The organism is Dactylosporangium sp. NPDC050588, from assembly GCF_040654975.1.
Classification (GTDB): domain Bacteria; phylum Actinomycetota; class Actinomycetes; order Mycobacteriales; family Micromonosporaceae; genus Dactylosporangium; species Dactylosporangium maewongense.
On record NZ_JBFAJA010000099.1, the window covers coordinates 1 to 47,627 of the forward strand.

The 47,627-nt window shown below is 71.6% G+C and carries 45 protein-coding genes and 1 tRNA gene; 17 read left to right on the forward strand and 29 right to left on the reverse strand.

Translation table 11 applies throughout. The features are described 5' to 3' along the window. Positions 1 to 232 precede the first annotated feature (232 nt). Entirely contained in the window at positions 233 to 1,189 is a 957-nt protein-coding gene (locus AB0I21_RS47740; protein WP_360571166.1) for a beta family protein, read from the reverse strand. 91 nt (positions 1,190 to 1,280) lie between these two features. Here AB0I21_RS47740 and AB0I21_RS47745 point away from each other — a divergent pair, with 91 nt between their 5' ends. From AB0I21_RS47745 to AB0I21_RS47755, 3 genes are all read left to right on the forward strand, one after another. Further along, positions 1,281 to 1,754 (forward strand): hypothetical protein, encoded by a 474-nt coding sequence (locus AB0I21_RS47745; RefSeq protein ID WP_360571168.1) that lies wholly within the window; start codon positions 1,281 to 1,283, stop codon positions 1,752 to 1,754. 77 nt (positions 1,755 to 1,831) lie between these two features. Then, on the forward strand, positions 1,832 to 2,584 hold the full coding sequence (locus tag AB0I21_RS47750) for an ABC transporter ATP-binding protein (protein WP_360571170.1): 753 nt from the start codon (positions 1,832 to 1,834) through the stop codon (positions 2,582 to 2,584). After that, on the forward strand, positions 2,569 to 4,290 hold the full coding sequence (locus AB0I21_RS47755; RefSeq protein ID WP_360571172.1) for a hypothetical protein: 1,722 nt from the start codon (positions 2,569 to 2,571) through the stop codon (positions 4,288 to 4,290). The genes AB0I21_RS47750 and AB0I21_RS47755 overlap by 16 nt, the downstream gene beginning before the upstream one ends. Before the next feature lie 4 nt (positions 4,291 to 4,294). Here AB0I21_RS47755 and AB0I21_RS47760 read toward each other — a convergent pair whose 3' ends face one another. From AB0I21_RS47760 to AB0I21_RS47770, 3 genes are all read right to left on the reverse strand, one after another. After that, a complete protein-coding gene (locus tag AB0I21_RS47760) occupies positions 4,295 to 4,462 on the reverse strand; it encodes a hypothetical protein (RefSeq protein ID WP_360571174.1) in 168 nt (55 codons plus the stop codon). 150 nt (positions 4,463 to 4,612) lie between these two features. Next, complete coding sequence (locus tag AB0I21_RS47765) at positions 4,613 to 5,308, reverse strand: Crp/Fnr family transcriptional regulator (RefSeq protein WP_360571176.1); 696 nt, start codon at positions 5,306 to 5,308, stop codon at positions 4,613 to 4,615. A gap of 70 nt (positions 5,309 to 5,378) precedes the next feature. Further along, positions 5,379 to 5,987, reverse strand: coding sequence for a hypothetical protein (locus AB0I21_RS47770; protein WP_360571178.1), 609 nt, complete (start codon positions 5,985 to 5,987; stop codon positions 5,379 to 5,381). Positions 5,988 to 6,053: 66 nt separating this feature from the next. Here AB0I21_RS47770 and AB0I21_RS47775 point away from each other — a divergent pair, with 66 nt between their 5' ends. From AB0I21_RS47775 to AB0I21_RS47790, 4 genes are all read left to right on the forward strand, one after another. Continuing rightward, positions 6,054 to 6,827 carry a hypothetical protein gene (locus tag AB0I21_RS47775; protein WP_360571180.1) on the forward strand — a complete coding sequence of 258 codons (774 nt, stop codon included), beginning with the start codon at positions 6,054 to 6,056 and terminating at the stop codon, positions 6,825 to 6,827. Next, entirely contained in the window at positions 6,824 to 8,917 is a 2,094-nt protein-coding gene (locus AB0I21_RS47780; RefSeq protein ID WP_360571182.1) for a hypothetical protein, read from the forward strand. Before AB0I21_RS47775 ends, AB0I21_RS47780 begins: the two co-directional genes overlap by 4 nt. Then, complete coding sequence (locus AB0I21_RS47785; RefSeq protein WP_360571184.1) at positions 8,914 to 9,702, forward strand: hypothetical protein; 789 nt, start codon at positions 8,914 to 8,916, stop codon at positions 9,700 to 9,702. The genes AB0I21_RS47780 and AB0I21_RS47785 overlap by 4 nt, the downstream gene beginning before the upstream one ends. 130 nt (positions 9,703 to 9,832) lie before the next feature. Next, positions 9,833 to 10,447, forward strand: coding sequence for a hypothetical protein (locus AB0I21_RS47790; protein ID WP_344514900.1), 615 nt, complete (start codon positions 9,833 to 9,835; stop codon positions 10,445 to 10,447). A 54-nt stretch (positions 10,448 to 10,501) separates the two neighbouring features. Here the strand turns inward: AB0I21_RS47790 and AB0I21_RS47795 are convergent, their stop codons facing one another. Both AB0I21_RS47795 and argG read right to left on the reverse strand, forming a co-directional pair. After that, the gene (locus tag AB0I21_RS47795) at positions 10,502 to 11,266 is read right to left on the reverse strand and encodes a hypothetical protein (protein ID WP_360571186.1); all 765 of its coding nucleotides are present in this window, start codon (positions 11,264 to 11,266) and stop codon (positions 10,502 to 10,504) included. A gap of 210 nt (positions 11,267 to 11,476) precedes the next feature. After that, positions 11,477 to 12,925 carry an argininosuccinate synthase gene (argG, locus tag AB0I21_RS47800; RefSeq protein WP_360571188.1) on the reverse strand — a complete coding sequence of 483 codons (1,449 nt, stop codon included), beginning with the start codon at positions 12,923 to 12,925 and terminating at the stop codon, positions 11,477 to 11,479. Positions 12,926 to 13,035: 110 nt separating this feature from the next. Here argG and AB0I21_RS47805 point away from each other — a divergent pair, with 110 nt between their 5' ends. Then, the gene (locus AB0I21_RS47805; protein WP_360571190.1) at positions 13,036 to 13,365 is read left to right on the forward strand and encodes a DoxX family protein; all 330 of its coding nucleotides are present in this window, start codon (positions 13,036 to 13,038) and stop codon (positions 13,363 to 13,365) included. A gap of 5 nt (positions 13,366 to 13,370) precedes the next feature. Further along, positions 13,371 to 14,222 (forward strand): RNA polymerase sigma-70 factor, encoded by an 852-nt coding sequence (locus AB0I21_RS47810; protein WP_360571191.1) that lies wholly within the window; start codon positions 13,371 to 13,373, stop codon positions 14,220 to 14,222. 42 nt (positions 14,223 to 14,264) lie between these two features. Here AB0I21_RS47810 and AB0I21_RS47815 read toward each other — a convergent pair whose 3' ends face one another. The 4 genes from AB0I21_RS47815 to AB0I21_RS47830 form a co-directional block, all read right to left on the reverse strand. Then, positions 14,265 to 15,554, reverse strand: coding sequence for a cellulose-binding protein (locus AB0I21_RS47815; RefSeq protein WP_360571193.1), 1,290 nt, complete (start codon positions 15,552 to 15,554; stop codon positions 14,265 to 14,267). A 131-nt stretch (positions 15,555 to 15,685) separates the two neighbouring features. Then, a complete protein-coding gene (locus tag AB0I21_RS47820) occupies positions 15,686 to 17,308 on the reverse strand; it encodes a DUF885 domain-containing protein (protein WP_360571195.1) in 1,623 nt (540 codons plus the stop codon). A 638-nt stretch (positions 17,309 to 17,946) separates the two neighbouring features. After that, on the reverse strand, positions 17,947 to 18,615 hold the full coding sequence (locus AB0I21_RS47825; RefSeq protein ID WP_360571197.1) for an NAD(P)-binding domain-containing protein: 669 nt from the start codon (positions 18,613 to 18,615) through the stop codon (positions 17,947 to 17,949). A gap of 76 nt (positions 18,616 to 18,691) precedes the next feature. Then, positions 18,692 to 19,108, reverse strand: a complete 417-nt coding sequence (locus AB0I21_RS47830; RefSeq protein WP_360571199.1) for a hypothetical protein — start codon at positions 19,106 to 19,108, stop codon at positions 18,692 to 18,694. A gap of 122 nt (positions 19,109 to 19,230) precedes the next feature. Here AB0I21_RS47830 and AB0I21_RS47835 point away from each other — a divergent pair, with 122 nt between their 5' ends. Continuing rightward, a complete protein-coding gene (locus AB0I21_RS47835; RefSeq protein ID WP_360571201.1) occupies positions 19,231 to 19,605 on the forward strand; it encodes a hypothetical protein in 375 nt (124 codons plus the stop codon). 66 nt (positions 19,606 to 19,671) lie between these two features. Here AB0I21_RS47835 and AB0I21_RS47840 read toward each other — a convergent pair whose 3' ends face one another. The 6 genes from AB0I21_RS47840 to AB0I21_RS47865 all read right to left on the reverse strand — a co-directional run bounded on the left by AB0I21_RS47840 (position 19,672) and on the right by AB0I21_RS47865 (position 23,051). Further along, positions 19,672 to 19,896, reverse strand: coding sequence for a hypothetical protein (locus AB0I21_RS47840; protein ID WP_360571203.1), 225 nt, complete (start codon positions 19,894 to 19,896; stop codon positions 19,672 to 19,674). Next, entirely contained in the window at positions 19,889 to 20,551 is a 663-nt protein-coding gene (locus tag AB0I21_RS47845) for a hypothetical protein (RefSeq protein ID WP_360571205.1), read from the reverse strand. Before AB0I21_RS47845 ends, AB0I21_RS47840 begins: the two co-directional genes overlap by 8 nt. Before the next feature lie 49 nt (positions 20,552 to 20,600). After that, positions 20,601 to 21,947 (reverse strand): S9 family peptidase, encoded by a 1,347-nt coding sequence (locus AB0I21_RS47850; protein WP_360571206.1) that lies wholly within the window; start codon positions 21,945 to 21,947, stop codon positions 20,601 to 20,603. Then, positions 21,928 to 22,140, reverse strand: coding sequence for a hypothetical protein (locus AB0I21_RS47855; RefSeq protein WP_360571208.1), 213 nt, complete (start codon positions 22,138 to 22,140; stop codon positions 21,928 to 21,930). The genes AB0I21_RS47850 and AB0I21_RS47855 overlap by 20 nt, the downstream gene beginning before the upstream one ends. Positions 22,141 to 22,203: 63 nt before the next feature. Continuing rightward, positions 22,204 to 22,416 (reverse strand): DUF2997 domain-containing protein, encoded by a 213-nt coding sequence (locus AB0I21_RS47860; protein ID WP_360571210.1) that lies wholly within the window; start codon positions 22,414 to 22,416, stop codon positions 22,204 to 22,206. 98 nt (positions 22,417 to 22,514) lie between these two features. Beyond that, positions 22,515 to 23,051, reverse strand: a complete 537-nt coding sequence (locus AB0I21_RS47865) for a histidine phosphatase family protein (RefSeq protein ID WP_360571212.1) — start codon at positions 23,049 to 23,051, stop codon at positions 22,515 to 22,517. Between the two features lie 53 nt (positions 23,052 to 23,104). Here AB0I21_RS47865 and AB0I21_RS47870 point away from each other — a divergent pair, with 53 nt between their 5' ends. Continuing rightward, positions 23,105 to 24,220 (forward strand): aromatic ring-hydroxylating dioxygenase subunit alpha, encoded by a 1,116-nt coding sequence (locus AB0I21_RS47870; protein ID WP_360571214.1) that lies wholly within the window; start codon positions 23,105 to 23,107, stop codon positions 24,218 to 24,220. 29 nt (positions 24,221 to 24,249) lie between these two features. On the opposite strand, the gene AB0I21_RS47875 is transcribed toward AB0I21_RS47870, so the two are convergent. The 3 genes from AB0I21_RS47875 to AB0I21_RS47885 are packed head-to-tail and all read right to left on the reverse strand — an operon-like array spanning position 24,250 to position 26,657. Then, positions 24,250 to 24,765 (reverse strand): N-acetyltransferase, encoded by a 516-nt coding sequence (locus AB0I21_RS47875; protein ID WP_360571216.1) that lies wholly within the window; start codon positions 24,763 to 24,765, stop codon positions 24,250 to 24,252. A gap of 30 nt (positions 24,766 to 24,795) precedes the next feature. Further along, positions 24,796 to 25,434 carry a response regulator transcription factor gene (locus AB0I21_RS47880; RefSeq protein ID WP_360571248.1) on the reverse strand — a complete coding sequence of 213 codons (639 nt, stop codon included), beginning with the start codon at positions 25,432 to 25,434 and terminating at the stop codon, positions 24,796 to 24,798. 2 nt (positions 25,435 to 25,436) lie between these two features. Further along, positions 25,437 to 26,657: a sensor domain-containing protein gene (locus AB0I21_RS47885; protein WP_360571218.1), complete on the reverse strand. Its 1,221-nt coding sequence runs from the start codon at positions 26,655 to 26,657 to the stop codon at positions 25,437 to 25,439. Positions 26,658 to 26,769: 112 nt separating this feature from the next. Between AB0I21_RS47885 and AB0I21_RS47890 the strand changes: the two genes are divergently transcribed. The 3 genes from AB0I21_RS47890 (at position 26,770) to AB0I21_RS47900 (ending at position 32,302) form a co-directional block, all read left to right on the forward strand. Further along, on the forward strand, positions 26,770 to 28,047 hold the full coding sequence (locus tag AB0I21_RS47890; RefSeq protein WP_360571220.1) for a hypothetical protein: 1,278 nt from the start codon (positions 26,770 to 26,772) through the stop codon (positions 28,045 to 28,047). Between the two features lie 95 nt (positions 28,048 to 28,142). After that, positions 28,143 to 31,589: a glycoside hydrolase family 2 TIM barrel-domain containing protein gene (locus tag AB0I21_RS47895; protein WP_360571222.1), complete on the forward strand. Its 3,447-nt coding sequence runs from the start codon at positions 28,143 to 28,145 to the stop codon at positions 31,587 to 31,589. Positions 31,590 to 31,738: 149 nt separating this feature from the next. Then, entirely contained in the window at positions 31,739 to 32,302 is a 564-nt protein-coding gene (locus AB0I21_RS47900) for a GNAT family N-acetyltransferase (RefSeq protein ID WP_360571224.1), read from the forward strand. Here AB0I21_RS47900 and AB0I21_RS47905 read toward each other — a convergent pair. The 7 genes from AB0I21_RS47905 to AB0I21_RS47935 form a co-directional block, all read right to left on the reverse strand. Further along, the gene (locus AB0I21_RS47905) at positions 32,273 to 32,629 is read right to left on the reverse strand and encodes a cyclic-phosphate processing receiver domain-containing protein (RefSeq protein ID WP_360571226.1); all 357 of its coding nucleotides are present in this window, start codon (positions 32,627 to 32,629) and stop codon (positions 32,273 to 32,275) included. The genes AB0I21_RS47900 and AB0I21_RS47905 overlap by 30 nt on opposite strands. After that, the gene (locus AB0I21_RS47910) at positions 32,629 to 34,377 is read right to left on the reverse strand and encodes an ankyrin repeat domain-containing protein (protein WP_360571228.1); all 1,749 of its coding nucleotides are present in this window, start codon (positions 34,375 to 34,377) and stop codon (positions 32,629 to 32,631) included. Before AB0I21_RS47910 ends, AB0I21_RS47905 begins: the two co-directional genes overlap by 1 nt. 44 nt (positions 34,378 to 34,421) lie before the next feature. Continuing rightward, a tRNA-Met gene (locus tag AB0I21_RS47915) sits at positions 34,422 to 34,494 on the reverse strand. After that, positions 34,485 to 36,110, reverse strand: coding sequence for a hypothetical protein (locus AB0I21_RS47920; RefSeq protein ID WP_360571230.1), 1,626 nt, complete (start codon positions 36,108 to 36,110; stop codon positions 34,485 to 34,487). The genes AB0I21_RS47915 and AB0I21_RS47920 overlap by 10 nt, the downstream gene beginning before the upstream one ends. A gap of 20 nt (positions 36,111 to 36,130) precedes the next feature. Continuing rightward, positions 36,131 to 36,292, reverse strand: coding sequence for a hypothetical protein (locus tag AB0I21_RS47925; RefSeq protein ID WP_360571232.1), 162 nt, complete (start codon positions 36,290 to 36,292; stop codon positions 36,131 to 36,133). A gap of 93 nt (positions 36,293 to 36,385) precedes the next feature. Further along, entirely contained in the window at positions 36,386 to 36,739 is a 354-nt protein-coding gene (locus AB0I21_RS47930; protein ID WP_360571234.1) for a hypothetical protein, read from the reverse strand. Between the two features lie 12 nt (positions 36,740 to 36,751). Further along, positions 36,752 to 37,195, reverse strand: a complete 444-nt coding sequence (locus tag AB0I21_RS47935) for a helix-turn-helix domain-containing protein (protein ID WP_360571236.1) — start codon at positions 37,193 to 37,195, stop codon at positions 36,752 to 36,754. A gap of 1,058 nt (positions 37,196 to 38,253) precedes the next feature. Between AB0I21_RS47935 and AB0I21_RS47940 the strand changes: the two genes are divergently transcribed. The 3 genes from AB0I21_RS47940 to AB0I21_RS47950 all read left to right on the forward strand — a co-directional run bounded on the left by AB0I21_RS47940 (position 38,254) and on the right by AB0I21_RS47950 (position 43,013). Further along, positions 38,254 to 39,690 (forward strand): ankyrin repeat domain-containing protein, encoded by a 1,437-nt coding sequence (locus tag AB0I21_RS47940; protein ID WP_360571238.1) that lies wholly within the window; start codon positions 38,254 to 38,256, stop codon positions 39,688 to 39,690. Positions 39,691 to 39,795: 105 nt separating this feature from the next. Beyond that, a complete protein-coding gene (locus AB0I21_RS47945; protein ID WP_360571240.1) occupies positions 39,796 to 41,868 on the forward strand; it encodes a cellulose binding domain-containing protein in 2,073 nt (690 codons plus the stop codon). A 731-nt stretch (positions 41,869 to 42,599) separates the two neighbouring features. Next, positions 42,600 to 43,013 carry a GNAT family N-acetyltransferase gene (locus tag AB0I21_RS47950; protein WP_360571242.1) on the forward strand — a complete coding sequence of 138 codons (414 nt, stop codon included), beginning with the start codon at positions 42,600 to 42,602 and terminating at the stop codon, positions 43,011 to 43,013. On the opposite strand, the gene AB0I21_RS47955 is transcribed toward AB0I21_RS47950, so the two are convergent. The 3 genes from AB0I21_RS47955 to AB0I21_RS47965 form a co-directional block, all read right to left on the reverse strand. After that, on the reverse strand, positions 43,010 to 44,044 hold the full coding sequence (locus AB0I21_RS47955) for a DNA polymerase IV (protein ID WP_360571244.1): 1,035 nt from the start codon (positions 44,042 to 44,044) through the stop codon (positions 43,010 to 43,012). The two genes, AB0I21_RS47950 and AB0I21_RS47955, sit on opposite strands and share 4 nt — an antisense overlap. A gap of 107 nt (positions 44,045 to 44,151) precedes the next feature. Then, positions 44,152 to 46,605, reverse strand: coding sequence for a LamG-like jellyroll fold domain-containing protein (locus tag AB0I21_RS47960; protein WP_360571246.1), 2,454 nt, complete (start codon positions 46,603 to 46,605; stop codon positions 44,152 to 44,154). A gap of 81 nt (positions 46,606 to 46,686) precedes the next feature. Next, positions 46,687 to 47,412: a DUF6086 family protein gene (locus tag AB0I21_RS47965; RefSeq protein WP_344514832.1), complete on the reverse strand. Its 726-nt coding sequence runs from the start codon at positions 47,410 to 47,412 to the stop codon at positions 46,687 to 46,689. Between the last annotated feature and the right edge of the window lie 215 nt (positions 47,413 to 47,627).

The window sequence follows — 47,627 nt, forward strand, 5'->3', positions numbered from 1 at the left end:
TCCGGCTGGAACAACATCGGCGGCGCCGCTGTCTCCGCGCCTTCGGTGCTGTTCAACGTGTCGAACCGTTCGACACAGGTCTACACCCGCTCCGCGGACAACCACGCGAACTTCGCGGAGTACAACAACAGCTGGGCCTCGTTCCTCGACATCTCGGCCTAGCCCACACAGCACCAACACCGCCCGGCACCCGTTCCCCAGGGTGCCGGGCGGTTCCCTTTCGGACCGGCGACTACCGCCGGGTGAGTTGGTGGACGACGTGGGCGAGGTGGTGGGACGTGCCCCAGGCGCGCCAGTTGGTGGCGTTGCCCGGGCCGGGCCGGCCGGCGGCGCGGGCGGCGATCTCGGCGTCGCCCCAGGAGAAGCCGGTGCCGGGCCAGGTGTCTGAGGAGATGACCGCGCGGCACAGGTGGTACATGTCGAGGTCGGGGGAGCGGTAGATCTGCCAGGTGGTGTCGCCGGTGTACCGGAGGTTGGGGCTCGGACGCCAGCGCGGGTTGGTGGTCTGCGGGTGGGCGATGCCGTAGTCGCCGTACTGGACGTCGGGGTCCTCGATGCGGTGCCACAGGGCCAGGTCCCAGCGGGGGATCTCCGTCGGGGTGTGGCGCGGCAGGATGGCGGGCATGGCGCCGGCGGCGACGGTGATCGAGCGCCACGGTCTTCGGTGGGCCCAGGCGAGGTACTTCCGCACGAGGGGCTCGGTGCGGGTGAGGTCGCGGTCCGACAGTACCGACGCCATGTCGAGCAACAGGTCGCACTGCTCCGGCGGGAGGCCGGGCGCCAGGATCGGCCCCTCGGGTGGGTCGCCGGTGAGGCGGACGAGTGCGCGGCCGAGGTGGAGCCGGGCGGCGTGGGCGGCGACCGCCAACTGCGCGGGCGGATCCGTCAGGTGTACGACGGGCAGCATGGGGACGCCGAACGCCGCGAGATCGTGGGCGACGTAATCCAACGGGCTGTGGATTCCCGACAGCGGCACGGCGAGCCGGTGCGTGTCGACGGCGATCAGCAGGCCCTCGGGCACGGAGTCCGCGACCTTCAGGCTGAACGACCACAGGTCCTTGCCCGGGCCGTTCGCCGTGGGGACGACCTCGAAGACCGGCATGACGAGCGGGGCGAGTGGGGCGGCCAGCTCCGCAATCGCCCTGAACTCGCCCTTGCGTGCCTTGAGGATCGGGACGTACATCGTCATCAATGTTAGCTTGGTGTGATCGATCGGCAACTATAAGTGCGGTAAACCTGATCGGCATCATGCGCGTCTTTGTTCGGTGAAGAACCGAGTGATGGCTCTTGTCCTGATCGCGCTCCTGCTCGCCGGCTGCAGCGACGCGATCGAGCAACCCGGCGCGACCCCCTGGACCCCGCCCGCGACCCAGGCGCCCGGAGCGCCGTGGCCGGACCAGGTCACCGTCGACGCGGGAGGTGTACTGGCGGCGCCGGGCTTCAACGCCCACATCGACGCCACCGCGCCGGCCTGGGCAGAGACGGCGGACAGCACCGTAGCGGAACTGCTGAACCTGAACCGCGGCTTCGACGGCCCGGTCGCCATCTACCTGCACCGCGACAAGACCGACGACGACCCGGTCCTGACCGTCACGCTCACCAAGCTCGGCGACGATTCCATCAAGGCGATGCGTTACCGCGTCGTCCTGCACCGCGAGACCGACGGCCGCTTCCGCTTCGTCTCGGGCGAACGCACCCAGCGCTGTCAGTCGGGCCGCGGCCACCAGACCTTCGAGGCCGCCCGCTGCTCGTAGGTGGTGTAGTTATCTCCACCCCCGTCAGGTAGGCAGAGGCAATCCGCTGGGGTCGATCCGTCCGTACCGTCGACGGCATGGAAACGGCGTTGGATATTCGGGGGCTGGTCAAGCGGTTCGGGGACAAGGCCGCCGTGGCTGGGGTTGACCTGGCGGTGCCGCGGGGGTCGTTCTACGGGCTGGTGGGGCAGAACGGGGCCGGGAAGACCACGACCCTGTCGATGGCGGTCGGGTTGCTGCGGCCGGACGGTGGCACCGCCAGCATCTTCGGGGCGGATGTCTGGTCGGCGCCGGCGCAGGCCAAGGCGCTGGTCGGCGTCCTTCCCGACGGGCTCGCCATGCCGGAGCGGCTGACCGGGCGGGAGGTGCTCACGTACATCGGGCTCCTGCGCGGCATGCCTCGGGCGACCGTCGCCGAGCGGGCCGACGAGCTCCTTGCCGTGCTTGAGCTTGACGCCGCCGAGAAGGCGCTGGTCATCGAGTACTCGACGGGCATGCGGAAGAAGATCGGGCTGGCCACCGCGCTGCTGCACGCGCCGCGGTTGCTGGTGCTGGACGAGCCGTTCGAGGCGGTCGATCCCGTGTCGGCGGCGACCATCAAATCCATCCTCCGTGGGTTTGTGGCGGGCGGCGGGTCGATCGTGCTGTCGAGTCACGTGATGGCGCTGGTCGAGCAGCTCTGCGATCACGTGGCCGTCGTCGATGCGGGCCGCGTGGTCGCCGCCGGACCGCTGGACGAGGTGCGGGGTGGGCGGTCGCTGGAGGACACGTTCGTCGGGCTGGTGGGCACCGAGCAGACCAAGAAGGAGCTGTCGTGGCTGTCGAAGTGACCATGGCGCAGATGAAGTTCGCCATCCTGCGGCACGCCTTCCGCGGGCCGCGTGCGCAGACGGCTGGCACCGGTGCGCTGCTCGGGGCGGTGCTGGCGGCCGGGACGATCTATCTGGCGTTCGTCGACGCCGGCCTCCTCGCCGCCGGGTACGCGGTCTGGATGCTCGGCTGGATGCTCGGCCCCGTCTTCATGGGCGGCGGCGACGAGACGGTCCGGCCGGAGTACTTCGCGCTGCTCGGGCTGCCCCGGCGGCGCCTGGCGATGGGCCTGCTGACGGCGGCGTTCGTCGGTGTCGCGCCGCTCGTGTCGTTCACCGCGCTGCTCGGTCTGCTCGTTGTCGGAATCCGCTCCGGTTCGGTGTTGCTGGCGGTACCGGCGACGCTGCTGCAACTCGCGGTCTTCGTGCTGCTGTCGAAGGTGTGCGTGGCGGTCGTCGGACTGGCGCTGCGGTCGCGGGTCGGGGCGGTCGGCTCCGGCCTTGTCAACGGGGCGATCCTGGCGGCGCTCGGGCAGGTCTGGGTGTTCTTCGCCGCGTTCGGCGAGACCGGAATTCCATCGTTCGTTGGATATCTCCCGTCGTCATGGGGCGTGCAGGCCGCCCGCGGTCATTGGTGGGCTCTGGCAGCGTTGGCGGCGTCGGTACTGGTGCTGCTCGCGCTCTGGGCGGCGCTGCTCGGCCGGCGTTCCCGCCCTTCGTCGGGCCGCGGCGCGTGGTCTGTGCGGCCCACGTCCCCCGCGGGTGCCGTGGTGGCGAAGGAGCTGCTCACCTGGTCGCGTGACCTGGTCCGCAACCACCAGCTGGCGTTCGCGCTCTCCTACGGCGTCTGCTTCGCCGCCAGCCCGCTGCTCATCGGCTGGAACGGGATGCTCCCCTACGCCGGCCCCATCTTCGTCGTCATGGCCGCCGCGATGTCCTCCAACCTGTACGGCACCGACGGCACCGCCCTCTGGCTCACCCTGCTCGCCGACGCCTCCGACGTCCGCGGCCGCCAGCTCGCGTTCCTCTCCGTCCAGGCCCCGCTGGCAATCCTCGTCACGTTGGTTTTCACCGCGGTCTCGGGCGGCCCGTGGCCGCTGGTCCTCGCCCTGCTGCCCGCGCTGCTGGGCGGCGCCGCCGGCCTGATCCCGCTCGTCTCGGTGTACGCCCTGATCCCCGGCACCGACCCGCACCGCCGCGCCGGCAACCCTTTGCGCACCAGCGAGAACGACGGCGGCCTGACGGGCCTGGCGTACCTGATGATCGCCCTCGTCCTGCTGGCGGCGACCCCGGCCGCGCTGGTCGCGATCTGGTTCGGCTGGGCGGGCGTCGCGGTCGGCCTGCTGACCGGCGCGGCGTGCTTCTGGTTCTTCGGTTCGCTGGCCGAGCGCCGCCTCGCGTCCCACGGCCCCGAGCTGCTGGACACGATGCGCACCGGCCGCAAGCCGATCACGCAGAAGGCCCTGCGCTTCGACCACCTGAGCAACACCCAGAAGGCGGTGGCCGGCTGGTGCTTCGGCCTCGGCGCCATCCCCCTGCTCCCGCAGGGCATCATCGCCGCGATCTTCGTCGCCAACGACAAGCTCCACCACAGCTGGTTCCTGGCGACGTACATGCCGGCCGGCTTCCAGTACGCGGTGGCGGGCACGTTCATCGCCCTCGGCCTGACCATGTACGGCACGGGCCTCTGGCTCGCCCGCCCGCACCGTGCCGAGACGGCCCATTAGCCGGTCAGGGCTTCCAGTGCTCGCTGGTGAAGGTGCCGTTCGGGTCGAGCAGGACGACGTGGAGGTTCGCGGCGTGGCGGCCGGAGCGGGTGCGGGTGGTGAGGTCGCGGTAGCGCGGGAAGTCCGGCAGGACCATCAGCGACTCGTGGCCCGGGTGGCTGTCCAGCAGCATCGTGGCCTTGAGCAGCGCTTGGCCGAACCATTGACGTGCCTGGGTGAGGTGGTAGGACTGTGGCGGGTGGCTGACGGATGGGGGGCACGGTCGCCGTGCGGCTGGCGATGTCGAAGCCGAGCCTCCGCAACCGCATGGTTGTTCTTCCTACTACAACTCCGCTGCCTGTTGGAGGGCGGCGAGGTCCAGGACGGTCACGGTGCGGTAGCCGGTGGCGATCGAGCCGGTGCGGCGGAAGTCGCGGAGGGACTTCTGGACGGTGACCTCCGCGGCGCCGCACAGGCTGGCGAGCTCCGACTGGGTCAGTTCGAAGCCGATCTCCAGGCCAGCCGGGGTGCGGCGGCCGTACGCCAGGGCCATCTTCACGAGGACCCGGGCGACGCGGACCTTGGCGGGGTAAGCGGTGAAGTCGACCCGGAACTGGTTCGCCCAGCGCAGGCGGTCGGCGACCATGCCGGCCAGGGCGAGCGCGGCGTTCGGCTCCTGCTCCAGGAAGGCGCGCAGCTGCGGGCGGCGGATCACGCTGTACGCCAGCGGGGTGCAGGCGGTCGCGGTCGCGGAGCGGGGCAGGTCGTTGAGGGCGGACATCTCGCCGATGAGGTCGCCGCTGACCCGGATCGCCAGGAGGGACTCGACGCCGTCGCTGGTCAGAGCGGTGATCTTCGAGATGCCGCTGTGCAGGAGGAGTACGTGGTGCTCCAGCGCGCCCTGGCTGATCAGGACCGTGCCGGGCGCGACCCAGCGACGTGGGGCCATGGCCCGTAGCTGGTCCCGCGCCGGTGGTGCCAGCCGGTGCAGGAAGGTGCCGGGTGCCCACGTGGCGGTGGCGAGGTCGACGACGCTCATCTGCAGTCACCCTCCGCGTGCAGGCGCTGGTGTTGATAGACAGGCGACGATACCATCCGGAGTGGTGCGGCTACTGTCCGCCAATCATGGAGGCGAGGCAGAGCCAGCCGACCGATCCGGCGACCGCGACCCCCACCCATGGCAGTCCTGACCTGATCGCCTCGTACTTCCGCATCGCGATACCTGCGAGGAGTGCGGACGCCGCCCACGCCTCCTGCCGTTGCCGCTCAACCGGGGCTGGGTCGACCGGATCCTGGCCTGCCCCGAGATCCGACAGTGCGAACCGGTTGCGGGTCGGACCGTCAGGGCCGGTTAGGCGCGGCAGGAGGCACCGGCCGAGATGCCATCCGGCGACGAAGGCGCTGGTGACGGTGACCGTGGCCAGGGCGATCACGCAGACGGTCGGCGCCACGCCGGCGTGGACCGCCGCCGAGCCGAGCTCCGGCTGCGTGGCGGCCAGGGCGGCGGCGCCCGTCAGCCCCGTCAGCAGCACCGCCGCTTTTGTGTCGGCGTGCTGGATCGACGACTGGGCGGCGGCACCCATCGTCATGGCGATGCGGAGGTCTTCCAGCGGCTCCAGCGGTTCGGTCATGCATCTATCGAAGCGGGTACAGCGGCAGCACATTGCCTCGCAGGACGGGTTCCGCATGCCGTATTTCGACGGAATTTCCAGCGTCATTCATCGATATACAAGAGCGGTCGCCGGTGTCCGCCGTGCGGCGATCGACGGTGAAAGGCGGCGGCGATGTCCGAGCCGGACCATCCCAGACGTTGTGTGCTCGTCGCGGTCGACATGGAGCGGTACAGCCCGCGCGACAACCTGCGGCAGTACCGGGCACAGCAGCTCTTCCGTGAGGTGATGGCCGAGGCCGTCGCCAGCATCGGGCTGCGGCGCGAGGACTGGACCACGCAACAGAGCGGCGACGGCGAGCTGGCGATCCTGCCGGCCGAGACCTCGGAGCTCACGGTCGTGGCCGACTTCGTGCCGGCGCTGGACCGGATTCTGCGGGAGCACAATCGCAGCCTGCTGCCCGAGGCGAAGGTCCGCCTCCGCGTCGCGATCCACCAGGGTCTCGTCCACCTGACCGGCGCCAACGGCTTCCCCGGCGAGGCCGTGGTCGAGGTGTGCCGGCTGCTGGACGCCGACCCGCTCCGGCAGGCGTTGGACACGTTCCCGCGCGCGTCGGTCGCCCTGATCGTGTCGCGCAGCATCTTCCACGACGTCGTCCGGCACGGGTACCGCGGACTGCGCCCCGAACGGTTCGCCCAGGTCCGGGTGGCGGTCAAGCAGCTGGCCATGAACGCCTGGATCTGCGTGCCCGACGAGGACGTGAGCACGGTGCCGTGGGCTGCGCCGGTCGAGCAGAGCCGGCCGGTACAGCAGAACGCCGCACCCGCGGATACGCCGGCGACGTACCAGATCAGCGGCGTCACCACCCACGGGCCGACGGTGTTCGGGCCCGGCGGCACCGCTATCGGCACCGTTCACGGCGCATGGGAAGGCGGGGCGAGTCGGTGACCACCGTCGATGAGCAGCAGTCAGCCCCGGAACCGGCATCGCCGGAGGCGCCGCAGCCGGAGCCGGAGGCCGCCGCGGAAGACGACGAGGTGCGATCGCTGTCCGCCAACATGATCCGGTCCTACGGCATCCTGGACTCCGAGTTCTCCGGGCCGTCTGCGATCGGGGCGGGCGCCACCTCGATCGGCGCCATTCTGAACGTCGGTGCCGGCGCTGCCCGCCGCCGGTTCGTCAACCAGCCGCTGGACAGCGGCACGGTGCTGGAGCTGGTGCACACCTACGCCGCGACGAGCACCCCCGACCGCCTGGCCGAGAAGCTCATCCGGCGCCCGGTCGCGTACCTCGGCGGACCCGTCGGCAGCGGACGGCTCACCGCCGCGCTCGTCGGGCTGGCCCGGACCCACGCACCGGAGCGGATCGCCCAGCTCCACCTTTCCGGCGACGAGCCGATCCACGCGTACCTCTCCGACCGTGGCCTGCTCAGACCGGACCACGGGCACGTTGTCGAGCTGCCCACGGGCGTCGAACCGGAGCCGTTCGACCTGGCCCAGCTGTCCAACCTCGCCCATGGTGCCCGTGCGGCCGTCGTGCTCGTCGGCGCCGCCGGCAGCGGTCAACTGGCCGAGTACTACCTCGAGCACGAGCGCCCCGATGAGCGGGAGGTCTTCCTCGTCTGGCTCGAGCGCAGGCTCGGCGACCGGGGTCGCTGCATCGCCACCTGTACAGCCTGCGAGGGCGAATGCGTCCGCCTGTACGTGGATCGCTGCCGCACCCAGCACGTGCGGGAACTGTCGGTGACCACGATGATGGACGCCGTGCGGTTCGCGAGACAGTTCGCCGACCTCCTACCCGACGACAGTGCGGCCGCCGACCTGCTGGCAAACCGGGCGGCGCTGCGCGCCAAGGCGGCGCACCTGCTGGACGTGGCGCCGAGCCGCGACGGATATCACGCCCGACGGCTGGCACAGCACCGTCGCGCCGCACGTCTTGCATTCGCCGTGTTCAACGGCTACCCATTGACCAGGGTCTTCGAGGCGACCGGTGCGCTGAGCAGCCGGCTCGATGAGGCCGCGGGCCGGACGCCGGCGAGCCCGACCGTCCTCGAACACCGCCTCGACGACCTGCTCGACGACATGCGCGGCGAGGCGTCCGCGGACGCGACCGGCAGCGCGGGCGTGGCGAGGGTGGCCCGGCTCCGCCAGCCCGGCCTGGTCCGCGGTCTGCTCGACGTCGCCTGGCACGAGTACGACACGGCCCGGCAGCCGCTGCTGGACTGGCTCGACGACCTCGTCACGACCGGCGACGCCCGCCCCGTCGCTGCGGCCGCGGGCCTGCTGTGCGAGTACGACTTCGAACACGTCCGCCGGGACCTGCTGGAGAAGTGGGCCGTGGACCAGAAGCGTTCCAGGCGTGAGGGCGCCGCCCTCGCCTGCGAGCTCGCGATTCACAACCCGCAACTCGCCCAGCGGGTGCTGGCTTGCGTCGCCCGATGGGTGGCACAGCCGGGCAACCGCCGCGACACGGCGGTCCGGACGTACGCCACGAACACCTTCCGGCGGCACTTCCCCCTCGAAGCCCTGACGGTGCTGGAACGCGCGGCCCTCGACGACATGCAACGCACCAGCAACGCCATCCCTGTGGGAGTCCGCGGCATCTACAAGACCAACGGCGTGGAGGTGATGCAGCGGCTGGTTCATTGGCCGGCATCCCCGATCGCGAACGTGCGCACCATGGCCAGTCGATGCCTGGTGCAGCTGGCGGACGTCGACATCGACGGCTGGCCGGCGCTGCTGCGACAGACGGAGACGGGCGAGCTGTCCGCCGCGGGCCATGCGGGTCTGTGGCCCGGCGCGCTGCTACACCCGGTGACCGCCAGGCAGGCGTGGTCGGTGTTCGAGAAGTGGATCGGCCTCGCCGCAACCGACCCGAGCCTCGCCGACGTGCTGTGCGACCTGCTCGGCCACGTCCTGCGCGATGGTCCGATCAACCGTCGCGCCGAGTTCTACCTGCGCTCCTTCTGGCAGCGCACCATGCCGGACAACCCGGTTCTCGCCACCATCGCCCGCATGCTTGGAAGGACGACACCATGAGCACCGACACCTTCGCCCTCAACGAACCGGCCAGCGGGTGGTTCCGCCGCTTCGCGGACTGGTGGCAGCCCACCCTCGCCGGCACCGGCGTCGAGGCCGAGCTGACCGACTGCCGGCCTGTCGCGTCGATCGCGCTGGCGGCGCGCGGTGATGCCTTCGACTTCACAGTGCGCCCGACGCTCACCTGGCACGCCGTGCGCATGACCCGCCTGCGGTTCGAGGAGCTGCTCGGCGCGTACACACCCGACGTGCTGGACGCGCTGCGCCTGCGCACCGAGCGGGTCGCCCGTTCGTTTGAGCCGCACCGCGCGCACGAGCTCGAACAGGACCTCAACAAGCGCCTTGCCGCCAAGGACTGGATCATGGGTCCGCCCGCCGAGCAGCTCACCTGCCGCCCGTCGGTCTTCGTGCTGCCGGATCCGCGGGTCCGCGAGAGCATGCAACCGTACTGGCAGCGCCGCATCCGCATGCAGACCGACCATGACCTGGCGATGCGGCAGGCGGAGCTGACCCGCGAACGCACCGAGGCGTGGTCGCAGGTCATGAAAGCGTTGGAGACCGACCCACGGAGCCGGCACGCGGCGTCGCTCGCCGAGCACGACGCGTTCGCGAAGGTCTACAGTGCCATGACCCAGGGTCGCAAGGACGAGCTGCTCAGGCTCATCGACCTGCTGGAGAAGGCGGGTCACAGCTACAACGGGATCGGGTTGTACGAGTACGCCGAAGGGCTCGACGCGGCGCTGGCCGAGTACCGCAAGCGGGCTGAGGTCGACGCCATCGAGTGACGCCCGGTTCAGTGGCTGGTTGTCGAGGTCATGACATCGGGGGTGGTGAACGGGGGCGGCGCGGGGCCCGTGCTCTGGGGGTAACCGACGGCGGAACCGCCGCTGTGGAGCCCAGTGGGAGGTCGGAGTCATGGGAGTGGTCAAGGGTCTTGCGTTGCTGACGGTCGGGGCGGTCGCGGGGGCGGCGGCGTTCGTCGGCTATGGGGCGATGTACGGGGACGTCGAGCTGGACAAGGTCGGGAACTACACGTCGACCGGCGGGAAGAAGGCTGAGGTCGTCAAGTTCAAGCTGGCGCCCAGTTCGGAGCAGCTGGCGAAGTGCATGCCGAAGGTCAAGGTCGACGTGAGTGTCGCGCTGGAGACCGATGTGAAGGGGTTCGATGTCTTCGACGTCAGGGTCAGCGGTGGGCCGGCGAACACGGCGTTCACGGTGTTCCTGCTCGAAGTGCCGGCGGCGCCGTTCGGGGCGGCCGAGTACGTGGGGGACGTGTTCACCGACAAGTACGGCAAGGGGCGGACCGAGCTGCGGATGATCGCGGAGGAGGCGTTCTCCTCGACGCTGGTCGGCAAGGAGCGGGTGCGCAAGGAGTTGGGGCACGTGGGCATGTGGTTCGCGGACCCGGCGGGGGACGACTTCTGCCTCGGGGCGGGGCAGGGGCCGGTGACGCCGTTCGACGGGGACAACGAGGCCGGGGTGCAGGTGTTCAACTCCGCGCCGTCCCTGCCGAAGGCGCCGCTGCCGTAAACAGCGGCGGGGCGGCACCCGGATGGCCGGGTGCCGCCGTTGCTGTGCCGGAGGTTACTCAGTGGTGCGGACGTTGCCGGTAGCGGCCCGCGAGCGGATGCCGCCGTCCTGGACCGCGTAGACGCTGGCCAGGTAGTACGTGTTCTCGGGGAACCCGTCGACGAAGTGCGACATCGGCCCGGTGCCGGGGTTGGCCGGCAGGAACCAGGTGTTGCTCCTCTGCACCCGGCTCGGCTGGCCCTTGTCGTTCCAGACGGTCTGGTCCCAGCTGATCGACAGGTAGAAGCCGGTCTCCGTGGTCGCGTTGTCGGTCCAGTTGAACCAGAGCGAGTGAACACCGGCCGACAGCTGCAGGTCGGTCGGCCCCGGCAGCGCCACGTTCACGTCGGTGAAGCCCAGGACCCGGTTCAACGCGACCGGTGTGGTCCCGTCCGGCCAGTTGGCCACCGACACCACGACGTGGTGGTCGCCCGGCATCGTGGGCAGGGCGACGGTGACGTCGTATCCGTTGTTCTTGGTGCCGTTGGGCAGGTTGGCCGTGGTGCCGCCGACGATCGTGCCGTCGATGGCCACCCGCACCTGCAGCGGCCCGCCGTCGGGGTCGAGCGCCCAGCCGGTCGCCCGCACCGCGGTGCCCAGGTTGGTGAACGTCACCGTGCCGACGGGGGAGTCGTCGGTGCTCTCCGGCGGCTCGCCGACGCACGACGGCGGCGGCACCGGGTCGTTGCAGCGGCTGGCCGCGTGGGCTGCCGACGCCGGCACGAGCGCGGCGGCGCTCAGCACGGCGGTCGTCAGCGCTGCCTGTATCTGTCTGCGCATCACATCACGTCCTCATCAATCGGACACGGGGGCAGGAACCCCCCGCATGCGGTCGCACGTTAGCCAGCTCACGCAAGGAGTCGGATTTTGAACTCCGGCCGCCTGAACTGCGCAGACGTCAATCAGCGACAGCAGTGATGTGTCGGAACGCCGACTGTGAACAGCAAAGCGGGGACCCACGAAGGGTCCCCGCCAGGCAGTGCGGACGGATCAGTCGGTGCCGGCCTCCATGGCGGCCGCGTCGAGGAACTCGTCGCCGGTGGCGGCCTTGCCGCGGGAGGCGATCTCCTCCGCGCCACCCTCGGGCATGGTGCCGATCAGGCGGGTCGACTGCTCGGTCGCGGAGACGAGTTGGCGGTGCTGCCCGCTGCCGACGATGCCGATGCGGGCGTACTGCTCGAGCTTGGCGCGGGAGTCGGCGATGTCGAGGTTGCGCATGGTGAGCTGGCCGATGCGGTCCAGCGGGCCGAAGGCGGAGTCCTCGGTGCGCTCCATGGACAGCTTGTCGGGGTGGTAGCTCAGCGCGGGGCCCGTGGTGTTGAGGACCGAGTAGTCCTCGCCGCGGCGCAGGCGGATGGTGACCTCGCCGGTGATGGCGGAGCCAACCCAACGCTGGAGGGATTCGCGGAGCATGAGGGCCTGCGGGTCCAGCCAGCGGCCCTCGTACAGCAGGCGACCCAGCCGGCGACCCTCGTTGTGGTACGCGGCGACGGTGTCCTCGTTGTGGATCGCGTTGACCAGGCGCTCGTAGGCGGTGTAGAGCAGGGCCATGCCCGGGGCCTCGTAGATGCCGCGGCTCTTCGCCTCGATGATGCGGTTCTCGATCTGGTCGGACATGCCCAGGCCGTGGCGGCCGCCGATGGCGTTGGCCTCCAGGACGAGGTCGACGGCGGAGCCGAACTCCTTGCCGTTGATCGTGACGGGGCGGCCCTGCTCGAAGCCGATCGTGACGTCCTCGGGGGCGATCTCGACCGCGGGGTCCCAGAAACGCACGCCCATGATGGGTTCCACGATCTCGATGCCCGTGTCGAGGCGTTCGAGGGTCTTCGCCTCGTGGGTGGCGCCCCAGATGTTGGCGTCGGTGGAATACGCCTTCTCGGTGCTGTCCCGGTAGGGCAGGCCGTGCGCGAGCAGCCACTCGGACATCTCCTTGCGGCCACCGAGCTCGGTGACGAAGGCGGCGTCCAGCCACGGCTTGTAGATGCGCAGCGCGGGGTTGGCCAGCAGCCCGTACCGGTAGAAGCGCTCGATGTCGTTGCCCTTGAACGTGGAGCCGTCGCCCCACACCTGGACGCCGTCCTCGAGCATCGCGTTGACCAGCAGGGTGCCGGTGACGGCGCGGCCCAGCGGGGTGGTGTTGAAGTAGGTGCGGCCGCCGGAGCGGATGTGGAACGCGCCGCAGGCGAGCGCGGCCAGGCCCTCCTCGACCAGGGCGGCGCGGCAGTCGACCAGGCGGGCGATCTCGGCGCCATACGCGCCGGCGCGGCCGGGGACCGAGGCGATGTCGGGCTCGTCGTACTGCCCGATGTCCGCGGTGTAGGTGCAGGGCACCGCGCCCTTCTCGCGCATCCACGCGACAGCTACGGACGTGTCCAGGCCGCCGGAGAAGGCAATACCGACACGTTCACCGACGGGCAGGGAGGTGAGCACCTTGGACATGCCGTAAGTATATGCATCACACTGCATGGTGATGCAACTTCTTCCGCAGGGTGATGTGACGGATGACACTCGCGTGTCACGTTCGGCGCCCCGGCATCCGTCCCGCGGTCATGACTACGACAATCACCATCGCCGCAGCACTCTGGGTCGGGTTCTCCGCCGTGTCGGTCTTCATGCGGGCCAAGTGGGTCGTCGAGCCGCTCGCGGCCTACGGCGTCCCGGCCACGTGGTGGCCATGGCTCGGCGTCGCGAAGGCGGCGGGTGTACTGGGGCTGCTGGCCGGACTGTTCGTCCCGGCCGTCGGCGTGGCGGCCGGCATCGGTCTCGTCCTGTACTTCACCGGGGCCGTCATCACCGTCCTGCGGGCGAGGTCCTACTCACACGTGATGTTTCCGCTGATGTACATGGCTCCGGTCGTCGGCGTCCTGGTGCTGTACTGATCATGATGACCGACGAGTTCGAAATCCATCGCCGATTGGTTTTCTCCGTGGCGTACCGCATCCTCGGCAGCGCGTCCGACGCTGAGGACGCGGTCCAGGACGCGTGGCTCAAGTGGTCCGCCGTGGACCGCTCACAGGTGGCCGACGCCAAGCCGTACATCGTCCGCATCGTCACGAACGTGGCCATGGACCGGCTCCGGTCGGCGCGGTCCCGGCGGGAGGTGTACGTCGGGCCGTGGCTGCCGGAGCCGATCCCCACCGACCCGGGCACGGACAGCGGCGAGTCGCTGTCGATGGCGCTGCTCGTGGTGCTGGAGACGCTGGGCCCGCTGGAGCGCGCCGTTTTCGTGCTCAAGGAGGCGTTCGGGTTCACGTACGCGGAGATCGCCGCCGCCGTCGAGCGCTCCGAGGACGCCGTCCGGCAGGTCGGGCACCGTGCCCGCGAGCACGTGCACGCCCGCCGCCCCCGGTTTCACGCCGGGCAGGCCACCCAGCGCCAGGTCACCGAGCGGTTCTTCGCCGCGGCGACCGGCGGCGACATCAACACGCTCATGCAGCTGCTCGCGCCGGACGTCACCCTGTGGACCGACGGCGGCGGCAAGGTGCGCCAGGCGACCCGCCCGGTCACCGGCGCCGAGCGGGTCGCGGCCTGGTTCGCGACGCTCGGCCAGCGGGCTTATGAAAACGTGGAGCTCGCCGACATGCGCGTCGACCTCATGGAATTCAACGGCGGACCGGGCATCGTGTTCCGCGGCGCCGGCCGGGTCATCGGCACCATGACGCTCGACCTCGACGACCAGGGCCGCATCGCCGGCATCTACAACGTCGCCAACCCCGACAAGCTGCAGGCGCTATGACGCGGGTGCCGCGAAGGCACGGCACCCGCGTCAGCTGGGTGATCAATACCCGTAACGGCTCTTCAGGTGGCGCCACCAGTCCCGCAGCATCCAGGCGTCGAACTCGGTGATCGACGAGGCCGAGCCGGCCTTCATGAGGAAGCCGCCGACGCCGGTGGGCGTCCAGTCGTAGAAGTCGTCGAGGCCGAAGCTATGGCCTATCTCGTGCAGCAGGATGTGGATGTTGTCGTTGTTGAGGGCGCCGACGAAGTACTCGCTGCCGACGCGCTGACCCCAATCGCCGCCGGCGCCGCCGTTCATCCCGGCCGTCAGCCACAGCGACATGTCGTAGTGGTGCGAGGCGCCGCCCGGGCAGTTCGGGTAGTTGCCGCTCTGGTTGAAGAACCGGCCGCACGGCTCCGAGCACTGCGGCGCGTTCTCGCGGATGTTGTTGACGTAGACGTCGACCGAGTTGTCGGACCACTGCAGCGTGGCCCGGTCGCGGACCGCCCAGCCGACGACCTTCAGCGGCACGTTCTGGTACGGCCAGCCGTTGTGCCCGGCCATCACGTCCATCCACTTCTTGAACTGCCGCGCCAGCGACGCGTGGATCTGGTCGCGCAGCGCGGCGCTCACCGGGGCGCTGGAATCCCAACGGACGCAGTAATTGATGCTGCCCCGGTTCGCGAACACCTGGTCCCAGCCGTAGTTGCGGAACCCGTACGGGTTGGAATACGTCGACTCGACGTGCTGCCAGACCTGGTTGAGCGGGGTGACGAGGTTCGCGGGCGGGTTCCAGCCGCTGGTCGGCGGCGGCGTGGTGCCGATCGCGGTGCTGTACGCCCGGAACTCCAGCACGCCGACCGACGCGGCGCCGCTCTGCAGGACGAGCCGCAGCCGGCTGGTGCTGACCGGGGTGAAGTTCACGGCGTTGTACTGGTTCACGGCCGTGGGATAGCCCGACGCGCCGGCCACGTCCACATAGGACGAACCGTTCCACGACTGCAGGCGCCAGCTGCCGGGCGTACGGACGCCGCCACCGTCGTCGAAGAAGTAGATGTCCGATGAGCGGATGGATTGCGTCGACGCCCACGTGAGCAGGACCCACTGCTCGCCCGTGTTCGGCCACGTGCCCCAGCGCCGGTTGACGGTGTCGTTGGAATTCGCGGGGTCGATGCCGTCGTTGACCGCGGCGATGCTCTCCCACGGCGAGGTGTACGAGGCGCTGGCGCTGGCCGACCGGGCCAGGTTGTCGCTCTGTCCGGGGGCGGCCTGCGCGGCGGTCTCCGCCACCGTGAGGCCGCCGGCGAGTATCGCGAGGGTGGCGAGGGGCAGGACGAGTCTTCGCAGCATGAGCGCGGTTCCTTCCGTTGCCGGTTGCCGAAATCCTTTTCGGAACCGTGCCAACGTTGCTCATGCGTGTCAATGCGTTGGTGTGGCGAACTGCCTCCGAAACGCTTGCCGAAATGGTTTCGGCGTGAAAGTTACCAGCGGGACGTGATCAGGTCCTCGAGAGTGTCGAGCGGCAGCGGCCCGTGGGCGAGGACCTCGTGGTGGAACGCGCGGATGTCGAACGCCGGCCCGAGCGCCGCCCGCTCCCGCTCCCTCAGCTGTTGGATTCGCAGCCGGCCCAGCATGTACGCGAGGGCCTGCCCCGGCATCGCGATGTACCGGTCGACCTCGTTGGCGATGTTGGTCTCCGACAGGGCGGTGTTGTCGCGCATGTACGCGATCGCCCGGTCCCGCGACCAGCCCAGATGGTGCATGCCGGTGTCCACGACGAGCCGGCAGGCCCGCCACGCGTCGAACGACACCATGCCGAGCCGGTTCAGCTCCGACGTGTACAGGCCCATCTCGTCGGTGAGGCGCTCCGTGTACAGGCCCCAACCCTCGCCGTGCGCGTCGAAGTAGGTGAACCGCCGGAACCGCGGCAGGTCCGCCCGCGACTGCGCGACCGCGATCTGCAGGTGGTGCCCCGGCACGCTCTCGTGGAACGCGAGCACCTCGTACTCGAACCGGGCCCGCGACTCCGGCCGGTACGTGTTGACGACGTGCGCCCCGGGCCGCGAACCGTCCGCGGCGGGCGCGACGTAGTAGCCGAGCACCGAGTTCTCCGCCTCGGCGGCGTCCATCTCCCGCACCACGCACGGCGCCGTGTCGTACTTCCTGAACCAGTCCGGCACCGCCTCCTCGGCATTACGCAGCGCCGTCGTGACGGCGTCGACGATCTGCCCGGCGTTGTCGAACCGCAGCTCCCGGTCGTCCCTGAGCCGTGTGATGACGTCGTCCGCGCTCCTGGCGTTCAGCGCCCGCCCACCCCGGTCGGCGAACTCCTCCCGCAGCCCCGCCACCAGGTCGAGGCCGATCTGGTGGATCTCCTCCGGCCCGAGCTCGGTCGTGGTGTACGCCGCGATCAGGGTGCGATACCCGTCGGCGCCGCCGGGCACGTGACACAACCCGACCTGCTCCCCTGTGCGGGCGACCGGCAGCAACTGCTCGTCCAGCACGATCCGGAACCGCCGCAACGCCGGTCGCACGTGCTCCGTGACCAGGTCGGCGGCCTGCTTCGTCTGCGCGACGTCGCGCTGCAGCAACGGGTCCCGCTCCAGCGGCGTGCTCAGGTACGCGTCGACCTGCGCGATCGCCTGCCGCACGCCCAGCGCCGTGGGGAACCGCCCGTCCTGCGCGGCCTGCTGGTACCGCGCGACGTGACCGTCGAAGAAGCCGCCGAGCTTCGCGAGCCGGGTCAGGTACGCCGCGTCGCCCGTCGTCGGCATCGTCGAAACGACCTGCGCGACCGGCCCGGCGATGCTGGCCGTCACCGCCACCTCGCTGACGCCGTCCTTGGAGATCCGCTGCTCGTCCCGCAGCAGCCTGCCCAGGATCGTGTGGCTGATCTTCTCCTGCGTGCCGAGCCCGGCCGTCTCGACCGCCTTGAGTTCCGCGTCGACCTGCCGGAGCGCGGCCCGGTGCCTGCCGGCCGCTTCCCTGCCGGGATCGGGGACGTCGGCGTCGTGCCCGTCCACGCCGAACACGGTGGCCGCGAACGGCTCAGCCGCGAAGTGCAGCCGGAAGTACTCATCACCCAACCGCGCCAGCGTGTCCATCGCTCCACCGTATCCGGTCACCAGCTCACGGCCAGCTCGCCGCCTGCGTTGGTGCCCGGCCGAGCCCCGCATGGTCATCACCGCTGAGCGCGATGGCCCGGGTGGCCCGCGTCTGGTCGTCAGCGCCCGACCGCAGCCCAGGTGGCTGGCGGGGTCGTCCGTGTCAGGCGGTCAGCGGCCGCCCTGCTCGCCGGTCGTCGGTGCCCGGCCGAGCCGCGCCTGGTCGTCACCGCTCGGCGCGATGGCCGGGGTGGCCTGCGCTTGATCGTCACCGCCCGACCGCAGCCCAGGTGGCTGGCCGGATCGTCAGTGTCGGGTGGTCAGCAGGGTGCACCAACGACCGGCGAGCAGGGCCGGCGCCCGGCAGCCACCCAAATCTCCGCTCGGGCGGCCCCGTTGGCTGGCGGGGTCGCCCGTGTCGGGCGGTCGGCAGGGTGCACCAACGACCGGCGAGCAGGGCCGGCGCCCGGCAGCCACCCAAATCTCCGCTCGGGCGGCCCCGTTGGCTGGCGGGGTCGCCCGTGTCGGGCGGTCGGCAGGGTGCACCAACGACCGGCGAGCAGGGCAGGCGCCCGGCAGCCACCCGAATCTCCGGTCAGGCGGCCCTGGTGGCTGGCCGGGGCGTCCGTGGCAGGTGGTCAGCGCTTGGCCTGGTCGACCGCCGTCCGCAGCTGGTCCGCGGTGGCCCGGTGGCCGACCGGGTCGTCGAACGTGCCATACGGCGGCCCATACGCCGGCGTGTCCGGCTGGAACCGCCATCCGTCCGCCAGCGTCCCGACGTCGACGGCGTCATAGCCGATGGTGTCCAGGAACTCGACCACGGCGCGCTTCGCGGTCTCGTCGTCGCCGGCGATCGGCAGCGCGCTGCGGTCGTCGGCCTGGCCGGGCCGGGCGAGCGAGCCGAGGTGCTTGAAGTAGATGTTGTTGAACGCCTTCACCACGTGGGCGCCGTCCAGGTGCCGCTGCAGCAGCTCGCTGCTGGTCGTCTCGGCGTTGTCCAGCTCGGCGAACGTGCCGTCGCGCTGCGGGTAGTAGTTGTTGGTGTCGATGACGGCCTTGCCCTTGAGCGGCTCTGCCGGCACCTTGTCGAACGCCTTGAACGGCACGCTCACCACCACGATGTCCCCGGCCGCCGCCGCGTCGGCCGACGTCGCCGCCCGCGCCCGCGGCCCGAGCTCGGCGACGAGATCCTGCAGCGTCTCCGGCCCCCGCGAGTTGCTCACCACCACGTCATACCCGGCCGCGACCGCCAGCCGGGCCACCGTCCCGCCGATGAACCCACTTCCGATGAACCCGATCGTCGTCATACCGCCGACAACCTCGCCCACCACCGACCGATTCCCTCCTGGCCGCTGCGACCAGGGTGATTTGCCGGACACGACCTCATGCGTGGTCCAGGAGGTAGTTGCTGGGCCCCCACTTGATCAGCCACTCCTCGTAGATGCCGGGCCGGCCGCACGCGAGGCACCGCAGCCCGACGCAGATCCACCGCACGTCGTCGTCATCCTCACGCAGCGAGAACCCGACCGCCGCCGCGAACTCCTCCTCGCCGCACACGCAGGCGCAGACCACCTGCACCTCGTCGTCCTCGTCCCAGTATTCGACGCTGTCGGCGATGAACGCGTGCTGCCCGCACCCCAGACACGTCCGCCGGGCGGCCTTCGCCGTGTCCATCACCCGCACCTCGAACCGCCCGCCGCCGCACGACCCGCAGACGGACTCCCGCACCTCGTCGACCGGATACTCACCGACCCCGGGCCGCCGGAGGAAGGCGGCGAGCTCCTCGAAGTCCGAAGCCATGTGCCACCTCCTCCCAACTCACGTCGACGCAGCCGAGCCTATCCACGAGGTACGACACTTTCCCGCGACGACGGCGGCCCCAGGGGTGTCACGTTTCGCGGGCCTCGTACGTCCAGACACCCATGACCAAACGCAGCCCGTTCACGACCGCAGCCCTCGTGCTGGCCGCCATCATCAACGGCGGGCCGGGAGTGTGGGCGTTCTTCGCCCCGCGCTCGTTCTACGACGTCATCGCGACGTACCCGCCGTACAACGAGCATCTGTTCCACGACATCGGCGCGTTCGAGCTCGGACTGACCGCGGCGATCCTGATCAGCCTGGTCTGGCGGGACGGGCTGTCCGTGGCGCTGTTCGGCGGGGCGGTCGGCGCGACCGTCCACGCGGTCGCGCACTTCCTGGACCGTGACCTCGGCGGCCGGTCCAGCGACCCGTGGGCGCTCGGCGCGGTGGCCGTCGTCCTGACCGCCGGTCTCGTCGCACACCGCCGCCGGCGGTAGCCGTGTCGCCGCGCACCGAGCAGGCAACGTCGCCAACAGACGGACACGCCAACGCGAACCTGACGGTCATCCAGCGGTCAGAAGCCTCAGCGCCGCCTGGCCCTGACCGACGTCGTTGGTGGCGCGCACGACGTCGAGGCCGTGGTGCATGCAGTGCAGCTGCGTCATCAGGCCGCCGACGAGCGTCCAGTGCTCGTGCGGGAGGACCGCTTCGATCTCGGCGACGTTGGGCCACGGCGGCAGCCAGCCGCCGCGCGGGCCGGGAATGTCGACGGTCCGGCGGTCAGTCACGGAACCGGGCCAGTGCGCTGGTGAGGGCGTCGAGGCCGGCGCGGCGCTCGCGGACGTCGAGGGACTCCGCGAGGTCCAGCGCCGCCAGCACCGGTCCGGCGCCCGCCAGCTCGGCGACGACGTCGAGGGGCATGTCGGTGGCCCGCAGCGTGAACGGGCCGGCCTCGTCGGGGATCAGGCCGTGGCGGGCGACGATCGCGTCGAGCTCGCCGGCGGCGACATACCCGTCCACAGCCGCCGTCGCGGTCAGGCCGAGCGCCTCGCTCGCCCGGGAGGTGTCCACCACGTGACCGCGGAGCCTGCCCGCGGTGCTGGTGTGGCCGCTGTATCGCGAGGCGACCGCCCTGCCGCGGGCGCGTCCCACCAGCTCCTCGGCGGCCATCGCGTGGAGCTGCCTGCGCAGGCGGGACCGCTGGGCGGTGCCGACCCAGCCGGCGTCGTGGCCGGACAGCAGCGCGACGGCGCCCCAGGAGGTCGGGCTCGACCAGGCCCGCCACCGGTAACTGCCCCGGCTCGCCAGATACCGCTCGACCGACATCGCGTCGATGACACCACGCGCGAGGGACCGCAGCACGCCGGCCGCGACGAGGTGCTGCACCTGGCGGGTGGAGACGCCGAGTCGAGCGGCCGCGTCCCCGACCGTCACCAACTCCATGACAGATAGCTTCGCTTTCACGAAGCTATCCGTCAACGCGCGTGGAGTGTCAACGAGCCCGATGGAGTTCGAAGAACCGGATCGTTTCGGAGAAGTCATCGCCGATGAGGTGCACGGGGGCGCCGGCGTCGACGGGCGGCCGAGCCAGCGGGCGGAGGAAGCGCGGCGCTGGGGCGGGTGGGGTGACGGCCGCGGCGGTGAACGGTCCGCCCGCCGCCTCCAGGGCCGTCGGCCCGCCGATGCCCTCGCCGTGGATGAAGACCTGCGTCGCGAGGCCGGAGTCGATCAGGTGCGCGGCCACGGTGCGGCAGTCGGCGGCGTCGGCGAAGTCCTCGATGTCGACGACCGTGAAGCCGTGCTCGTTGAAGCGCCGCACCTGCTCGAGGTCCGGCGGGCCCGCGGGGACGCGCACGACCGTCGGGCCGCCGGCTGCGCCGTACACCAGCGCCACCAGCAACCGGTCGCCGTCGACGGGCACCGGAAGTCGCGAGGGGGCGGGGACAAGAGCGGACGCGACGACCGTGCGAGCGCCGGCCGGGTCCACGATCGCGAGCTGCTGACCGAGTTCCGGCGCCGAGCCGACCAGCGCCACCGAGGAGCCCCACGCCGTCAGGCAGGGTTTGATTATGCTGTACGGGAGGGGCACGGCCGAGCCGTCGGAGAGCACGAGCCGGTGGGCTGGGCCCTCGCGCACCAGCATGGCGATCCGGCCGTCGGCGAGGAAGCAGTACGACGCGGTGCCCAGCTCCCACGGCGGCGCCGCGCAGTCGGTGGACATCGGTGCGATGGCGGTGCCGTCGTGGCGGAACAGGTTCCACCAGCCGGTCCGGTCGGACATGAAGTACAGCATCCCGTCGGGGCCCCAGCGCGGCTCGATCGCCGCCTCGTCGCCGCCGCCCGCGACGCGCATCGGGTCGCCGATGTCGCCGCCGGGCTCGTAGCCGGCGACCCACACCTCGCACGCGTCCCACGGCATGTCCTTCGCGCTCCACCACGTCCACGCGAGCATGCCGGCCGCCGGTCGCGGCGACCCGAAGAACCCCGCCGCCTCCGCCAGGACCCGCAGCGGGCCGCCGTCGAGCGGGACCGCCACGAGCGCGTCGCCGGTCGCGTCCTCCCGGACGGCGAGGAGCTCACCGTCGCCGAGCGTGAGGTCGCCGAACGCCCCCTCGGCGACCAGCGCCGAGTCCCGGAACAAGCCGTCGGGCGTGGCGCACCAGACCGCGTCCGGCGCGACCACGAAGTCGCCGCCGCCGTGGACGTGCGCCCCACCGCCGACGCTGACGCCCGGCGGGGTCACGTCGACCGGCTCGCCGCCCGGCTGCCATCGCAGCAGCCGCGCCCCGTCCACCCAGTGCAGCGCGTCGCCGTCGGGGTCATGTCTCAGGTCGTGCACGGCCCCGATTCTCCACGCCGCCGCCCGGCACCCGGCCCTCAGGCGGCCGCTGCCAGTGCGTCGCCGGCCGCGTGCAGGTCAGCCGGTCCCGCAGCCGGGCGAACTCGTGCGGTGCCAGGCCGGCGGCGGACGCGAACTCCTCCACGCTCACGAACCCGGCGCGCCGCCCGCGCTCGGCGACGGTCCGGCGCACCCGGTCCAGCTCGGATCCGCCGCCGGGTTCGGCCCGTACTGAGGCGTGTATGGCCGGAACGCGTCAGGCACGATCGACATCCCGCCGCACGTCGAGGGCGGGCGTGTCGACGTGGGCGTGGTCGGCGGTGCCGGCGCTCTGCACGGTGCGGGCGGCGAGCAGGTCCTCCAGCACCGCGACGGAGTCGAGGCGCTCGCCGCCGAGCAGGCCCTCGGTCCCGGCGCTGATCTGCCCGTCGCTGCCGACGGTGACGACGATGCGCGGCGTGGACGTCACGACACCCTCCCGTCCTCGTCGAGCGCATGACTGTAGCAACGCGCCGCCGCGTCACCGACACGATCGGGCCAGGTGGGAGGCTGACTGTCCGCCACCTCTCACGGCAACGAGTAGTGCCAGCCCTCCCGCCACGCGAAGGGTGCGTCGACCAGGTCCTCCAGCGCGACGCCGTGCAGCAGGTGGTCGAGGGCCCAGCGGTTGGCCGAGTGGGCGATCAGCAGGATCCTGTGCCCCTGCCAGTCCCGCGCGATCTCCGCGAGGAAGTCCCGGGTCTGGTCGACGACGTCCTGGTAGCTCTGCCCGCCGGGGAACGGGTCGGTGATGTGCTTGGACCTGATTCGCGCGAGCTCGGTGACCGGGCCGCCGTTGAGGGTGCCGTAGTCGCACTCCCGCAGGCGGGCGTCCCGGTGGATCGGGATGCCCGAGCCCGCGAACGCGATCTCGGCGGTCTCCACCGCGCGCGCCAGGTCCGACGTGAACACGGCCGAGATGCCGTCGTCCCGGCGGCGCCAGCCCAGCTCCCGGGCGAGATCCCGGCCCGTTGCGGACAGCTCGCCCGGCAGCCAGCCGGTGGCGATCCCCGCTTCGTTGTCCGTGGTGATCGAATGCGTCTCGTACAAGAGCTCTATCGTCATCGTGCCATCCTGCCCGGTCGCCCGGGACGCTGCGGGCGGGTCATGATGGAGGGATGGAAGCGCCGGTGGAGCGGGGGGCCGTTGAGGCCGCGTTGTTGCCGTTCGGGTCGTCGCGGATGTTGCCCGCGGCGGCGTACACCGACCCCGCGGTGCTGGCGTGGGAGCGGCGGCACCTGTTCGCGGACGCGTGGACGTGCGTGGGGCGCGTCGACGAGCTGCGGGAAGGGTGCACGCAGCGGGCGGTCACCGTCGGCGACGTCGGGGTGCTGCTGACCTTCCCGGCCGGGGGCGTCCGGGCGTTCGCCAACGTGTGCCGGCACCGGGCGCACGAGCTGCTGCCGGACGGGGCGTCGAACGGGCGGCCGTCGGCCGTGTGCCCGTATCACGGGTGGGCGTTCCGCCTCGACGGGAAACTCGCGACCGCGCCCGGGATGGGGGCGGTCGACGCCGGCGAGCTCGGGCTGATCGAGCTGCCCGCCGCCGAGTGGGAGGGGTGGCTGTTCGTCAACGCGGGCGCCCGCGCGGAGCCGTTCGTCGAGCACCTGGGGGACCTGGAGCGGTTGCTGCGTCCGTACGGGATGGGCAAACTCCGACTGGGAGCCAGGCACGAATACCGGGTGGCCGCCAACTGGAAGGTGATGATCGACAACTATCACGAGTGCTACCACTGCCCGCTGATCCACCCCGAGCTGTGCAAGGTGTCGCCGCCCACGTCAGGCGACAACTGGGCCTTGCCGGGGGCGTGGGTCGGGGGCTCGATGGACCTGCGGCCGCACGCGACCACCATGTCGTTCGACGGCAGCGGGCCCGGGCACTTCATCCCCGACGCGCCGCGCCGCACGGTGCTGTACGTGGGGCTCTTCCCCAACCTGCTGGTGTCGGCGCATCCGGACTACGTGATGACGCACCGGCTGACGCCCGTCGAGCCGGGGCTGACGACGATCGAGTGCAGCTGGTTCTTCCCGGAGGGGTTCACCGAGACGGCGTACGCCGTCGACTTCTGGGACCTGACGAACCGGCAGGACTGGGCCGCGTGCGAGTCCGTCCAGCGCGGCCTGGCCTCCCCGCACTTCGTGCCGGGGCCGCTCGCCCCCAACGAGGACGCCGTCTACCAGTGGACGACCCTGATCGCCGAGGCGTACCTCGGCCGCGGGATCCGCCTGACCTAGCCGCTTGGCGCCGGCCGGCGCCGCGGCGCTCAGCCCAGCTTCTTCGTCAGGGTCTCGAACTGCAGGTCGTCGCGCAGCGGGCGGCCGAAGCGTTCGTCGCCGTAGGGGAACGGCGACAGCTCGCCGGTCCTGGCGAAGCCGCGCCGCTCGTACCAGGCGATGAGGTCGTCCCGCTGGACGATCACCGTCATCCGCAGCTCGCCGGCGCTCCACTCGTCCCGGGACCGCCGCTCGGCCTCCTCGAGGACCGCCCGGCCGAGCCCGTTGCCCTGCTGCCGGGGGTCGACGGCGAACATGCCGAAGTAGACGTACCCGTCGCGTCGCTCCAGCTGGCAGCACCCGACGACGCCCCGCTCGTCCTCCGCCACCAGGACGAAGCTGGTGCCGATCGCCTCCGCGACCATCTCCGGGTCGGCCCGCTGGCCTTCGAGGAGGTCCGCCTCGGTCGTCCAGCCTTCGCGGCTGCTGTCCCCGCGGTACGCGCGCTGCACCAACTCCACCAGCGCCGGCACATCATTCGGCGTCGCACCCCGGAACTTCACCATGCCGAGCATTATGCAGCCTGCTCAAGAGGGTCAGCGGTGGTCGAGGTAGCTGAGGACGGCCAGGACGCGGCGGTGGTGGTCGCCGGACGGGGGGAGGCCGAGCTTCGCGAAGAGGGAGTTGATCAGGTTGTTGACCGACTTCTCCGCGATGACGAGGCGGGCGGCGATGGCGGCGTTGGAGTGGCCCTCGGCCATGAGGCGGAGGACCTCGGCCTCGCGGCCGGTGAGGCCGTCGAGCGCGGACGGCTGGTGGATCAGCTGCGCGACGACCTCCGGGTCCATGACCGTGCCGCCGGCGGCGACGCGGCGGACGGCATCGACGAACTCGCGGACCTCCGCGACCCGGTCCTTCAGCAGGTAGCCGACGGCACCGGAGCGGTCGGCGAGAAGGTCGCGGGCGTAGAGGCGCTCGACGTACTGGGACAGGACGAGCACCGGCAGGCCGGGCACCGCGCGGCGGGCGGCGACGGCGGCGCGCAGGCCCTCGTCGGTGAACGTCGGCGGCAGGCGGACGTCCACCACCGCGACGTCCGGGGCGGCGGCGACGATCCGGTCGGCGAGGCCCGCGCCGTCGGGGTCGGTGGCGGTGACGTCGAACCCGTACGCGGTCAGCATCCGGGTCAGCCCGTCCCGCAGCAACACCTGGTCCTCGACGATCACGACGCGCACGGTCAAGACTCGCACGGCAGGGACATCTCCAGCACGGTCGGGCCGCCCGACGGGCTGGTGACGTGCAGGGTGCCGTCGAACGCGGACAGGCGGCGCCGGATGCCGAGCAGGCCGGTGCCCCGGGACGGGTCGGCGCCGCCGACGCCGTTGTCGCGCACCGTGATGTGCACCGCGTCGCCCGCGTCCACGAGCGCGATCCGGATCTCGCCGGCACCGCTGTGCCGGATCGCGTTGCCCAGCGCCTCGGCGGTGGCGAAGTAGGCGGCGGCCTCGACGGGTGCCGCCAGCCGCCGCGCCAGCCGCAGATCCAGCTGTACGGTGACCGCGCTGCCCAGCACGAGCGCGTGCACGGCGGCGGCCAGGCCGCGGTCGGCGAGGACGGGCGGGTGGATGCCGCGGACCAGGCCGCGCAGCTCGGTGAGCGCGGCGCCCGCGCCGGTCCGGGCCTCGGCCAGCAGGGCCTTCGCCACCGCCGGGTCGTCGTCGATGACGTCCGACGCGACGCCGAGGTGCATGGCGAGCAGGACCAGCCGCGCCTGGGCGCCGTCGTGCAGGTCGCGTTCGATGCGGCGCAGCTCGGCGGCGGACGCGTCGACGGCGGCCGCCCTGGTCGTGGTGAGCCGGTCGACGCGGGCCGCCAGCCGGGCCGCGGACGTGGGCGCGAGCAGCGCCCGGGCCAGCGCCGACTGGGCCCGGATCAGGTGGCGCGGCAGCCACACCGCGACGACCGTGAGGCCGGCGCCGACCGGCACCAGGATCCAGGTCAGCGGTCCCGAGCGGCCGGTCCACTCCAGCACCGCCGGGTCGTAGCCCGTCGGCGACGGCAGCAGGGCGCGCAGCGCGGGCGCGGTCACGCACTGGACGGCGGCGAGCCACAGCGCGACGGCGATCACGAAGCCGCCGACGCCGGCCACGAACTGGCACGGCAGCCACAGCAGGTCCCGCCACGTCGCCGGGTCACGCACCACGGTCCGCAGCCGGGCCAGCGGCCGACCGGTGATCGGCACGTACGGGGCGGGCACCGCCGCGGCTCGGCGCTGCACGCCCGCCAGCCTGCGGCAGGCCCACAGCGCGGCCGCGAACAGGAGCACTCCCGCTCCGGCGGCGAGGCTCGCCGGTACAGACGCCGCAAACGAAACCAGCAGCACCGGGGCCGGCAGTCCGACGGCCGCGCCCACCGCGAGCCGGCGCAGCTCGGCCAACCGATCACGAAAGCGGTTCACGGCACCGACGGTAGGCGGCGCCGGGGCGGGCCGGACAGGGTGCGGACACCTGAATGCATCGGGGTGTCGCCGCCCTGGGCCGGCCTGCCCCGCGACGGCCAGGCTGAGCGGCATGCGAAGGATCATGATGGCGATCGCGGCGGCGGTGCTGGTGGCGGCGCCCCTGACCGTGGGAACGCCGGCACAGGCCGCACCCGAGGGATTGACGGCGACCGAGGTGACGTTCACCGGCAACGGCGGCGTCACGCTGCACGGCACCGTGCTCGCGCCCACCGGAGGGGATGCCAGGAAACCGGCCGTCGTGCTGCTGGAGGGCGCCGGCAGCCGGGGCCGCGGCTACCTGCGCGCCGAGGCCGAGGCGTACGCGCGGCACGGCATCGTGACGCTCACCTACGACAAGCGCAGCACCGGGTACTCCCTGGTGCACCGCGACTACTCGGTGCTGGCCGACGACGCGCTCGCCGGGCTGCGCCTGCTGCGTGCCCGGCCGGACGTCGATCCCGAGAAGACCGGGCTGTGGGGGCTGTCGGAGGGCGCGTTCGTCGCCCCGATCGCCGCGAACCGCTCGACCGACGTCACGTTCGTCATCACCGTCGGCGCGGTCGGCATGACACCGGCGGAGGAGACGGCGTGGGCATACGGGCAGTACCTGCGCCACGCCGGCGTCCGCGGCCCGCTGCCCCGGCTCATGCAGACCAGCGTGGTGCGCGCGACGATCGACTTCGGGCTCTTCGCCGAGGCCGGCTTCGACCCGGTGCCGCACTGGGAGCGGGTCCGCCAGCCGGTCCTCACGCAGTGGGGCGAGCTCGACCGCGACGCCGTGCCGTCGCTCAGCAGCCGGCTCATCGGCGGGGCGCTCGACCGCGGCGGCAACCCGCACCACACCGTCCGGGTCGTCGCCGGCACCAACCACGACCTGCACCGCACCGAGGACGACGGCTTCGATCGCCTGCCGCTCCTCCCGGCCGGCTACGGGGACTTCGAGGCCGCCTGGATCGCCGACCCATCCATCGAGGCGCCGGGCGTCGCGTTCCCCGCGGAGGCGGCGATCGTCGACAGCGCGCCGCGCGGCTGGTGGGACACGACCTGGGCGCGGCTGGCGACCGCGGCGCTGCTGCTGGGCGCGCTGGTCGCGGGCGTGGTCAGGCGCGGGGCGTGGCTGCCGGCCGGGCTCGTCGCGGCCACCGTCGCCGGCACCCTCGCCTACCTGTTCTTCCTGCTCGTCGTCGCGGGCAAGGTGGCCGGCCCGGTCGTCCTCGGCCAGCCCCTCGCCTGGCTCGCCCTGCAGCTGCTCGCCGTCTCGACCGTGGCGGCGGCCGCCTGGCGGCGCCGGCCCATCGAAGGGGCACTCTTCGCGGTCTGGGCCGTCCAGTGGTTGACGTCTTGCTGAGGGTGCATTAGCTTCGCGTCTACTGCAAGCCGCTTCCCGAATCGGATCCGCCCGCAGCCGATTCCGGCAGGCAGCTCCCATCTTCGGAGGCCCGTGTGACCCCGCATCGGCGCGACGTCCTCAAACTCATCGGTGCCGGCACCGCCGGAGCCTTCCTGCCCGTTGCCCTGCCCGTTGCCCTTCCCGTTGGCCTGGACAGTCCGGCGCAGGCCGCCGGCTCGGCCGTGGTCCCGCTCGACGGGGACTGGCGCTTCGCGACCGACCCCGGCGGCATCGGCGAGGCGTCCGGCTGGGCCACGCCCGGCTTCGACGACTCCGGCTGGGCGACTCTGCGCATCCCCGGCAACTGGGACGTCCACGACGCGTGGGCCGGCTACCGCGGCTGGGGCTGGCACCGGCGCACCGTCCCGTCGCCCGCGATCAGCGCCGGGCAGGTCGTCCGGCTGCGGTTCGAGGCCGTCTACCACCGGGCCAGGGTCTGGTTCAACGGCGCCTACCTCGGCGAACACACCGGCGGCTACACGCCGTTCGAGTTCGACGTCACGAGCCGGCTCGCCGCCACCAACACCGTCGTGGTGGCGGCGAGCAACACCTACAGCATCGGCGCCTGGTGGCCGTGGGGCGGGATCAGCAGGTCGGTGTCGCTCACCGTCGACGCCGCCGTGCGGATCGAGCGGCAGCACGTCATCGCCACCCCGGACCTGACGACCGGCACGGGGGCGGTCGTCAACTGGGTGACGGTGTCCAACGCCGGCGCGACCGCGAAGACCGTCACCGTGCGCAGCGCGTTCCCGTGGGGCACCCCGGCGACGACGATCACCGTGCCCGCTCGGGGCACCGCCGAGGCGAGGCTTTCCAGCAGCGTCCCATCCGGCGGGTACGCGCTGTGGGGGCTGGACCGGCCCACCCTGTACACCTGCGAAACCACCGTCCTGGACGGCGTGACCGCGCTGCACGTGAAGTCGGACCGCTTCGGCTTCCGCAAGGTCGAGGTCCGTGGCACGGCGCTGCTGCTCAACGGCGAACCGGTCCGGCTCAACGGCTACAACCGGGTCGGCGACGACCGGGTCGCCGGCGCGACCGAGCCGACCTACCTGGTGCGGCGCGACCTCGACCGGATGAAGGCGGCCGGGGCCGGCCTGATGCGCATCCACCACGTGCCGCAGACGCCGGAGCTGCTCGACTACGCCGACGAGATCGGCATGCTGCTCATCGAGGAGATCCCCGTCTGGGGCACCGGCGCCAACCTCGACCCCGCCGACGAGGTCACCCGCGCCGAGCTGCGCGACATGATCCGCCGCGACTACAACCACCCGTCGGTCATCGCCTGGTCGGTGGCGAACGAGATCCGCGGCACCAGCGCGGAGGGCATGACGTTCGTCCGCGAGATGATCGCCTACATCAAGTCCACATTGGACAGCACCCGCCTGTGCACGTACGTCAGCAACACCTACGCGGGCGCCGCCACGCCCGGCGCGGAAGCGTTGCAGTACACGGACTTCGCGTGCCTCAACATGTACGGGAACTTCGCCGGCAACGTCGACCACGTGCACGGCCTCTACCCCGACAAGCCCATCTTCGTGTCGGAGTACAGCTCGGACAGCTTCACGTTCCCCACCAGCCGCGAGGACGTCGACTTCCGCACGACCAGCGACGCGGCGGCCCTCGCTTATCCGTCCAGGCCGTGGGTGGTGGGCAGCTCGCACTGGACCTTCAACGACTACCGCAGCGGCTACGGCGGCTCGTCCCCGGACCAGGTGCGCGGCTGGGGGATCCAGAACGTGTGGGGCCAGCGGAAGCGGGCCTACGCGCAGTTGCAGGCGACGAACGCCCTTGTGGGGCTGGGCCTTCTCTCTTCCGGCGGGCTGACCGTGTTGTCGCTGTCGGTCAAGGATGGTCCCGCCCGGATCCTGCGCGGGCACCGGCTCGCCTGGCAGGTCACCGACGCGGCCGGCACCGTGATCGACGGGCGGCTGCTGCCGCTGCCCGACGTCGCGCCCGGGAGCCCCACGCTGCAGCGGGCCGTCCGGTGGACCGACCCCGGCACCGCCGTGCGGCAGCGGCTGACGCTGCTCGCGCCCTCCGGCCACGAGGTCGCGGTGTCCACATCGGACGTCCGGGTGCCGGCGGCGCCGACCATCAGCTCCGTGCAGGCCGCGAACGGCGCCGTCCGCGTCGTCTTCGACCGGGTCGCCAACGCCGACGGCTACCGGGTGCTCGCCTCGACCGGCGCCACCAGCGCCGACACCATCAACGGGTTCGCCGACGTGACGCTGGCCAACGGGGTCGCGGCGCAGGTGCGGGTGGTCGCGTTCAACGGCGCCGGCACGTCGGCCGCGTCCGCGCCGGTCACCGTCACGCCCGGCGGCACCCTCGCGCTGCCGCCGAAGGTCCAGGACGTGGTGCCGGTCGACGGCGGGCTCGTGCTCGGCTTCATCGTCGCGCCCGGGGCGGCCGACCACCAGGTGGAGGTGCAGGGCGGCCCGGCGTTCACCACCGCGCTCAAGGGCTCGGTCCGCATCGTGACCAGCGGCTCCGCGGTACGCGTCAAAGGCGACAACACCGTGTGGAGCGCATACGTCTCGCCGTCCGAGGGCTTCGCGGCCCACGGCGCGCTCGCCGCGGACGACCGGGTCGCGGTGCGGATCACCCCCGACCCGTTCGCGGAGCGCTACGAGGTGACCGCCACCGGCGGCGGGCGGACCGTGACGCGCGTCGTGGAGTCCTCGGCGGTGGAGCTGCTGACCGTCGCCGGCCTGGTCGCCGACGCTGCTCAGAGTGTCGTTGTCCGCTGCGGTACGAGCGGTGGCTGGTCGGATCCGGTCACCGTGGCCACCCGGACGGTCCCGGTGCTCCCGGCGGGTGCGCCGGCCACGCCGACCGGGCTCGGCAGCTCGACCAGCGGGGGTGTGACGACGCTCGTGTGGTCCCCGGTGCCCGGCGCCGCCGGCTACCTCGTCGCCGCCACCGACTGCGGATCGCTGCCCACCACGGTCGTCACCTCGGCCGCGTCGCTGGTCGTGGGGGCCGCGTCCGCGGTCGCCGGCGTCGCCTACCGGGTCACGGCCATCGGGGAGGGCGGCGTCAGCGCCGCGTCAGCCGGCTACGTCGTGCCCGGCACGCCGGGGCCGCGGCAGGTGACGGTCACGCCCCTCGACACGGCCGCCGACTGCGCCGGCAACGTCCGCTACCGCGAGACCGGCACCTGGCTGGCGAGCAGCCTGCCGGGCGTGGACGGCACCCCGAGCCGGTACAGCAACACCGCCGGCTCCACCGCCACCTGGGCGCCGACGCTGCGGGCCGCCGGCACGTACCGGGTCGAGGTGTGGGTGCCGGCGAGCAGCAGCAGCACGACCGCGGCCGCGTACCAGGTCACCCACGCCGGCGGGACGGCCCCGCTGACGGTGAATCAGGTCAGCGTCGGCGGCGCCTGGTACACGCTGGGCACGTGGTCGTTCGTCCAGGGCGCTTTGGGGAAGGTCGTCCTGACCGCCGGCACCACGTTCGCCCGCGCCTCGGCGGTCCGGTTCACGCCCGCATGACGTTTCGCGCGGGCGCTCTGTTTCGCGCGGGCGCTCTGTGGCGCGCCGGCGTGGTGTGTCGCGATGGCGTGGTGTCGCGCCGGCGTGGTGTGTCGCGCCGGCGCGAAAACCGGCTGCCGGCGCTGATTCCGCGGTGCGAGGATGGGCCGATGTCGTTCACCATCAGACCCGTGCAGGCGTCCGACTGGCCGCTGGCGAAGGAGTTCCGGCTCGCCGCTCTGCAGGATCCGGTCGCGCCGATCGCGTTCCTGGAGACGTACGAGCAGGCCGTCGACCGGCCGGACGACTTCTGGCAGGGGCGTGCGGCCGATGCGGCGCTCGGTGAGACGGTCCGCCAGTTCATCGGTGAGTCTCCCGAGGGCCGCTGGCTCGGCTCGGTCACCGTCCTGGTCGAGCCCGCCGGCGTCGAGGATTTCTGCGGCCAGACCGCGCCGTTCGCCCAGACGCACGTCGTCGGCGTCTTCGTGCGCCCCGAGGCGCGCGGCACCGGCCTGGCCCTCGCCCTGTTCGACGCGGCGGTCGCCTGGTCCCGGACCCAGCCCGTCGACCGGGTCCGCCTCTACGTGCACGAGTCCAACGCCCGCGCCCAGGCGCTCTACGAGAAGGCCGGCTTCAAGCGCACCGGCGTCGAGGTGACCCTGTCGGCCGGCCCCGAGTTCGAGTACGCCTTCCCGCTGGTGCCCTCACTCCCCGAGGTACGCGACCTGGGGTGATCCCGTGGCGGGCCGGACCTCGTACCCCCACCGGCGCAGGGCCTGCAGCATCTTCGCCACGCCCGGCGGGTTGGCGGAGTGGACGAGGACGACCCCGATGTCGAACGGCCTGCCCTCGAACGCCGCCATCTCCAGGACCTCCACCACCGGCCAGATCGTGTCGTCGCCGCCGAGGTCGTGATCCAGCCACAGCTCGTCGATCCGCGCCTCCCGGTGCCGGCGCAGCGCCTCGACGCCCGCCGCGCTGGTCCGGGCGACCTCGGCCGCCCGGCCGTCCACGAAGGACCGCAGGTCGTCGACGAGGATCACGATGCTCACGCCGGCCATCACAGGTGGCGCAGGAACTCGAGGTCACGGCGGCCGGTCCAGATGGCCATGCGCTGGAAGGGCCGCTCCGAGCGGGCCTTCGGGTCGGCGCCCGCGTCGAGCAGCGCCCGCACCAACGCCGGGCTGCCGTAGGTGACGGCCGGGTGCAGGGGCGTCTCGCCGTTCACGTCGCGGGCGTCGACGTCCAGGCCGGCGGTCAGCAGCCGGGGCAGGATCGCCAGGTCGGCGTCGAACAGCCACGGCAGCAGGTGCAGCAGCGTGCGGCCCCGCTCGTCGCGGACGTGCGGGTCGATGCCGGCGTCCAGGGCGGCCGCCACCGCTGGGCCGTCGCCGAGGTGGACGAGCCGCAGGAGGTCGCGGCGCAGGCCGCGCATCTGGCTCGGCATCCGCACCGCCGGGTCCCGCCAGCCCTCCTGGGCGGCGACGCAGCCGCGGACCGGGCCGCCGAACGCGCGCATCGCCCGCTCGCGCTGGATCTCGGCCGGCGAGTCCTGGATGTGGATGGCGCCGTCGCGCAGCACCACCTCGTGGGTCGTCCCGGTGCAGTAGATCCGCACACGGTCCTTGATGCGGACCGTTGGTGGTGCGGGCGTCGTACCGGCCGGGAACAACGCCTCGTGCACCAGCGGATGCAGCTGGTCGGGGCGCAGCGACCCGCGCAGCATCCCGGTCAGCTCGTCCGGGCGGCGGGACAGCACGGACGGCAGCCGCGGCACGCGGGCCAGCTCCAGGCCGAACTCGGCGATCTCCGTGCGCTTCCGGTCGTCGTCGGCCTGCCCGTACGGCACAGCGGCGACCAGCCGGGCCCGGGGGCGCGGCGTGTCGAGGCGGTCCAGGACGAGGCAGCGGCCGGGGCGGTCGATCCGGACGAGGCCGCAGTGCTCGTCGACGTCGGTCGGCATCGGGTCGGGGCGCGGCGGTTCTCCTTGGGGACCCCAGTATTTGGGTCCTTCTTGTCTCTTGGGCTTCGCCGGGGGTGTCGCATCGCGCAGGTTTGTCACGTATTGGGCCACGCGGCGGGCCGCCTCGGGCAGCGTCGTGTGCACCGGCCGCAGCCGGGTGAGCGACTGCTCGATGACGGCCTGCCTGCTGTTGCGCAGTTCGTCGTCGGTGCGGCCGGGTGCGAACGCCGCCGGGTCGATGCGCTCCCGGCCCCACCTCGGGTCGAACAGCAGGACCTCGAGCTCGAACCCGGCCGCCGCCCACGCCTCGGCGTGCCGGCCCTCGTCGTCCAGCCGCATCGCCTGCTCGGCAACGGTTTCCGGCTGTGTCGTCCTACGCTCGCCGGTGTCGGTGAAGAACGGCAGGTGGGTCGTGCCGCCGCAGCGTGCCAGGAGTTCCTTCGTACACCGGGAATCCCAGCGGTCGCGGAGCAGCAGCAGCGAATGGTCGCGCTTGCCGGGCGCGGTGGCGTCGAGGCGCTCGAACGTCAGCCGGATCCGCTGCGGCTCGTCGAGGTTTCCCGGCGGCCTCGCGACCAGCGCGTACGCGTCGGGGAACACCGCCAGGGGCAGGCAGAGCCCGGGGCGCAGCAGGCCGTCGCCGGGGCGTTGCGGCAGGTGCCAGCGCAGCAGGTCGGGCACGAGGTGGCGCAGGTCGTCCTCGATCCGCCCGGCGACCTCTGTGCCGTGGGCGTTGCCGATCGCGGGCAGGTCCACGTCGACGTCGACGCCCGCGGTCTGGCACGCGCCGCGCCAGTCGCCGGCGAGCCGCCGCTCGGTCGCCCGCTCGACCATCCACCCCAGCACCACGGCCCGCCTTTCCAGTCCAAGCCCGCCTTTCCTGTTCAAGGCAGTGCCGACCGGATTCGAACCGGCGTCCTTCCGACTATGAGACGGACGCGACCACCTCTGCGCTACGGCCCTGCCGCGGCCGAGTTTAACGACAGCAGGCACCTTCCCAGGTCCGTCAGCTCGACGGTGACGCCGGGCTCCGGATGCACCGCCCACGGCGCGGTGCCCCACATGGCGGCGGCCTCGGCGGCCGCTTCCGAGTCATCCGCGAACCCGGCGACCGCGACGGCGCCGTGGCGGGCGAGGGACGCGAGGGTGTTGCGGATGGCGGTGGCGGCGATGCCGGCGAACAGGTCGGGATCCCTGGCCGGAAGGCGGCTCTCGTGCTCGTCGATCAGCCGGTCGGTCAGTTCCACCAGCTCGGCCTTTCCCTGTTGTACGGCCAGCAGGTCGAGGAACAGCGGGGTCCACGGGTCGACCCACTGGCGCAGCTGCGCGGTGCCCTTCTCCGAGTGCAGCGGGGTGATCGGGTGGATGAGCGCGTCGGCGAGGTCCACCCACAGGTCGAGCGCTTCCTGCGGCTGTGTCTTCCCGGCCAGGACGTCGTCGACCAGGGCCGCCCCCGGTCCGCGGACGACCCTGGTGCGGCGCAGCTGGACGACGTCGAACTCGATCGCGATCAGCCACAGCGGCGTCAGGATCGGCTCGGCCGTGCTCCGGTGGCCGAGCGCCGCGAGCAGCGCGGGCCGGTCGGCCTTGCGCAGCTCACCCCGGTCGTCGAGCGCCCGGCCGTCGCCCCCGACCCAGCCGGCGAGCGCGGCGAGGTCCCGCAGCAGCGCGCTCTCCCTGACCTGCTCGTGCAGCGGCTCCTCGACCTTCTGCTGTTTCCGCTTCTGGTGTTCTGTCTTTGCCGGCGCGTCCGCCTTTGCCGGCGCGTCCGTCTGCTGCGGTTCGTTCGTCTGGTCCGGTTCGCTTGCCTTCGCTGGTTCGCTTGCCTTCGCTGGTTCGCTTGCCTTCGCTGGTTCGCTTGCCTTCGCTGGTTCGCTTGCCTTCGCTGATTCGCTCGGCTTCGCTGGTTCTCTTGCCTTCGTCGGTTCGCTTGGCTTCGCTGGTTCGCCTGGCTTCGCTGGCCCGTTCGGCTGGTCCGGCGGGGTCGTCTTCGTCCGCTGCGGAGGCCGGGTGCTCATCGTGACGGTGCCGCCGTCGATGATGACGTGGCCGGTCGCGTACCCCTCGCGCTCCTCCATCAGCCGCCCGAGCACCTCCCGGCGCTCCTCCGGCTCCCGCGCGCTGAACTCCGCCGCCCACGCGTCGATCTCCGCCGGGTCCCCGTCGGGCCTGACGCCGTCCTGGAGCATCGCGGTGAAGATCCGCTTCTCCAGCTCCCACCGGCTCGTGTCGGCCATCGCGGCCGGGAACTTCGCCGTGAGCCGGTCCACCTCCTTGAGCAGCGCGGCGGGCTTGGCGCTCGCCGGGTGCAGCCGGTCCGTGGCGTCGAGGAACCGCAGGAACTCCCGCACCGTGCCGACCCCGTGCTCGGTCAGCCCCCACGCGTCGACCTGCCGTGGCACGACGGCGTTCATGAGCAGCTCGTGCACGTCCCCACTGCGCCACCGGGTCGGGTCGGGCCGCTCCAGCCGCTCGGCCCGCACCCGCAACAACACCGCGATCCGGTCCCGCTCGGCCTCGCCTGTCGATTCCCACGCTGCGAACTCGTCGACGAGCCGCCGCTGCAACCGGTACGCCATTCACCGACCCTATCCGTAGCTCAGGTCACCAGTTTGCTGAAGAAGTCCCCGAACCCCTTGCCCAGCGCACCGATCAGCCCCAGGAGCCCTTGGGCGACGCTCGCCGCCGCCTGCGGCCGGAACGCGATGAAGTAGATGATGAATGCCCAAGCGGCGTAGGTCAGCGTTTTCTTCACTGTCATCGGTCGCCCCGTGCGGTTGTCGTTCAGTCGTGTGCCGATCCGCCGACTACCCCATCGCCACAGCCCTAACCGCCCGTTTCCTCAGTGCTTCGTTCACCGCTTCACGGACCGTTCGATGAGGTCAACGGCACTGCGCGGATCGTCGACCTGGATCACCAGCCGCGCATACCGCTCGTCGGCGAGCTCCACGACAATGGCCTTCTCCGCGTCCCGCACATCCCAGAACACCCTCTCCCCGTCAAGGCGAAACGTCCCCGCCGTGATCACATTCGGGATGTGCGACCCAGCCGTCCTGATCCCTTTCGGCTGCCGCACCATTCCCGGGTCCGCCGTGGCCCCCCGCACGTTCGCCAGCGGAATCTCCAGCCTGCTCTTGAGCGCCCAGAGCTTGTCCAGCCCTTCCATCTCCACAACGAGGTTCCCCGAATCGATACTGACCGTCGCCATCCCCATCACTCCTTAGCTTCTTTGCCCGGTCCGCGCCCGCAGCCGCAGCCCCAACAGCTCCGTGGCCCGCTCCACTCCAACGGCGTCATCCAGCCGAGCGAGCGCACCCCTGATCAACCCGGCGACCTCGGGATCACCCGGCGCCTGCTCAACGGCCGCCAGCAGCAACAGATCCAGCACGCCCCCCTCGACGAGCGAGGCATCCCGGCCGCCGTCCTCCGGAGCCGACTTCTCGATGGCCGCGAGCGCCGGCTCAAACTCGTGCTCGAGATACCACCGCAACGCGGTCAGATAGAGCCCCCGCTTGCTGCCGAACGTCTTGTACAGGCTGTTCCGATGCACTCCCAACCCATTGACCAGGTCATCCACGGACAACCCGTCGTAGGCGCGTCCCGCGAACAGCCGCACCGCCGCCCGCGTCACCACCTCTTCGTCAAAGCCTCTCGGTCGCCCCACCCCTCAGACGGTACGAGTAAAGGAACGATCAGTCAAGAACGAACGTTCCTAAATACTGCCGACACCCTCACCAACCGTCCAAGGTGGAGCACGCCCGGCCGGCCTCCGACGCCGAACCCGCAGCACCTGCCCAATGGGTGCCGCCGACGCGCACCCCCACGGGACGGGTCGTCGCGCGGGTCGACAGAGCGCCCGACAGCCCCACGTCGAAGCGCGCCCACTCGCCTGTCTCTCAGCGACTGTCGAGCTCTCGGTAGCGGGCGAGGGCCTGGTCGGCAGTCCAGCCGTGGGCGCTTCAGCCATAAGCGGTTCGGGCGCGAGCGGTTCGGGCGCGAGCGGTTCGGGCGCGAGCGGTTCAGGCGTGAGCGGTTCAGGCGTGAGCGGTTCAGGCGTGAGCGGTTCAGGCGTGAGCGGTTCAGGTGTGAGCGGTCCTGGCGAAGGCGGTGCGCTGGCGGGCGCTGGATCGTCGACCGGCTCACCGTGACCCAGGTGGCCGCCGCCGGCGACGCGTCCGCCGCACAGTGCCGTGGCGGTCGACGGTGCCGCCGTTGCCAGGATGCGAGCGTTGCGGAGCCTCGTCAGCTTCGCTGCGTGGCGGGCCGCCAGCCCGTGCGTGCGGACCTCGGCGAACTCCGCCCTCACCCGCCGCCTCTCCTCGCACCGCCGGTCGAAGGCTGCGGCCTGCGCGGCGCGGCGAGCTGCCATCCACTCGTCCGAGCCGAACGGCGCCGACGAGGTGGAATCTGTTGCTGGCAAAGCGGATCGCATGGGCTGCCTCCCCCCGGTAGGCGCTGCACTCCATCGTCGGGGTCGCACGATCCCGCGTCCAGCGGCGTCGCCAACTGTCACCCAACGCCACCGAACCCAACACCGAGAGTTGCATTGCGGCGTCGCGGGTGACCGCGGCGGGTGAAGTCGTCTAACCTTGGGGTCGGCGCTCGGGGCGCCAGCAGTCCGCGCGAAGGGCGAAGCCCACCTGGTAGATCGAGGCAGTGCCGGCATCACCTCCTTTCCGGCCTGAGTTTGCGGGCACCAGGCGCACGGACAAGGAGGCAGTCGTGCCGACCCGTCGTCTTCCCGATCAACCCGACGTCGAGCAGCTCCGCAACCAGGCCAAGGCGCTCCAGCGGCGCGTGCGTGACGGCGATCCGCAGGCGCTGGAGCTGTTGCGGGAGTTCCATCCCAGGCACCGCGACGTGCAGCCCGCGACCGTCAAACGGGCCGACGCGCAGCTGGTGGTCGCGCGGTCCTACGGGTTCGCAAGCTGGCCGGCGCTGCGGGCGACGCTGGACGTGATCGGCAAGTTCGCCCGATCGCCGCACCAGCAGAGGCCCGCCGGCGCGGCGGACGAGTTCTTGGTGCTCGCCTGCCTTACCTACGGTGGCGACGACCCGCGGCGGTGGGCGCGGGCGCGGCAGATGCTCGACGAGCGGCCCGAGCTGGCCGGGCACTCCATCTACACCGCCGCGGCGGTCGGGGACGTCGCGGCGGCGCGGCGGATCCTCGACGCCGATCCCGGCGCGGCGGATCGGCAGGGCGGCCCGCACAGGTGGGAGCCGCTGCTGTATCTGGCGTATTCGCGCGTCGACAGCACGGCGGCGGGGCACTCCACAGTGGAGGTCGCGCGGCTGCTGCTGGAGCGCGGCGCCGACCCGGCTGCGGGGTTCCTGTGGGACGGGTTGACGTCGCCGTTCACGGTGCTGGCGGGGGTGTTCGGCGGTGGTGAGGGCGGTCAGCCCGCGCACCGGGACGGGCCGGCGCTGGCGGAACTGCTGCTCGAGGCGGGAGCCGACGCGAATGACAGTCAGACGCTGTACAACCGCGGCCTCCATCAAGACGATGACTCGCACCTTCCCGTGCTGTTGCGGCACGGGCTCGGGCGCGGTGACGGCGGGGTGTGGCACCGGCGGCTCGGGCCGACCCACCCCACGCCTGCGCAGCTGCTGCAGGACGAGCTGATCAAGGCGGCGCAGCACGGGGCGGTCGAGCGCGCGCGCCTCCTGGTGCGGCACGGCGCCGATCCGCGGGGTCTGGGCACCGGGCATCCCGTGTTCCAGGGGCTCGACGCGTTCTCGACGGCCGTGTTGTACGGCAATGCCGACGTGGCGGAGCTGTTCGGGGGCGACGGAGACCCGGTGCTGCGGTTTCTGGGCGCCTGCATGCGCGGTGACGCGGCCGCGACCAGTGACCGGCGGACGGCGGAGCTGGCGATCGCGGCGAAGCCGCACCATCTCGTCGCCGCGGCGAAGCTCGGCAGGACGGGCGCGGTGCGGCTGATGGCGGAGCTGGGGTTCGAGTTCAGGGGCACGTTGGCGCTGCACGAGGCGGCGTACCACGGGCACCTCGACACGGTGCGGGCGCTGGTCGAGCTGGGCGCCGACCCGGGGCGGACAGATCCGTCGTTCCACGCCACGGCACGGGGCTGGGCGGAGCACAACGAGCAATGGGTGGTGGCGGACTACCTGGCGTCCGTGGAACGTTCGCGGACCGAGTAGGACACGGCCATGGTCACGAGGTCAGCGCTGTCGAAGCGCTTGACATGGTCCCGGGGCATCCCCAGCATGGGAGCGCTTCCATCCATGCTCTCCGATTGGACCGTCATGAAGATCGGAATTCGCCGCGGCGCCGTGATGGGCGCGGCGCTGCTGCTCGCGGCCGTTCCAGCGGTCGCCGTTCCGGGGGCCGCCATGGCCGCCGACCCCGTCGCAACCACCGTCACCGTCAACGCCAAGGCCGGCCTGGCGACCGTCCCCGACACCGCTCTGGGCGTCAACGACGCGATCTGGGACGCCGAGCTCGGCACCACCGCGGTGTCCGACCTGCTCGGCGCCGCCGGCGTGCAGATGCTGCGGTATCCGGGCGGCTCGTATGCCGACATCTACCACTGGCGCGACCACACCGCGCCCGGCGGTTACGTGGCGCCGAACACCGACTTCGACACGTTCATGGGCTCGGTCCGCCGCATCAACGCCCAGCCGATGATCATCGCGAACTACGGCACGGGTACTGCCGAGGAAGCCGCCGACTGGGTCCGCTACGCCAACGTGACCAAGGGTTACGGCGCGAAGTACTGGACGATCGGCAACGAGAACTACGGCAACGGCCACTACGGCTCCGCGTGGGAGGCGGACAACCACGCCGACAAGAGCCCGCGGGCGTATGCGGAGGGCGTGGTCGCGTTCGCCGCGGCGATGAAGGCCGTCGACCCGACCATCAAGATCGGCGCGGTGCTGACCACACCGGGCAACTGGCCCGACGGGCTGGTCGGCTCGGGCGACGCCGGCACGTGGAACCAGGTCGTGCTGTCCGTCGCCGGGCCGTCGATCGACTTCGTGGACCTGCACTGGTATCCGGGCGGCGGCACCGCCGCGGAGTCCCTGACCAAGACCGAGCAGATCGACGACATCATGTACCTGACGCGGCAGCAGATCGCCCGCTACGCGGGTACCGGCGCCGGCCGCATCAAGGTCAGCTTCACCGAGCTGAACGTGGGCGTCGGTCTGAACACGCAGCCGGGAGCGCTGTTCCTCGCCGATGCGTACACCAGCCTTCTCGCCAACGGGGTCTTCACCGTCCAGTGGTGGAACGTGCACAACGGCATCGGCACCGTCTCTACCGTCGCCGGGCAGACCGACTACGGCGACTTCGGCCTGCTGTCCAGCGGCGGTTGCCAGACCGGCGGCACCGTGTGCGAGCCGGCGATGAACACGCCGTTCGCGCCGTATCACGCACTGAGCGTCATGAAGTCGTTCGTCCGCCCGGGCGACCAGCTCGTCCGCGCCGCCACCGGGGACCCGCTCGTGGCCGCGCACGCCGCCCGCCGGTCCAACGGGGACCTCGCCGTCCTGCTCATCAACAAGGACCCCGACAACGCGCGGTCCGTCAGCCTCAAGTACTCCGGCTGGTCCGCCGCGTCGGGCGCGCCGACGGTCACCACGTTCCGCAACGGTGACAGCGCCCCGTCGACCGCGACGGCGGGCACGGCGGCGGCGCAGACCATCGCGCCGTACTCGCTGACGCTGCTCGTGCTCCACCCGTCGTCGCCCACGACCGGCGCGCCGAAGGCACCCGGCCAGCCCACGACGACCGCCATCGGCGCGAACACCGCGACCATCGCGTGGCCGGCGGCGCCCGCGGGCAGCAGCCCGATCGCCAAGTACGAGGTGTACCGTCAGAACGGCGCCATCAGCGAGCAGCTCGGCGAGACGTCCGGCACGTCGCTGCCGGTGTACAACCTGAACCCCGGCACCCGGTACACCGTCAACGTGGTCACCCGCGACACCGCGGGCAAGGTCTCCTGGTCCTCGCCGCCGCTGACGTTCACGACGACGAGCCCGGCGACGAGCGCCTGCACCGTCCGCTTCACCGACGTCAACGACTGGGGCAACGGCTACGTCGGCAACATCGACATCACCAACACCGGCCCGAGCCCGATCAACGGCTGGACGCTGACCTTCACCTGGCCCACCGCCTGGCAGAGCGTCAGCGGCAGCTGGAACGGCAACTGGACCCAGACCGGCCGCGACGTGAAGGTCACCAACATCGACACGAACGGCGCCCTCGCCGCCGGCGGTGGGGCCACCAGCACCGGGTTCGTCGGCGCGTACAACGGACCCAACGTTCTCCCGTCCGCCTTCCGCCTCAACGGCACGGTCTGCACCGTCGCCGCCTGACCCGCTCTTCGGCGAACCGGTCCGGCAGCAGTCGTTGCCGGACCGGGAGCCAACGCCTGGCGAGCCGGGCGGGCAGCTGTCGTTGCCGAAACGGGGTGATCGCTTTGTGAACCGGGGCGGGCGGCAGTCGCTGTCGGCGCGGGGCGATCGCCATTGCGAGGTGCGAGGCGGCAGCGGGCGCAGCAGCTCGGTCTTGGATGTGTCCCGGTCGAACCGGGGGGGCGGCTGTTGTTGCCGGCACGGGGCGATTGCTTGCGGAACTGGGTGGCAGCGGGCGCAGCAGCTCGGTCTTGGATGTGTCCCGGTCGAACCGGGGCGGGCGGCTGTTGTTGCCGGCACGGGGCGATTGCTTGCGGAACTGGGTGGCAGCGGGCGCAGCAGCTCGGTCTTGGATGTGTCCCGGTCGAACCGGGGCGGGCGGCTGTTGTTGCCGGCACAGGGCGATTGCTTGCGGAACGGGGTGGCAGCGGGCGCAGCAGCTCGGTCTTGGATGTGTCCCGGTCGAACCGGGGCGGGCGGCTGTTGTTGCCGGCACGGGGCGATTGCTTGCGAAACGGGGCGGGCACCAGCCGTTGCCGGGAGTCTTCGTCTTGCGGGCCCGGCTGGTAGCAGCCGTTGCCGGACCGGAGGCATTGCCGTCGAAATGTGTTGCGGGGGTGGGGAACGGCGGCAGGATGGGCGGGGTGGGGATGTGGGAGGTGCGGCGGGCTGCGGCGGCGGATGCTGGGGTTGTGGCGGGGTTGCTGGATGCGTTCAACCGGGAGTTCGACACGGCTACGCCTGGGGTTGAGGTGCTTGCCGGGCGGCTTGAGCGGTTGCTGGTGGGGGATGAGCTGGTGGTGTTGCTGGCGGGGGAGCCGGCCGCCGGGGTTGCCGTGCTGTCGTTTCGGGTCAATGTCTGGTCCGATGGGCCCGCCGTCCTGCTTGACGAGCTGTATGTCAGGCCGGGGCTGCGCGGCCAGGGGGTCGGGCGCGCGATGCTGGGCGCCGCGTGTGCGGTGGCGAAGGGGCGTGGGGCGGAGGCGTTGGAGATCAATGTGGATGGGGCGGACACGGACGCGCGGCGGTTCTACGAGGCGCACGGGTTCGTCAACGTTGAGCCGGGGGCGGATGAGCCGATGTACTTCTACTACCGCGACCTCTAATCCGGCAGCTCCAGGTCCAGGCGGACGCCGAGCAGGCGCACCGGGCGCTGCAGGGAGAACTTGGCCAGCACGGTCCGCGCGGTCCCGGCGATCACGTCGAGGTCGGTGGTCGGGCCGCCGCGCAGCTTCATGACCTTGGTGGGGGTGTAGAAGGACGAGAAGCGGACCTTCACCGCCACGTGTGTGACCTGCCGCCCGTCGGCGACGACCGAGGCGCCCAGTGCAGTCGCGAGCGCGGAGACGTGGCCGGCGAGTTCGTCCGGGTCGGTGACGTCCGTGAGGAACGTCGTCTCGCGGCTGCGTGACCGGGCGATCCAGGGCTCCGTGTCGATGGTGGTGTCGCCGGTGCCGACGGCCGTCGCCGCGAGCCATGTGCCGCTGCGCTGCCCGAAGTGCTCGATGAGCAGGGCCGGTTCCGCGCCGGCCAGGTCAAGAACGGTGTGGATGCCGAGGGCGGTGAGCCGCTTCGTGGTCTTCGGGCCGACGCCCCACAGGTCGGCCGCGGGAAGGGCGCCCATGACGTCGGGCCACGTCGCGCCTGTGAGCTGGAACAGGCCGCCGGGCTTGGCGAACCGTGCCGCGTGCTTGGCGGTGAGCTTGTTGTCGCCGACGCCGACCGCGCAGCTCAGCCCGGTCTCGTCCAGCACCGCCTGCCGTACGTCCGCCGCGAGCACCATCGGCTCGTCGGTGTCGGCGCCGAGGAAGGCCTCGTCCCAGCCGTACACCTGCAGCAGCACAGGAAAGCGCGCCAATGTCGCCATGACCTGCACCGATGCGGCCTGGTACGCCTCGACGTCGGACGGCAGGAACACGGCCGACGGGCACCGCTTCGCCGCCGCCTTCAACGGCATGCCGGACCGGACGCCGAGGGCGCGCGCCTCGTACGACGCGGTCGCCACCACCTGCCGTGGCCGCTCCGGATTCCCGTCGCCGCCGACGACGACGGGCAGCCCTTTCAGCGAAGGCCGCCGAAGGATCTCCACCGCCGCGATGAACTGATCAAGGTCGACGTGCAGCAGCCACCAGCCCACCCGTCCACGCTAACCGAACCACGTCGCACGCAGGGGCGATGCGCCATCCTCAGCAACCTGGAACAACACCGGGAGCGGGACGAGAAGCCCCGCCCCCGGCGCCGGCGTCAGTTGCCGGAGGTGAACAGTTGCTGGATCTCGGCGGGGGTCAGGGCACGGTCGTACAGGTGGACCTGGTCGACGGTGCCGTCGAGGAAGTCGACGGGGTTCCCGCCGAACTTGCCGCGGCCGATGACGGTGTTGCCGGTGGGGGCGGCCTGCGGGAGGCAGGCACTGGCGGTGCCGGCGAGCTGGCCGTCGACGTACAGGCGGAGCTCGCCCTTCACGGTGTCGCGGACGCCGGCGAGGTGGTACCACTGGCCCGGGTTCGGCCTGGTGGGTGCCAGGGCGCGGACGCCGACGAAGCTCATCGCGAAGCGCTGGTCGGCACCGGAGTACTGCAGGAAGAAGTCGCTGTTCGTCGGGCCGTCCTGGCTGACGACGGTCTGGAAGGCGCCGTCGACGCGGTCGAGCTTGACCCATGCGGCGGCGGTGTAGTCGGTCGCCGTGTTGAGCAGCGGGGCGCCGGTGTCGAGGTAACCGTTGTCGAAGGAGACGCCGTCGCCGGTGTGCCCCGCGACGAACGCCGCCCCGCCGACCACGGTGGCGTCGTGGGAACCCGCCGCATCCGCAAAGGAGCCGTCGAGGGGGTAGAAGGCGATGCCGGTCAGGCCCGGCGTGCCCGGCGGAGGCTGCGGCACGTTGCCCGGTGAGCCGTCGGCGGCGGCGATGATCTGCTGGTTGATCTGCTTGACCTGCTTGAGGTCCATCTTCGCGACCTGCCGGTCGTAGGTCCAGAAGCCGTTGAGCTCGCCTTCGACGTCGGTGATCTGGGTGTACACCGAGGCGCTGATCCCGCAGGACTTCGCCGACGCGATGACGGCCTTCTGGTTCTCGACGTACTTCGCGGTGAGCGTCGCCTTGTCGGGCGTCATCTCGTACGCGCCGCCGTCGCCGAACCACATGTGGTTGGACGTCTTCAGGCCGAAGCCGCCGTGCTCGCCGTCGATCGAGACGCGGTCGCCGCTCGGCGCGGGGGAGGCCGGGCCGAGGTACTGGTGGAAGTCGATGACGTCGCCGCGGCCGGAGTCGCCCTTGGAGTTGCAGCAGTTGACGCCGCTGTGCGCGTTGACGAGCCGCGAGGGGTCCTGGGCCTTGACGTCGTCGGCGATGCGGCCGGTCGCGGTGCGGTCCCACTCGCCCCAGCCCTCGTTGAAGGGCACCCACGCCACGATCGACGTCCAGCTCTGGTGCTCGCGGACCATCTCGTGCAGCTCGGCCTCGAACTGGTCGCGCCACTCCACCGGGATGGGGCCGGTGTTGGCCGCCGGCATGTCCTGCCACACCATCAGGCCGAGCTTGTCGGCCCAGTAGTACCAGCGGTCGGGCTCGACCTTGATGTGCTTGCGCACGGCGTTGAAGCCCATCGCCTTGTCCTGCTGCAGGTCGAACTTCAGCGCCGCGTCGGTGGGTGCGGTGTTGAGCCCGTCGGGCCAGAAGCCCTGGTCGAGGTTGGCGAGGTTGAACAGGATCTTGCCGTTGAGCGCGATCCGCAGCTTGCCGTCGGCGCCGCGCAGGGTGCCGATCTGCCGCATGCCGAAGTAGGAGCCGACGGTGTCGCCGGAGGTGAGCCGGACCTGCAGGTCGTACAGGAACGGGTTGTCCGGCGACCAGAGCTTCGGGTTCGGCACGGGCACCGCGACCGGCGTGCCGACGGTGCCGGTGACCCGGCCGACGACCTTGCTGCCGTTGCGGGCGACCGCCTCGAACTGCTGGCCGGGCGTGCCGTTCACGGTCAGGCCCAGGCTCTGGGTCGCCAGGGAGGGCGTCATCGAGAGGGAGGTGATGGACGCGGCCGGGACGGGCTCCATCCACACCGTCCGCCAGATGCCGGAGCTGCCCTGGTAGAAGATGCCGCGGTCGCTGACCCGGCGCTGCTTGCCGATCGGCTGGCCGGTTGCGTCGGTGAGGTCCTCCGCCCAGACGATCAGCTCCTGGGGGCCGGTCCCGACCAGCGCGTCGGTCACGTCGAGGTCGAAGCCGTCGTACCCGCCGCGGTGCGTGCCCACCTGGGTGCCGTTGACGTACACCTTCGCGTCGTAGTCGACCGCGCCGAAGTGCAGGACCAGCCGCTGGCCCGCCCAGGCGGCCGGGACGGTGAAGGTCCGCCGGTACCACATCCGGTCCTCGTGCCTCTGGATCCCGGACAGCGCCGACTCGATCGGATACGGCACCAGCACCCGCTCGCCCAGGCTCTGCCCGGTCGGCACGGCCTGGTCGACGGTGGCCCGGGCGAACTCCCACACGCCGTTGAGGTTCTGCCAGCGGTTGCGGGTGAGCTGCGGCCGCGGGTACTCCGGCAGGGCGTTGGCGGGCCCGACCTGGGCGGTCCACGGGGTGGCGATGGGTGGGATGCCGGGGTGCCAGCTGGGTCCTTCGGGCGGTGGCGGGGCGGCGGCCGCGGGGGTGGCCACGGCGACCGCGATCGCGGTGGCGGCCGCGATCCAGGCGAGTCTTCTCACGGGTGCACTCCTTAGCATCGAAGTGCACCCATACCAACAAAAGCAATCAGGTTACGTCAAGCATTGACACATTCAAACACCTCATGCAACGCTCGGGGGCGGATCCCCGAAGCCGAGCCAGGTGATCCGGTGGCCCAGTCCGTCGTGCACCACCTGCAGGCGCAGCCGCGACACCCCGTAGACCGTGTCCCACAACGACATGACGCTGACTCTGCGGTACCCCTCATCGGTGCTGATCAGGTCCGGTGGGATCCGCTGCGGCGGCAGCAGCAGGGGCACCGGGTAGCCGTCGACGATCTCCCGCAGCCGGTCGCCCTGCCAGCCGAGGCCGTCCGTGCGGGCGTCGATCGTCTGGTACCAGCCCCGTACAAGATCCAAGACGATCGCCGCGAGCTCGAAGCGGACCGACGGCGGCAGCTCGCGCGCGGTCGGTGGCCCCCACGCGACCGGTTCGAGCCCGCTCGGCGGCAGCGCGACGTGCATGCCGTCGCGGATCTCCGGGTTGCCGCCGAGTTCCCGCAGTGGGCCGTTGAGGTGCTGGTCGAGCGACGCGAGGACCTGCAACGTGCCGAGCGACATCGCTCGCACGGCCGGCGAGTGCTGCCGGTTCCAGTCGTTGAGCAGGAACACGAAGAACTCCCGCAGCTTCAACGGGTCGAAGTGCAGCTCGTCGCTCTCGGGCCCGAGGATGCCGCTGGAGCGCTGGATCCGGTGCTCCATGACGCGCACCTGCGCCGCGAACAGCTGCGCCGTGCTGGTGCCCGGCTTCCAGAAGGGGACCCCGTCGACGTACCCGTACATGCCCATGCGCATGACCTTGCCATCCGTGGGCCGCGGCGACGAAAAAAGTCCGGGCGAAGCCTTATGCCCATCCGGGTGACGCCGATGTCAGAGCCGTGCGGGCCACGGACGGCCCGGGCAGTACGACCCGGATCAAGGAGGAATCACCATGGGTCTTCGTATCAACAACAACATCGCCGCGCAGAACGCCTACCGGAACCTGTCGACGACCGACAGCCAGA

Excerpts from the sequence above, each read along its gene's own strand:
- AB0I21_RS47870 (WP_360571214.1), top strand. The coding sequence starts at position 23,105 with ATGGAAGCGCCGGTGGAGCGGGGGGCCGTTGAGGCCGCGTTGTTGCCG.
- AB0I21_RS47835 (WP_360571201.1), top strand. The coding sequence starts at position 19,231 with ATGACCAAACGCAGCCCGTTCACGACCGCAGCCCTCGTGCTGGCCGCC.
- AB0I21_RS47795 (WP_360571186.1), bottom strand. The coding sequence starts at position 11,266 with ATGCGCAGACAGATACAGGCAGCGCTGACGACCGCCGTGCTGAGCGCC.
- AB0I21_RS47825 (WP_360571197.1), bottom strand. The coding sequence starts at position 18,615 with ATGACGACGATCGGGTTCATCGGAAGTGGGTTCATCGGCGGGACGGTG.
- AB0I21_RS47810 (WP_360571191.1), top strand. The coding sequence starts at position 13,371 with ATGACCGACGAGTTCGAAATCCATCGCCGATTGGTTTTCTCCGTGGCG.
- AB0I21_RS47845 (WP_360571205.1), bottom strand. The coding sequence starts at position 20,551 with ATGGAGTTGGTGACGGTCGGGGACGCGGCCGCTCGACTCGGCGTCTCC.
- AB0I21_RS47920 (WP_360571230.1), bottom strand. The coding sequence starts at position 36,110 with ATGGCGTACCGGTTGCAGCGGCGGCTCGTCGACGAGTTCGCAGCGTGG.
- AB0I21_RS47765 (WP_360571176.1), bottom strand. The coding sequence starts at position 5,308 with ATGAGCGTCGTCGACCTCGCCACCGCCACGTGGGCACCCGGCACCTTC.
- AB0I21_RS47930 (WP_360571234.1), bottom strand. The coding sequence starts at position 36,739 with ATGGCGACGGTCAGTATCGATTCGGGGAACCTCGTTGTGGAGATGGAA.
- AB0I21_RS47830 (WP_360571199.1), bottom strand. The coding sequence starts at position 19,108 with ATGGCTTCGGACTTCGAGGAGCTCGCCGCCTTCCTCCGGCGGCCCGGG.
- argG (WP_360571188.1), bottom strand. The coding sequence starts at position 12,925 with ATGTCCAAGGTGCTCACCTCCCTGCCCGTCGGTGAACGTGTCGGTATT.
- AB0I21_RS47770 (WP_360571178.1), bottom strand. The coding sequence starts at position 5,987 with ATGACGCTGGAAATTCCGTCGAAATACGGCATGCGGAACCCGTCCTGC.
- AB0I21_RS47875 (WP_360571216.1), bottom strand. The coding sequence starts at position 24,765 with ATGGTGAAGTTCCGGGGTGCGACGCCGAATGATGTGCCGGCGCTGGTG.
- AB0I21_RS47740 (WP_360571166.1), bottom strand. The coding sequence starts at position 1,189 with ATGACGATGTACGTCCCGATCCTCAAGGCACGCAAGGGCGAGTTCAGG.
- AB0I21_RS47790 (WP_344514900.1), top strand. The coding sequence starts at position 9,833 with ATGGGAGTGGTCAAGGGTCTTGCGTTGCTGACGGTCGGGGCGGTCGCG.
- AB0I21_RS47905 (WP_360571226.1), bottom strand. The coding sequence starts at position 32,629 with ATGGCCGGCGTGAGCATCGTGATCCTCGTCGACGACCTGCGGTCCTTC.
- AB0I21_RS47785 (WP_360571184.1), top strand. The coding sequence starts at position 8,914 with ATGAGCACCGACACCTTCGCCCTCAACGAACCGGCCAGCGGGTGGTTC.
- AB0I21_RS47945 (WP_360571240.1), top strand. The coding sequence starts at position 39,796 with ATGAAGATCGGAATTCGCCGCGGCGCCGTGATGGGCGCGGCGCTGCTG.
- AB0I21_RS47760 (WP_360571174.1), bottom strand. The coding sequence starts at position 4,462 with ATGCTGCTGGACAGCCACCCGGGCCACGAGTCGCTGATGGTCCTGCCG.
- AB0I21_RS47805 (WP_360571190.1), top strand. The coding sequence starts at position 13,036 with ATGACTACGACAATCACCATCGCCGCAGCACTCTGGGTCGGGTTCTCC.
- AB0I21_RS47745 (WP_360571168.1), top strand. The coding sequence starts at position 1,281 with ATGGCTCTTGTCCTGATCGCGCTCCTGCTCGCCGGCTGCAGCGACGCG.
- AB0I21_RS47865 (WP_360571212.1), bottom strand. The coding sequence starts at position 23,051 with ATGACGATAGAGCTCTTGTACGAGACGCATTCGATCACCACGGACAAC.
- AB0I21_RS47820 (WP_360571195.1), bottom strand. The coding sequence starts at position 17,308 with ATGGACACGCTGGCGCGGTTGGGTGATGAGTACTTCCGGCTGCACTTC.
- AB0I21_RS47925 (WP_360571232.1), bottom strand. The coding sequence starts at position 36,292 with ATGACAGTGAAGAAAACGCTGACCTACGCCGCTTGGGCATTCATCATC.
- AB0I21_RS47890 (WP_360571220.1), top strand. The coding sequence starts at position 26,770 with ATGCGAAGGATCATGATGGCGATCGCGGCGGCGGTGCTGGTGGCGGCG.
- AB0I21_RS47965 (WP_344514832.1), bottom strand. The coding sequence starts at position 47,412 with ATGGGCATGTACGGGTACGTCGACGGGGTCCCCTTCTGGAAGCCGGGC.
- AB0I21_RS47900 (WP_360571224.1), top strand. The coding sequence starts at position 31,739 with ATGTCGTTCACCATCAGACCCGTGCAGGCGTCCGACTGGCCGCTGGCG.
- AB0I21_RS47815 (WP_360571193.1), bottom strand. The coding sequence starts at position 15,554 with ATGCTGCGAAGACTCGTCCTGCCCCTCGCCACCCTCGCGATACTCGCC.
- AB0I21_RS47775 (WP_360571180.1), top strand. The coding sequence starts at position 6,054 with ATGTCCGAGCCGGACCATCCCAGACGTTGTGTGCTCGTCGCGGTCGAC.
- AB0I21_RS47750 (WP_360571170.1), top strand. The coding sequence starts at position 1,832 with ATGGAAACGGCGTTGGATATTCGGGGGCTGGTCAAGCGGTTCGGGGAC.